Below are 57,671 nucleotides of genomic sequence, written 5' to 3' on the forward strand. Positions count from 1 at the left end.
GGAGCGAGGCTTGCCCGCGATGGCTTTGGATCAGACCAGCACCTGCCGGGTGCTCGCCATGTATTCATGGATCTGCTTTTCCACCCGCGGGTGGATCAGTTCCACCGGGCGCCGGCCATTGGGGCATGGCAGGCTCGGCGTGGTCCCGAACAGGCGACAGATCAGCGGCCGCTCGTCATACACCGTGCAGCCGTTGGGCCCCAGGTGCACACAGTTCAGCTCCTCCATCGCCGCGTCCTGCTCGGCCCGGGTCTTGCGCGGCAGGCGCGACATTTCTTCGGTCGAGGTGGTGACCGGACCGCAGCAGTCGTGACAGCCGGGCACGCACTCGAACGAGGGGATCTGCTGTCGGAGCATGCGGACTTTCTGGCTGTTGCAGCTCATCGAAGCGCTTACCGGGAGTATGGAGAGGCGGCGATTTTGCCCTAAAAGCCCTGTTCCAGACAGCACTGGCCGACCAGTGTTGCCGCGCCGGAAAGGTCCGGCTTATGCTCCGTCAAATTTTCCAAACACACGAATCAGGATGATCCACATGAACACCCGTGTTCAGCCGTCGGGGCCAGGCCATTCGCACCCCGCCTCCTACTACGCCGCCAGCAGCCTGCCCCAGCCCGATTATCCGGCGCTGACCGGCGAGCAGGTGGCGGATGTCTGCGTGGTCGGCGGCGGCTTTTCCGGGCTCAACACCGCGATCGAGCTGGCCGAGCGCGGGCTCAGCGTCATTCTGCTGGAAGCGCGCAAGATCGGCTGGGGCGCCAGCGGGCGCAACGGCGGGCAACTGATTCGCGGGGTCGGTCACGGCCTCGAGCAGTTCGCCCCCATCATTGGCGAGGACGGCGTACGCCAGATGAAGCTGATGGGCCTGGAAGCGGTGGAAATCGTCCGCCAGCGCATCGAACGCTTCCAGATTCCCTGCGACCTGACCTGGGGTTATTGCGACCTGGCCAACAAGCCGCGCGAGCTCGAAGGTTTCGCCGAAGATGCCCAAGAGTTGCGCGACCTGGGCTATCGCCATGAAACCCGCCTGCTGCAAGCCAATGAGATGCACAGTGTGGTGGGTTCCGACCGTTATGTCGGCGGCCTGATCGACATGGGCTCGGGGCACCTGCACCCGCTGAACCTGGCCCTGGGCGAAGCCGCGGTCGCGCAGCAACTGGGTGTGCGCCTGTTCGAACACTCGGCCGTGACCCGCATCGACTACGGGCCGCAGGTCAAGGTCCATACCGCCCAGGGCTCGGTGCGCGCCAACACCCTGGTGCTGGGCTGCAACGCCTACCTCAACGACCTCAACCCGCAACTGGGTGGCAAGGTGCTGCCGGCCGGCAGCTACATCATCGCCACCGAACCCTTGAGCGAAGAGCTGGCCCACGCCCTGTTGCCCCAGAACATGGCGGTCTGCGACCAGCGGGTGGCCCTGGATTACTACCGCCTTTCGGCCGACCACCGCTTGCTGTTCGGCGGCGCCTGCCATTATTCCGGCCGCGACCCGCGGGACATTGCTGCTTATATGCGGCCGAAGATGCTGCAGGTATTCCCGCAACTGGCGGCGGTGAAGATCGACTATCAATGGGGCGGCATGATCGGCATCGGTGCCAACCGCCTGCCGCAGATCGGCCGGCTCAAGAACCAGCCCAATGTGTATTACGCCCAGGCCTATTCGGGCCACGGCGTGAATGCCACGCACCTGGCCGGCAAGCTGCTGGCCGAAGCCATCAGCGGCCAACAGAGCGGTGGTTTCGATCTGTTCGCCCAGGTCCCGCACATCACCTTCCCGGGCGGCAGGCACCTGCGCTCGCCCCTGCTGGCGCTGGGGATGCTCTGGCATCGGTTGAAAGAATTGGTCTGAAGGTGCCTGTAGCTGCCACATGGCAGGCATGAAAAAGGCCGCATCCGGTGAAATCGGATGCGGCCTTTTGCGGTTGCTACGCAACCGATCGCAGGCTGCGCCAGCGGCTACAGATCAGCGGGGGCTTTCACAGCCGCCAGAACGGCTTGAGCCCTTCCTGCCGCGCCTGTTCGCGACTCAAGCCAATATCGCGCAACTGTTCGGTGCTCAGCTCAAGCAACGCCTTGCGTGTACGCAGTCGGTGCCAGTACAGGCCCCAGAGACCGAGGCCGGACGGCGCATTGCGGGCGGACGTCGCCCCTGCTGCCCGCTCCTGCCCAGCCGCCAGTTCCTGACTGTGTAACGACAGACGCACATCGCTCAAGCCGTTCATGTTTGCTGCTCCTGTTTACTTGGGTCGCTATGAGCAGACATCATGCGCGGGTGCTAAAAACCATTACAGATTCAAAGCACCGCTATTATTTCCATACAGAATTTCCCCTATCCGGGCTGAATCCTGTAATTTTGCGCCATCTGTACCGGTCACCCGATTAAATCACCCCGAGGCTGCGCCATGACCCTGTACGTCAATCTCGCTGAACTGCTGGGCACACGTATCGAACAAGGCTTCTATCGCCCCGGCGACCGGCTGCCGTCGGTACGGGCCTTGAGTGTCGAACACGGGGTCAGCCTGAGTACCGTGCAACAGGCTTATCGGGTGCTGGAAGACAGCGGCCTGGCGACGCCCAAGCCCAAGTCCGGCTACTTCGTGCCGGTCAGTCGCGAGCTGCCGGCATTGCCCGCGGTGGGCCGCCCGGCGCAGCGGCCGGTGGAGATTTCGCAGTGGGACCAGGTGCTGGAGCTGATCCGCAGCGTGCCGCGCAAGGACATCGTCCAGCTGGGCCGCGGCATGCCCGACGTCACCAGCCCGACCCTCAAGCCCCTGCTGCGCGGGCTGGCCCGCATCAGCCGGCGCCAGGACATGCCTGGCCTGTATTACGACACCATCTACGGCGTGCACGAACTGCGTGAACAGCTGGCGCGGCTGATGCTCGATTCCGGCTGCCAGCTCGGCGCCAACGACCTGGTGATCACCACCGGCTGCCACGAAGCCTTGTCCACCAGCATCCGCGCTACCTGCGAGCCCGGGGATATCGTCGCCGTCGACTCGCCGAGCTTCCACGGCGCCATGCAGACCCTCAAGGGCCTGGGCATGAAGGCCCTGGAAATCCCCACCGACCCGCTCACCGGCATCAGCCTCGATGCCCTGGAACTGGCCCTGGAGCAATGGCCGATCAAGGCCATACAGTTGACCCCCAACTGCAACAACCCGCTGGGCTATATCATGCCGGAGTCGCGCAAACGGGCCTTGCTGACCCTGGCCCAGCGCTTCGACGTGGCGATCATCGAAGACGATGTGTATGGCGAGCTGTCCTACACCTACCCACGCCCGCGGACCATCAAGTCGTTCGACGACGATGGCCGGGTGCTGCTCTGCAGTTCCTTCTCCAAGACCCTGGCACCGGGGCTGCGCATCGGCTGGGTCGCCCCCGGGCGCTACCTGGAGCGGGTGCTGCACATGAAATACATCAGCACCGGCTCCACCGCGCCACAGCCGCAGATCGCCATCGCCGAGTTCCTCAAGAGCGGCAATTTCGAGCCGCACCTGCGGCGCATGCGCACCCAGTACCAGCGCAACCGCGACCTGATGATCGACTGGGTCAGCCGCTACTTCCCCACCGGCACCCGCGCCAGCCGGCCGCAGGGCGGGTTCATGCTGTGGGTCGAGCTGCCGGAAGGCTTCGACACCCTGCGCCTGAACCGTGCGCTGCTCGGCCAGGGCGTGCAGATTGCGGTGGGCAGCATCTTTTCGGCCTCGGGCAAGTACCGCAATTGCCTGCGGATGAACTACGCTGCCAAGCCAACCCCACAGATCGAGGAGGCCGTGCGCAAAGTGGGGGCCGCGGCCATCAAGCTGCTGGCTGAAGAGTGCGCAACGGACTGACCTTTTCCTGTGAAACCGGCGTCACAGCTAGACCATCGCAGCGATTCGAGATGAGCTGACTTGAGATCCCGACAGGCCCTGGCCTTCCTTATGCTGATCGCGCTGTGCCTGAGCGGCTGCGTCAGCCTCAATGTGCCTCGCGAGCCCAGCCAGGCACTGCCAGCCGCCGACTCGGCCTTCGGTCGCTCGATCCAGGCCCAGGCCGCGGCCTATCAGGGACGCTCCGGCTTTCGCCTGCTGTCCGACAGCAGCGAAGCCTTCATGGCCCGCGCCGAACTGATCCGCAATGCCCAAAGCAGCCTCGACCTGCAGTACTACATCGTCCATGACGGCATCAGCACCCGGATGCTGGTAGACGAACTGCTCAAGGCCGCCGACCGCGGCGTGCGCATCCGCATTCTGCTGGACGACACCACCAGCGACGGCCTGGACCAGATCATGGCCACTCTCGCCGCCCATCCGCGGATACAGATCCGCCTGTTCAACCCCCTGCACCTGGGGCGCAGCACCGGCGTGACCCGTACCATGGGGCGCCTGTTCAACCTGTCGCTGCAGCATCGGCGGATGCACAACAAGCTGTGGCTGGCGGACAACAGCGCGGCCATCGTCGGCGGGCGCAACCTGGGGGATGAGTACTTCGACGCCGAACCCAACCTGAATTTCACCGACATCGACATCCTCGGCGTCGGCCCGGTGGCCGAACAGCTCGGACACAGTTTCGACCAGTACTGGAACAGCGCCCTGAGCAAACCCATAGGCGAGTTTCTGTCGCGCCTGCCATCGGCCAGGGAGCTGGCCAACACCCGGCTGCGCCTGGAGCAATCGCTGGACGAGGCGCAGCAACAGAACCATGCGCTGTTTCAGGAGCTCAAGACCTATCGGACCCAGCCACGCATGAACACCTGGCGCAAGGAGCTGATCTGGGCCTGGAACCAGGCGCTGTGGGATGCTCCGAGCAAGGTCCTGTCCAACGGCGAGCCCGACCCGCGCCTGCTGCTGACCACCCAGCTGGCACCGGAGCTGCAGAGCGTCAGCAAAGAGCTGATGATGGTTTCGGCCTACTTCGTTCCCGGCCAGCCAGGCCTGGTCTACCTCACCGGGCGCGCCGACGCCGGGGTTGCAGTGAGCCTGCTGACCAACTCCCTGGAAGCCACCGACGTACCGGCGGTCCACGGCGGCTACGCACCGTATCGCAAGGCGCTGCTGCAACACGGCGTGAAACTCTACGAACTGCGGCGCCAACCCGGTAATGGCGGCGGCAGTGGCCCTCATCTGTTCCACAGCGCGTCGTATCCTGGCTCGGACTCCAGCCTGCACAGCAAGGCGATGATTTTCGATCGCCAGAAGTCCTTTATCGGCTCCTTCAATTTCGACCCGCGCTCGGTGCTGTGGAACACCGAAGTCGGGGTACTGGTGGACAGCCCCGAGCTGGCCGAACGCGTTCGCAGCCTGGCGCTGCAAGGCATGGCGCCGGCCCTGAGCTACGAAGCGAAGCTGCAGGACGGCAAGCTGGTCTGGGTCACCGAAGACAACCAGCAACTGCACACCCTGACCCGCGAGCCGGGCAGCTGGTGGCGGCGCTTCAATGCCTGGATGAGCAATACCATCGGCCTCGAACGGATGCTCTGACCCCGGCCCTTGTAGGAGCGAGGCTTGCCCGCGATAGCGGAACTACATTCAATCAAGATGTTGACTGTCAGCCCCTCATCGCGGGCAAGCCTCGCGCCTACAGAGCTTGTGGCTGGACCGCGCCAAACGCGCCTTCACGCAACAACAGCACAATCAGCCCCAGGGCCCCGGCAGCCATCAGCAACAGCAAGGCGTGCCCGCTGATCCACTGGCTGCCCGCCCCCGCCACCAGCGGCCCGATCAGGCAGCCGATGCCCCACAGCTGGGCGACGTGGGCATTGGCGCGCACCAGCGCATCGTCGCGGTAGCGTTCGCCGATCAGAATCAACGACAAGGTGAACAGCCCCCCGGCGCTGGCGCCGAACAGCACCCACAGCGGCCAGATCAGCAGGGTGTCGAGCAGCAACGGAATGGCCAGGCTCGACAGCAGCAGGATCACCGCACAACTGGCGAACAAGGCGCGCCGCGATATGCGGTCGGCCAGGGCGCCGATTGGTAGCTGCAACAAGGCATCGCCCACCACCACGGTGCTGACCATTGCCAGGGCGATGTCCTCGGTAAACCCCTGGCGCAGGCAGTAGACCGGCAGCAGGGTCAGGATCATCGCTTCAAACGCGGCGAACAGCGCCACCGCCCAGCCAATGGCCGGCAGGCCACGGCAGAACCGCCATAGGTCACCGAAGGTCACGCTGCAGGACTCGCTGCTCGGCGCGCCGCTGCGGCCCATCAGCAGCAGAGGCGACACCACCAGCAGCACAACGCCCACCCAGAAACCGTAGTCATGCTCGGTGCCCAAGGCCCCCAGCAGCAGCGGGCCGGCCAACTGGCTCAGGGCATAGCTGCTGCCATACAGCGCCACCAGGCGACCGCGCCACCGCTCCACCACCAATTGGTTGATCCAGCTTTCGCCAAGAATGAAGACAATGGTCAGCACCACGCCAATCATCAGCCGCAGCACCAGCCACAGGGGATAACTCGGCAACAGCGCCAGCAGGCCAATGGAGATCGCCCCGCCCCACAGGCACAGGCGCATCAGCCCCGCCGTGCCAAAGCGCGCCGCCAGGCGGCTGGACACCTTCGCCCCGAGCAAGACGCCAATCGCCGGCATCGAGGCCATCACCCCGATTGCAAAGGGCCCATATCCCCAGCTCTCCAGGCGAAACGACACCAGCGGCATGCTCACGCCCAGGGCCAGGCCCACACTCAGGACAGCCGCCAAAACGGCGAAATAAGTTGCCCAGCGCATTTCCACGCTCCTGTGGATGGTTTTTTTCATGACAGAGACAACGCAGCCGGACCTCCCTGGCGGAAAGTCCGGCTGCGATATGGATCGGCTAACGGTGCGCGGGGTGGCGTCTGTTCAGATGCCCGAGATCCGCGCCCCTTGAATTACAGCTTGATCCAGGTCGCCTTCAGTTCGGTGTACTTGTCGAACGCGTGCAGCGACTTGTCGCGGCCGTTGCCCGACTGCTTGAAGCCACCGAATGGCGCGGTCATGTCGCCGCCGTCGTACTGGTTGACCCAGACACTGCCGGCACGCAACGCCTTGGCGGTCAGGTGGGCCTTGGAGATATTGGCCGTCCATACCGCCGCGGCCAGGCCATACGGCGTGTCGTTGGCGATCTGGATGGCTTCTTCCACCGTGTCGAAGGCGATGACCGAAAGCACCGGGCCGAAGATTTCTTCCTGGGCGATCTTCATCGCGTTGCTGACGCCGTCGAAGATGGTCGGCTCGACATAGGTCCCGCCGGTTTCCTGCAGGGTGCGCTTGCCGCCCACCACCAGCTTGGCGCCGTCGGCATGACCGGACTCGATGTACGACAGCACGGTGTTCATCTGCTGGGTATCCACCAGCGCACCGACGTTGGTGGCCGGGTCCAGCGGGTTGCCCGGTTTCCAGGCCTTGAGGGCCTCGATCACCAGCGGCAGGAATTTATCCTTGATCGAACGCTCCACCAGCAGGCGCGAACCGGCGGTGCAGACTTCGCCCTGGTTGAAGGCAATCGCGCTGGCCGCGGATTCGGCCGCGGCCTGCAGGTCCGGAGCATCGGCGAACACGATGTTCGGGCTCTTGCCGCCCGCCTCCAGCCAGACACGCTTCATGTTCGACTCGCCGGAGTAGACCATCAGTTGCTTGGCGATCTTGGTCGAACCGGTGAACACCAGGGTATCGACGTCCATGTGCAGGGCCAGGGCCTTGCCCACGGTGTGGCCATAACCTGGCAGCACGTTGAGCACGCCAGCCGGAATCCCGGCCTCGACAGCCAGCGCAGCGATACGGATAGCGGTCAGCGGCGATTTTTCCGACGGCTTGAGGATCACCGAGTTACCGGTGGACAGCGCCGGACCGAGTTTCCAGCAGGCCATCATCAGCGGGAAGTTCCACGGCACGATGGCGCCGACTACGCCCACCGGTTCGCGAGTCACCAGGCCCAGTTGATTGTGGGGCGTGGCGGCGACTTCGTCGTAGATCTTGTCGATGGCTTCGCCGCTCCAGCTCAGCGCTTGCGCCGCGCCCGGAACGTCGATACCCAGGGAGTCACTGATCGGCTTGCCCATGTCCAGGGTTTCGAGCAGGGCCAGCTCTTCCGCGTGCTGCTTCAGCAGGCCGGCAAAACGAATCATGGTGGCCTTGCGCTTGGCCGGCGCCAGGCGCGACCAGACGCCGGAGTTGAAGGTGGCGCGGGCGTTTTCCACGGCACGTTGCGCGTCGGCGGCGTCACAGCTGGCAATACTGGCCAGCAGACGGCCATCGACCGGACTGATGCATTCGAAGGTTTCGTTGGAAACGGCGGCGGTGTATTCGCCATTGATGTAGGCGCGGCCTTCGATTTTCAGTTCGCGGGCGCGTTGTTCCCAGTCGGCTCGAGTCAGGGTGGTCATGCGAGTGTCCTCCTCTTGTTGGATACAGGCGCCACGCGATCGATGCCGGCACCTTCAGGAATTCTGCCCGGCCAGCCTGCTTCGGCCCATGGCATTCGCCACCCTAAACCAGCGGCACCCGAAGTTTCAATATATTTGACAGAGGCCGGGCAAACGCCATTGCTATGTTCATTTTAATAAACATAGACTTTGGGCTTTCCAGCCACTCGCAGCACAACCAGGGGGGAATACCAGCATGAGCATCCAGGACATCGTCGACTTCAATCAGGCCAACACTGCGGCCGAGCGGTATCGCCCCGCCCAGGAAAAAGTCCTCAAGGGCGACCCCGAGCAAACCGTGTTCAACCACTACAACAGCCCGTGCGGCCAGATGAACGCCGGAGTGTGGGAAGGCGAGGTCGGCCAGTGGACGGTGAACTACACCGAGCATGAGTATTGCGAGATCGTGCAGGGGGTTTCGGTCCTGCGTGATGGCGAGGGCAATGCCAAGACCTTGCGCGCCGGTGACCGTTTCGTCATTCCCGCCGGTTTCCGCGGCACCTGGGAGGTGCTGGAGCCGTGCCGCAAGATCTATGTGATCTTCGAACCGAAAGCCTGAATCGCAGGCACAAAAAAACCCGCTTGAAGGCGGGTTTTTTTGTCAGAAGAAAAATCAATTACTTGATTTTGCCTTCCTTGTAGATCACGTGCTTACGAACAACCGGATCATATTTCTTGATCTCGATTTTGTCCGGAGTAGTGCGCTTGTTCTTGTCGGTAGTGTAGAAGTGACCAGTACCGGCGCTCGAAATCAAACGAATCAATTCACGCATGATTAGCTCCCTTAAACCTTGCCATCGCGACGAAGTTCGGCCAGCACGACATCAATGCCACGCTTGTCGATGATACGCATGCCCTTGGCAGATACACGCAGACGCACAAAACGTTTCTCGGACTCAACCCAGAAGCGGTGATGCTGCAGGTTCGGCAGGAAACGACGACGGGTTTTGTTGTTTGCGTGGGAAATGTTATTCCCAGTCACCGGACCCTTACCGGTAACTTGACAGACTCTCGACATGCCTCAGCCCTCTAAAACCACATGCCCAACCCGGCATGGGTTGGCCGCTTAATCTCTCAGTCATTTGGCGCCAGGCGCCGCGTTTCTTTAGGGTCTTACCGGCTACACCTACAAGCGAAGGAACCGGGCCCCTAGAAAAGAGCGCTGCTTTATACCAGAAAGACCCCGTAGCAACAACAGCCGGTGTGCTTTGGATTTCGAAAACTCCCTGTTTTCTTGCTCCGGATGCCTGCACCAAGGGCTGGGGCCATGACTGACCGCTCGTCGCAGAATAAATTTTCCGTGGACGAAACAAACGGCAAAACCAGCATGAACCGCCGCTGCGCCGGTCACTCCAGGTCAATATATGGAAAAAACTCTGTCAATTTATGCCTAATGTGACCATGGCAACTGGCCGCAGAGAGGCTTGGCGCAGCAATAAACGCAAACCTTTCCGGTCCGCAGGCCCAAAAAGGGGATAGTCATTTTCCAGCGAGGCCACTAGGGTAGGCCTTTTCCAGACTGCACTCGCAGATGGGCCTTCGATCTGCAAAGGAAGCCAAACATGCGCCTCGCTGCCCTCCCGCTCCTGTTCGCCCCTCTTCTTCTGAGCCCGCTGGCCCACGCCGCCGCATTAAGTGTGTGCACCGAGGCCAGCCCGGAAGGTTTCGACGTAGTGCAGTACAACTCGCTGACCACCACCAACGCCTCGGCCGATGTGCTGATGAATCGTCTGGTGGAGTTCGACGCCAGCAGCGGCAAGGTAGTACCGAGCCTGGCCGACAGCTGGGAAGTCTCGGCCGACGGCCTGACCTATGTGTTCAAGCTGCACCCGAAAGTGAAGTTTCACCGCACCGCGTACTTCAACCCGAGCCGCGAGCTGACTGCCGAAGACGTGAAGTTCAGCTTCGACCGCATGCTCGACCCGGCCAACCCCTGGCATAAAGTGGCGCAGAGCGGCTATCCCCATGCCCAGTCGCTGCAACTGCCGGCGCTGATCAAGAAGATCGACGCCCTGGATCCGCTGACCCTGCGCTTTACCCTCGACCACGCCGATTCGACCTTCCTCGCCACCCTGAGCATGGGGTTTGCGTCGATCTACTCCGCCGAATACGCCGACCAGTTGCTCAAGGCCGGTACCCAGGACAAGCTCAACAGCCAGCCGATCGGCACCGGGCCCTTCGTTTTCGGCCGCTTCCAGAAAGACGCCTCGATCCGCTACAAGGCCAACCCCGACTACTTTGCCGGCAAGCCGGCGGTGGACTCGCTGATCTTCGCCATCACCCCGGACGCCAACGTGCGCCTGCAGAAACTGCGCCGCAACGAATGCCAGATCGCCCTGTCGCCCAAGCCGCTGGACGTGACCGCCGCACTTGAAGAGCCTGCGCTCAAAGTCGAGAAAACCGCGGCTTTCATGACTGCGTTCGTTGCTATCAACAGCCAGCACCCACCGCTGGACAAACCTGAAGTGCGCCAGGCCATCAACCTCGCCTTTGACAAGGCCAACTACCTGAAAGCGGTCTTCGAAAACACCGCGGAACCCGCCAACGGCCCCTTCCCGCCCAACACCTGGAGCTACGCCAAGGAGTTGCCGGGCTACGCCCACGACCCGGCGAAAGCGCGCCAGCTGCTGGCCAAGGCCGGCCTGAAGGACGGCTTCCAGACCACAATCTGGACCCGCCCTTCCGGCAGTTTGCTGAACCCCAACCCGAGCCTGGGCGCGCAACAGCTGCAAGCAGACCTGGCGGAAGTCGGGATCCAGGCGGAGATCCGCGTAATCGAATGGGGCGAACTGATTCGTCGGGCCAAGGCCGGCGAACACGACCTGCTGTTCATGGGCTGGGCCGGCGACAACGGCGACCCGGATAACTTCCTCACCCCGCAGTTCACCTGCGCGGCAGTGAAGTCCGGGACCAACTTCGCCCGCTACTGCGACCCGGGCCTGGACAAGCTGATCACCGCTGGCAAGACCACCACCGAGCAGGGCGTGCGCAGCAAGCTTTATCAGCAGGCGCAAACCCAGATCCAGCAGCAGGCCCTGTGGCTGCCGCTGGCCCATCCGACCGCCTTCGCCCTGACGCGCAAGGATGTCCATGGGTATCAGGCCAGCCCATTCGGTCGCCAGGACTACTCGAAGGTCAGCCTCAGATAAGCAGCGGCAAGCGGCGAGCTACAAGCTGCAAGTTCAGAGCAGTCCTCGTACCGCTTTAACTTGCAGCTTGCCGCTGGAAGCTTGTCGCTGCTTCTCTACATCCAGCCGTACTCGGCCATCGACAGCGGCTCGCCCTCGCCGACGATGAAATGGTCGAGTACGCGCACATCCACCAGGTCCAGCGCCTCCGTGAGCCTGCGGGTCAGCACCCGATCCGCCTGGCTCGGCTCGGAAACGCCCGAAGGATGGTTGTTTATCGACTATTCTCGTCTTAACACGATTTGTTGACAGCCTCATCTACAACCAAGGCAGAGGTCACCGAGATGAGAGTAATCAAAGTCCCGGGTTGCTGCATTGCGCGATCTACCGTCACCCAACATCCTATTTTAATTGATGTTTTCCTCATCATTGATGAAAACGGCATGCCTCTCTGGCACGAAAATCTCTTCCTTATCGAAATAGCTAAAGAGTTCGATGCTAATACCTGCAGAGCATATGCCAGTGACCTACTTAGCTTTGCACGAATGAGCGCCCCCATGGGGGGCTGGAGTTTCGTGAATGATTCAATTATGAGCGGGTATTTTGTTGGCGATCTAATTCAAGCAAGGGGCTTCAATGAAAGCAGCATTTTAAGACATGTATCTTCGCTCAAGAAGTTCTACAAATGGTTATTTGATAAGGGATATCTCTCCACAGAGAACAAGTTCAACTGGAAATATAAGAAATATTTCGTTGAAACCCTAGATAATTACTCAGCTTTCACAGCTTCTCAGCACAGTCATCATTCAAGCTACATCACAACCGAAAACTATAAAAAACTACTTACAAACGTTTACTCTAACTCTCCTTTTCTATCCGCAAGGGATAAAATTTGCATCCAACTCGGCTACTTGAGCGGAACCAGAGCATGTGAAACGTTAAGGATAAAAGCAAGCATTTTATTAGCATCGATAGAACACGCAAAAAAGAAAAATAAAGGTATTTGGGCGACAGCCACTTACAACCTTGTTGGAAAGAGAAACAAGCTCAGGCCTCTTGAAATACCACCTGGACTATGCAATGAAATTAGCGAATTTATCAGACGTTTCCCAAATACTTTCGCAAGTACTGATTGTCCCTTGATATGCCGTGAAAGTGGAGAACCTCTGTTGAATGAAAAACATGCTTCCTATGCGTTCTCAAAAGCACACAAACTTTCAGATTTGACGCGAAAAGGGCACCAAGGCTATCACGCATTGAGGAAAAGCTTTGCCACAAATCTAGTGAAGACGTGCCATGAATACGGAGTAGATCCGTATGTGGTTGTTCCTCGCCGAATGGGCCATGACAACATTGAAACCACCATGGGTTACATTTTTTTTGAGGCGCTCTTAAGCAATAGAAGCAAGATTCTCAGAGATATGCGCATGATGCACTTTAAAGGGTTGAAACATGCATAATCGCCATAAGCGCAACCCACCAAATGACCCAGATAGCCTTCTTATAAATTCCTTAATTGAGGAAGGCAAAATCATCCTCGAGGCCCCTAATACCTTCCGAATATCTAAATTTGAAGTAATTGTAGAAAGAAGCGAATACTTATATCAGATACTATCCATCCCAAGGCAGCTTCGTGAAAACCCCGACTTACCTCTAGTCCTAGATTACTTTACTACAAAGTACCACTGGTACGAAAACCCATCTAGAACCACCAGAGTAAGAGCCCGTGGCACAGCAAAGTACTTCCTCGACTTTTTAGAAGAGAATTATGAGAATTTGCTATCGCTACCCCAAGCTATTCTAAGATTCTTAAGTCATCTAAAAAATAATAAAAGCCCTGGAGCGACACGGCATGACGCAGTAATCTTGAGAAAAATTTTTTATAGGGCGATTGAAGAAAAATATCCGGAAGCATCAAAGAGGCCTAAAAGTGTTAGCGAAATTATTCAAGCCACAAACCAGATTCAAGTAAAATCTGAAAACAGAAAGAAGAATCCTGCGCTAGGCAGGTACCTAGGAATAAGCCACAAAAAATATACAAACAACCAACTTCTCAACGGCATTCGACTTGGAGCAATGTGGCTTCTTAACAAAATATCTGATTATAGGCAAAGGATCATATCCTTGCCTGAGGTCAAAGATGCTATCAGCCGCTGTTCAGGTTTGAGTGAAATAGAGATAGAGAAGCTATACCCTAACTATGCTTATACAATGGCGGCAGAAGGCCGTAGGTTAACAGATCCTGCCTATGCTCAATGGTGCCTAATACAAAGCGACCCACTTCTGACAGAATGGCATTTCTATAACGACAAAAAGTTCCGAAGGCACTCGCTTGACTACGGCGACGAGGAGTCTGTGCATCTTTTTACTGAGCCGGCAAGAGATCTGTTTATAGGCCGATATTTAGACCACAAACACAAGATTGTCAGGGTGTCAGCCAAAGGTCTTGGCCAGAAAGACATAGCATGGAGAGTTCTTCGACCGGTCTATCACGCTGCAAGGCTTGCCAAACGTCCCAGCACCCACTTATGGGGAATCAACTGGATCAGACACACACCAATTGAGAAGCTTCTGTTCGTATGGCTCTTATCCACTGAGCGTATTCAAAGCAGTGGAATCAAGTCAATGAAAATTCCATGCCTCGAGTTTGATGAGCAAGAAAAACCAAAAACACTTCAACTCATTTCCCTGAAACTTAGAAAAGGCCATTCAGGCGGGATCAAAAGAGCTGTTGTTAGAAGTCAGATATACAAAAAGCACCACCCTCCTTTTCACACCTACTCAGAATGGCGGAAGACTTGCATCTTGGCAAAGGAGACCATTGCCAATTTCAATAAGGAGGGTTTTTTGATTGCCAACTCGAGTGCAGCACTTCAAGGGAACCTCTCCACTGATATGAGACTCGAAACATATGTATTATTTCGAATTCTTATTACTCAGGGAACCCTGTGGCAGGAGACGTTCCTTTCAGAGAACGACGACCATCTTAACGAGGCACGGGCCTTCATTGAGATTCTCCGAAATAGAATTCTCGCACCAGATGCACAAAAAATCCCACGCCTTCCCCCAGACCCCATCTCACAAAGCCTGGTGCTTGAAAAAGAGCTAGAGACCAATCAAACCGAGCTTCATTCGGAGATTAACTCTCGGGCCATGGGTCATAGCGTTGCAACTGGAAGGCATATATACAAAGATGGATTCATGGCCGCCGAGGTTTCTGAGATTGTAGAGCCTGTGGATGCATTCATCCGAAGAGTAGGTGATGAGCGCTTCAAAACAGCGCTGGCTCTTTCTAGCCAACTGGCACAATCATCTCACAAAATATCTCTATCAGAACTAAAAGAGATATCAGGAATTGATGATTCCGCACTAACAATAGAGAAATTGATTGATACCTTAACGGAGAAAGATCGCCTATTGATTACAGGCGAACTTCTTCATGACTCGCAAAAGATAATAATAGAAACAGACTTCACTGCCGCAATCATGGCTAGTTACATAGAACATCTTGAAGAGTCCCTAGCCTCAATTATCACCACCGAAAGAACGGACACCTGCACTACACTTCTCGGCGAGCTAATCTACTTGACTCAAACGCTAAGATCTTTTCCAGCAGAGATCAAAGCTGCAGGAGAAACACTGAGAAAGTCGTTAGACCTTAAATTCCCTCCGGTGATATAAATGAGAAAACTTACTTACGCTCAAAATTTGCAAGAAATATATTCCTCATATAGTCCAGAATCTGACCTCTGGACTATATCTTATGAAGGAAATGGCGATCTCTATCAGCACAAACTGGACTTCTCCATTCAACCGATTAGCCAAGTTATGCGCATACTGGCTAAGCAGGTCCTTAATGAATGGTTAAAAGACTTAAATTACGGCGAAGGAAAGCCCATAAAATCCAGCATTCTCAAGATATCTAATAGAGCAATTCTATTCCTTGCCGTATTTGAAAAACTTTTCCCGCATAAGAAATTATCAGAGCTTGATCAAACCTCGCTCGAAGTCTGTGTAACTACGGCCATGTATCATTCTTTAGTGCAAAACCCAAGCGGAGACGGGATCATCCTGAAAGCTCACTCGCGACCTTTCCGTAAAGGCTTTCTGACTACACTCATTACTGCATACAGGTTATTTTATCGCTACCACCAAGAGGGCCGGTGCAATGACGGCCCCGAGCGCTTAGTAACCCAGCCCGTAATAACAAGATACCTGAAAGAGGATTTATCTGCTTTAAATCTTGACTTTCAAGATTGGCAGAACGCTAACAGCTATGGATCTATACCTTTTGTGGTGGCTAACCTACTGATGGTCGACGCGATTAAGACATTGCGATCATCTAGAACAAGGCAACTGCTCACTTACTTCAAAATAACAAGAGAAACAGGTCGATTAGATTTGGTAAGCAAAATATGGGGTTCCGACAACAACAAGATTAGGAAATTCCGTTTTACATCCAACATTGATCATTTAATTCAGCCATTCGGAGGCGACTCACGCGAATCAGTTGAGTGCAAGAGCCTAATATTGATTCCGCTCCACAATGAGCTTCAAAGCTCTTTCGGCTCTGGCTATCGCTTTCCGTGGCCAAGATACAACGACCTACAGAATGATCATCAGAGAGTAATGCTTGCCTGCTATATTATATTCTTATTCATTATGGGCAAACGTGGCGGTGAGGTCCGACCTCTTCGTGCATGTGATATTTCAGTTCCTCGATATCGCAGTAACTCAGCAACCGTCACCACTCCGAATTTCAAAACTAACGATGGCATTCGAAGCACCCAAGGAGTTACTGATTTCATCGAAGAGGCATTTGAAACCCTTATCGGTCTTTTCTATACAGATATTCGCGACACGGAAACGCCTCTATTCTCAACCCTCCCGTTTCTCAACAGCACAGATAAGCCAAATGGAAAGGTGTCACACAGCCATCTCTGCAGACTTCTTCAAGATTATTATCTTGAATTTATTGAACGTGCAACCAATCAAGTCGAAATCAATATTAGACAAATCCACCCCCAGATCTCTCCCCATCAGTTCAGACATTCTTTTGCGGAGTTTTCCCTGAGGCGCTTTGACGGAAATGTTGAAGAGTTACTTCGACAAGTATTTCGGCATGGCGCCAATTTAAAATGGATAAAAAATTACTCTGCCGACAAGCTTGATGAAGAAATCGGACAACGCTTGAATCAGGAATACATCAGAGAGTTAGTCCCCAGAGTCCTACGAGACCGCAACACTTTAGAAAATGACTTTGTCGGCGGTATGGCGGTTTATATCAACACAGTCATCAGACCGCAGACGTTGCACATGACACCATCTGAATTTGAGAAATACCTGGATGAGATTGCGAGGGACTTTGTCTCAGTAACACCACATGAATATGGTTGGTGTCTACTTCATAAGCTTTTTGCCACACAAGCACAATGCTCGCTTGATGGCATAACTCCTTCTCCGCGAGCAACAACATCAAAAAAATGTAACGGGTGTGTTAATTTTCTGTCGTCGAGAAGAGCTCATTTTTCGGTTCAGCGCCAAATAGCCATTACGCACATTGACTTTATTGAAAGCAACGTCTGGAAGCTTCCAGAGCTACAACATGGGAGCCGACTCGCTATCCGAGACGCCCAAAAACTCTTCCCTGAACTTAGGGATTTAGGAGAGCTTTGATATGTCTATTCGAGATAAACTCTCCAGAGCTAGCTCTACTGACACCCCGACATGGCTTAGTGGTGCAAGCAATACCACTAAAGAGCTTTATCAGTCAGCCTTACAAGAGTTCATCCGCCTAAAGCAACTAATTTCCGGTGGAGGAAATATTTCTTTAAAGGACCGAAAGATTAATCAGAGTTCTGTAGCAAGAAATGCAAACAAGGACAAAAGTATCCTTTCAATGCGTCGTCAACCTGAGCTAATGGAGTGGATCAACCAGAAAAATGTCGAACTTTCACTTCTTCTAGCCCGCTTCCCGAGACATAAAATCAAATCCAAATCAGCTACTACCCTCAAGTCTGAAATTACGAAACTTAAAGAGATTAACAACGCCAAAGTCCTAGAGGGTCTACGCTCCTTCGTTGAAACCATACTTTCATCAAATTTACTTAGCGATCGCGATTTGCTTGCTCGTGAAAATATCCGATTAAAAAAAAAGATTGACACTCTTAATAATCAAATCATCAATCTGCAGGACAACTGCAATCAACAGGCAATTCAAATTGCCAAGCTAAAAGCCGCGAGGTCGAAAGTAAATCTGACAATAGTTCCTGATACAGAAAGCTAGGCTTCTACCCACAGCACTGTGGATTTGGTGAACAGCTCGTTCACACGGCTGAACAATCAGTTGGGAAATTGCATCCCACCTGACCACCCATTTGCATTGCCACTGACCAGTCAATTACATCCATTCTGACCACCCGCTTGCATTAGGCTTGACCAACAGGCGACGCAGTGGACCCTTTATGGCCGTGTGGAATGCTACGCATCATGCGTATGGAAAAGGTTGTTTCAGGCGCGCCTGAAGAAGATGGACGTCGATGAGGTCGATGCTCGCCCAGCTTTCCGATTCAACAAATCTGGGCCGCTCATTGAAAGCCGTTCCTGGCATCGGTGCGAAATCCCAACTACTGGAAAGACAAGCCCGGCGATCAGGAGACAAACGGTCATTGATCAAATGTCAGATATATAATTCAATATCTGACATTTGATCAATCGAGCCATGACATGCCATCGATTCCCAAAGCGATCTTGGAGCGCAGCCAGTCTTTAAAAGAGGGCGAGGTGCTTGCGCCTAAAGAGTTTCTTCATCTGGGTAGTCGCGCCGCTGTAGATCAAGCATTCTGCCGGTTAGTCAAAGCTGGGCAGATGATGCGTGTAGCGCGTGGGACTTATGTTGCGCCGGTGCGCACGAATGGCTGCACCAAGGTCCCCTCGATTATGTCGGTGATGAAATCGATCGCGGCCCAAGGCAAGCATGGCATCTCATTCGATGGCGCACGGGCCGCGAAAATGCTGGGATTAACGAAATCCTCTATCCGACGGGACGTGTACCTTACTACTGGACGCAGCAAGCAATTGGCAGTTGGAAGCCGAAGAGTTCATCTCCAACACGCGCCTTACTGGTGGTTTTCTCTAGGATCCTCGCCAGCAGGAGAGGCACTCCGAGCGCTGGCCTGGATGGGGGAAGAGCAAGCAGAAAGGTCCGCCCAGATGGTACGTCAGCGCCTGGCAAAAGCTGAATGGGAAAGTCTGGCCTCGGTGAGAGCAAGCCTCCCCAGTTGGATGGCTATAGCCTTGGGGAAAGCAGCAATGCACGATGGCCCGCGCTGAGTGGAAGCCGGCGATCGGTACAAGCGCCAAGAATATTGACTCGCTTAGATAAAAGCGCGTCCTAAGGATTAGACTACCCCCCTTCGGAAGGTTGAAAGCTATGGCTAGCAGCGAACATCTAAAAGCGCTACTGCGCTCGCATATCAAAGGGGATGACACACATTTCCTAGCCGTTGCTATGCAAATGGCAGCACATGAAGCCAAGCAAGGCCATAGCAAGCTCGCAGATGATTTACGGGCCATCATCGACACAGCCAAGAAAAACCGGCTCCCCTCAGGACAACCAGTGCCGATCGGTCAGCCGAGAGGCGAGTTGAGCAACCTGCTGTCCGTAGTTCTACCAAGAACTCGCTTTTCGGAAATGATCCTGGATGAGGTTACCCATAATCGTTTGGGACGGATCATCAACGAGCAGCGCAATTTCGAGAAGATTCGTGCTCATGGCCTGTCACCTCGCCGTAAATTGCTGCTTGTTGGCCCTCCAGGCACAGGTAAGACCATGACTGCTTCAGCGCTCGCCGGTGAGCTTGGCATCCCGCTGTACATCGTCCGCCTGGACAGCCTTATCACCAAGTACATGGGCGAAACCGCAGCCAAGCTTCGCCAGATCTTCGATGCCATCCGTGATACCCGTGGCATCTACTTTTTCGACGAATTCGACGCCATCGGCTCACAGCGGGGGTTAGCCAACGACGTGGGCGAAATCCGCCGCGTCCTGAACAGTTTTCTTCAGATGATTGAGCAGGACCAGTCCAATAGCCTGATCATTGCCGCCACTAATCACCCGGAAATTCTCGACTACGCCTTGTTCCGGCGCTTCGATGATGTTATCGAGTATGGACTGCCCAATGAGGAACAGACCAAGGCTGTGCTTAAGAATCGACTGACGAATTTTTCGAAGTCGATTCGCAACTGGGACAACCTGTGCAAAGTCGCAGAGGGCCTCAGTTACGCAGAACTGGCGAGGGCAGCGGACGACGCGATCAAGGACGCGATCATTCATGATCGTACTGCGGTGGCGGCCAAGGACGTGGAAAGGCATCTTGAGGAGCGAAAGACTTTCCATGTAAGACAACGCTCCTAAGTTAGAGCTTCTCAATGGCAGAACAGACACCAAAACAACTACCCCATATTCGTCTGGCAAAGAAAGGTAACGCGGAGCCTTATCGAAGCCCTCGGGGCAGTGGTCGCAAAATCCAGTACCCCAAGCTCAACAGAGCAGAGCACGGCAAGCACCTACAGGCTCAGATAGGTCGACTCAAGCTTCGCATGGACGAAGCTGTCGGCCTTCAGCAAGCAGCTGGTAAAGGGGGCGGCTTAGGGCTACAACTTGAGTTCAAAAGCCAGCCTGATGTCCACCTGGCATTTGAGAGCCTCAGCCGAGAAAAGCAGCAAATCGAGCTGCTGAATGTCCGGCAAAGCCCCGACGGGATCCATTGGGCCACTGTCTTTGTGCCGAATGGGCAACTGAAGGTTTTTGAGAAGCTAGTGACGGGATATCTCACTAAGGGAACCGCCGAAAAACCACGTAATGCCCCGCTCCTGAACACAATCCAAGAAATTCGTGCTGCCACCTTCGAGGCGCTGTGGACTGACGCACCAGATGCGTTGCCTCAGAACGCCGATGAGGTGATCTGGTGGGAGTTCTGGCTTCCGGCTCGAGAAAGCGCCACAGCTGCGCTTCAGCGATTCCAGACCACAACAAAATTACTTGGCTTCAATACATCCAAGCAGTTTCTGACTTTTCCGGAACGGATCGTTCTCGGCGTCCAGGCCTCACGAAATGCCATTTCTGCCTCGTTAGATCTGCTCAATGAAGTCGCCGAAATTCGCAGGCCGAAGGAGTCCGCCGACTTCTTCGATTCGATGGATCCCCAGGAGCAACGACAGTGGGTCGATGAACTCCTGCAGCGAACGATACCCCCTGCTGCGGACAGTCCGCGTGTTTGCTTGATCGACACTGGTGTAAATGCTGGCCACCCCCTTCTGAGCCAGCATCTCGATCTTGCTGACCTACACGCAATTGATCCTGACTGGGGCGGCCACGATGAGTTCGGGCATGGAACTGGACTCGCCGGAGTCGCGCTCTATGGCGATCTGATACACCCCCTCAACTCCAGCTCACCTATCGCCCTTTCTCATCGTCTGGAGTCGGTAAAACTACTGCGCCAAGGAAAAGGCAACGAGGGAGAGCATTTCGGGTCCTTGACTATGCTTGCGGTAGGCCGTCCAGAACTTGCCCACTCCAACGCGAACCGTGTTTTCAGCATGGCAGTGACCAGTGTCGATGATCGAGACAAAGGCAGGCCCTCCGCATGGTCTGCTGCAATTGACTCACTGGCAGCTGACACACTCGGGGATCGGCAGTATCCACGCCTCTTTGTGTTGTCTGCGGGTAATGCAGACGAGAGCAAGTACGGCGACTATCCCTCCAGCAACCAAGCCGACAGCATTCACGACCCAGGTCAATCCTGGAACGCATTGTGCGTCGGTGCATATACGCAGAAGGTGAATGTCGCCAACTATGACGCCGTCGCGCCCGAGGGCAGTCTAAGCCCCTTCAGCACAACCTCACACAACTGGAAAGGCTCCCCGTGGCCAATCAAACCAGATGTCGTCTTCGAAGGTGGCAACCTAGCCAAAGATACGCATTGGACATGTACCCATCCTGATTTGATGCTGCTCACAACCTCGCATGAGCCAGAAAAACGACTGTTTGCCACAACATGGGCAACTAGTGCGGCTTCTGCTCTGGCCTCGAGAATGGCAGCACAGATCTATAGCGCTTACCCGCGCTACTGGCCTGAAACTGTAAGGGCGCTCATGGTGAACTCCGCTGAGTGGACTCCCCGGATGATCCAGGATTTTCGGCCAGACGAAACCAAGGGGTCATACGAACGCCTAGTGAGAACCTGTGGCTTCGGAGTGCCCAGTATCGAACGGGCCATGTGGAGCGCTTCCAACTCTCTGACGCTCATCGTTGAGGATGACCTCCAACCCTACAAGAAGCAGGGCAAAAATCCTCCTTCAGCACAGGATATGAATCTCCACCTGCTTCCCTGGCCAACCGAGTATCTACTCCACTTGGGGAACACCGAAGTCGAGATGCGCGTCACTCTCTCGTACTTTATTGAACCAAACCCCGGCGTAATGGAAAGGGGTATTACTGGACGGTATCGGTATGAGTCTCACGGCTTAAGGTTTGATGTTAGCCGACCCGGGGAGGATAAGGCGCAGTTCCGTTACCGCGTAAACAAAACAGCCCGAGAAGAAGAGGATGCGGATTATCAAGGGACTGTGGCTGATCCAGGATGGCTCATCGGTGACGCCAGACACCACGGCTCGCTTCACTCCGACGTCTGGCAGGGAACAGCAGCAAACCTGGCAAGCCTCGGCATGATCGCAGTCTCGCCCGCCTCTGGATGGTGGAAAACCATCACCAAGCAAGGCAAGTACCATAATAGGGCTCGTTACAGCTTGGTGATCTCGATCAAGACACCGCAAATGGACGTAGATCTTTATGCAGCCGTGCAGAACGTGATTGCGGCCGAGACAGCAATCTTGGTCTGAGCTCAGGGTTAGCCAGTCAGTTGCGTTAACGACTGCACTATCTTCCGCGTTGAGGGTAATGCTGCTCTATCAGGGCAATTACCCCTACTGGCGGTCAGAGCAAGGAGCATGAATGGCTGAACGGCTGCCAGAATAGACCACGTCAAGTGTTGCGCCGAATTCCGTGCTACCGCGATTCATTACCTTCAGCCAGTGAATGGCCTTCTTACGAAGGGATACGCACCTGGTGACCTTCTGGTTACTCCAGTCGCGAAACATTTTGGTCAGTCTGTAATCCAAGCGGCAAAAACTCATTTCTCAGCCTACACGGACCTGTACAAATGTAAGCGTCCGGCTAACGCACCTTACGTACGCCTAGCACTGCGCGCGTTTAGGTATCTGTAAGCACGAAACCCATAAAAATCAGGAGTTCGCATGAGCCATAGACGACCTAAACCACTCAATTACAGGGGTGATCAGTGAGTTGTTACGATGCCGAGTGCGCAGTAGGTAACCGTGGTCATCACGAATTACTGTAGGCCCTAACCGCACCAATAGGCCATCCTGGATCGCCTGATCCACAAGTGCACCCCAAGCGAGCGTGAGGCCTTTTCCCTGAATTGCAGCGTTCAAAAGCAATGGATAATTGTTAAAAGTGAAACTGGTTTTTTCATCAATTGAACCAAACCCAGCAAGGGCAGACCATCTCGCCCAATCCAACCACCTTGGATTGCGTTCATCCATATGAAGCAACGCCAGCGACTTCAAGTCGCTCTGTGTTACGTCAGTCCATAAACCGTGCTGCTGCGCAAAAGCCGGGCTGCATACTGGAAAGACCTTCTCCGGCGCGAGCATGATTTCGCTTTCCATTTTTGGATCACGTTGATCGAAGCTGATGGCCAAATCTACGTCATGCAAATTGGATGTGTCGTGCGAGTCCATAGGAAGAATTTGAAATCGTAAGCCAGGAAATTCGAGCTGGAGAAGATGCAGCCTAGGTAATAACCAAAGATGGGAAAACCCAAAATTCGCAGAAATTGTAATCAAAGGAACATGGTTAGAAAGGCTTGCTTGGACTCTTTCCAACGCAGAGTCCAAGTTGGACAGCAAGGGCGATAGGTCTTCGTAGAAGCGCTTTCCACTGGCCGTTGGCCGCAGGTGGTTGCCCGAGCGATTAAGCAAGGCTCCTCCCACCGTTTCCTCAAGGCTTCTGATTTGCTGTGAGATAGCAGGCTGAGTCGTGCCTATTTCCTTGGCTGCTGCGGTCATTGACCCGAGTCTGACTGCGGCCTCAAACGCCACCAGCGCCTTCATGGCAGGTAAAGTTTTTCTGTAACCTTCCATAAGATTTATGCATGCCCCGTATAAGGTTCAAGCGCGTATCTCGTCCGCTGTGGACTGAGTAGTCTTGGGCTTGAACCGAAATCTAAAACAAAAAAGCTCGGTCATCCTCACACACAAATTTGCTCTCTGCCAAGACCTACTAACCCTAGTTGATTTAACTGGTACGCGGAGACGAATCATGCGCAAAGCCTTGTTGTACCTAGCTTTTTCTGGATTGTCTTTCACCTCTTTAAGCACGCTCGCGGCAGCCGACACTGAACAGTGCAAGGCTATTCGGTTGGCCGATCTCGGCTGGGCGGACAATGCTGCCAACAATGGAGTGACGATGGCCGTGGCCGAGTCCCTAGGCTACTCCCCTAGCAAAACGCTGGTCGCAGTGCCCATTGCTCTCGGGTCGATCCAAGCGGGCAAGCTGGACGCGTTTCTCGATTATTGGTCGCCCTCTCTCGATCCCACCGTCATGCCATTGGTCAACGAAGGCAAGCTGCTCAAGCAACAGCCCCCGAACATGACTGGCGCCAAGTACACCTTGGCGGTGCCCACTTATCTTGCTGATCAGGGCCTGCATTCTTTCCAGGATCTTGCAAAATTCAAAGATCAGTTGGGTGGGAAAATTTATGGGATTGAGCCTGGGAGCGGTGGTAACTCATCCCTGAAGAAGATGATCGAAAAGAATCTCTATGGTTTGGGTAACTTCACTCTGGTTGAGTCCAGCGAAGCTGCAATGCGGATGGAGGTCGCGCGCGCCATAGCCCGCAAAAAGCCAATCGTATTTCTTGGCTGGGCTCCTCATCCGATGAACCTTGAATTCAAGATGACCTACCTTTCAGGTGGAGACGAGGTATTTGGCCCCGATTATGGTGCCGCCACTGTCTACACCGTTACGGCGCCCGAGTACACCACACGTTGCCCGAATGCTGCGAAGCTGATCAGCAACATGCGCTTTGACACCGATATGGAAAGCGAAATCATGGTAGGCATCCTGAACAAACAAGACCCCGTCATGCTCGCGAAAGAATGGATCAAGAAGAATCCCGCATGGCTGGAAAAATGGCTCGGCGGCGTCACAACGTTTGATGGGAAGGATGCCATGAGCGCTTCCCGCACCTACTTTGGCATCTGACGTTAAGCATTAGAAAAATGCATGGCAGGGATGCTGATTCCCCGCGTTTTCATCTAGCACACTTCTCTAAAGAATGGGTCACCTCCACTCTCAGGATCTGCAAAATGCAAGTCACCGAACTGAAAATTCAACAGACTCCTCCTGCGCTCAAATTTTCCACCGGTCAGGATGAGTACGAAATTCCTGCGTTGTGGCTCCGGGAGAAAACGCAGGATCCAGAGTCGACAGACGCTAATACGCAGCAGCGCCTGTTCGATTCCCACCTCATCGATCCAGACGTTCAATTGACAGAGGTTGAGCCCCTTTCACAAGGGCGGGTTCGAATTGCTTTCAGCGACGGTCATAGTGCCCACTACACAACAGACTATCTGCTGGCTGAAATTGTTGACGCCGATCACAGCCCAGTGCCCATTGCTTGGGATAGCAGTTTAGATCAGCGGTTGATTCGTCATGACTGGCGAGCGCTGGGCGATAGCAAAGCATTCGAAGCAGCGCTTATGGCCTACCTGCAATATGGCTACATCGTCCTTGCGAACGTCCCAAATACTCCTGAGCAGGTACTCGAAGTAGGTCGAAAATTTGGGTACATCAAGGAAACCAATTTTGGCACTTATTTCGAAGTTCGTTCAAAACCGAAGGCGAACGACTTAGCTTATAGCACCGTGGCCTTGGGCCCACATACCGATAATCCCTACCGAGACCCAGTGCCGGGCATTCAGCTCTTGCACTGCTTGGTCAACGAAACCTCCGGTGGGCTCTCGACGATGGTGGATAGCGTTAAGGTGGTGGATGCGCTTATGCAAGAAGACCTTGCAGGCTACATGCTCCTCAAAAACACTCCGGTTCGCTTTCGGTTCGTAGATAAAGGTGTAGAGCTGACCACCCGGCGTCCGATGATCAAGACCGATGAAACTGGGCAGACCCTTGGCGTGCACTACAGTCCACGTCTGGACAGCTTACCGCTGCTGAGGGCCGACGAAGTACGGGCATTCCATAAAGCACGTAAGCGTTTGGCCGAATTGTTCAATCATCCAGACTATGAGGTGAGGTTCCGGTTAGCCGCCGGAGAGCTGATGTTTTTCGACAACAGCCGAGTCCTTCATGGCCGCACAAGCTTCAACCCTTCCGAAGGGGCAAGGCATCTGCAAGGATGCTACATAGACTTAGACGGGCCGCGTGAGCGTTTGAGCGAAATTATCAAAGGATCCAAACAAACCGAAGAGGCCGCGTGATATGGAGCAGGTCGAGTTCATCCGCATGAAAGATGGAACGTCCGAGGAATACCATTTCCTTGAGCATCTGGAGAGTGAGTTCAACAAAGGGTTGGCTGATCGAATTCTGAATGCACTGCAAGGGTTGGCCACTACGCTAAGCGGTTACAAAATCAACCGTCTTGAGCATTCCTTACAAACGGCTGCTCGCGCTGAGGCAGACGGTGCAGATGAGGAGATGATCGTAGGCGCCTTGATCCATGACATCGGTGACGATCTCGCGCCGTATAACCACTCTCAGTACGCGGCATCGATTATACGACCTTATGTACGTGGCGAGGTTGCCTGGGTGCTGCATCATCATGGACTGTTCCAGAACTTCTACTATGCCCATTACTTTGGCGGGGACCGTAACGAGAGAGATCGCTACAGAGACCATCCATGCTTCCAGCTATGCGCAGATTTTTGCGAGCGTTGGGATCAGGCCTCTTTTGACCCAGCGTTCCCTACCCCAGATTTGGAGCACTTCGCACCAATGGTCAGGAAAATATTCTCTCGCAAGCCGTTTGATCCCGAAGTGATAGGTGCTGAGTACCCTCTTGGCTGACCGACTGGATATCGTCTATCCCGAGTCCGAAAGTACCTTAAGCTTTGGGCTCGGGAACTATGCATTTAGTTAATCTTTCGGGATAAGTTTTTTGCCCTTTCCGACAAGAGCGAAAGCGAGCTTGGATGGCTCTGTCGCTTTAACTCCATCCAACGGTCGAGAAAATTCAAGCTACGGCAAGCACGCCTTGCGTAGTTAAACGGACACCCACTTGTGCGGGAGCAACTCAGTAACCCCACTCGCCCGCTGCGTCGGCAGACGAGTTAGCACATCCTTCAAATACATATACGGATCATGCCCGTTCATACGCGCTGACTGAATCAAACTCATGATCGCCGCCGCTCGTTTGCCGCTGCGCAGCGACCCAGCAAACAACCAGTTGGAGCGCCCAAGTGCCCACGGCCTGATCTGGTTTTCGACTTGGTTGTTGTCAATGGGCACAGCCCCGTCGTCTAGGTAGCGCGTGAGCGCCACCCAGCGTTTCAGGCTGTAATCCAGGGCTTTGGCCGTGGCTGATCCGTTGGGCACCAGGTCGCGCTGGGCCAACATCCAGTCATGCAGTGTTTTGATGATCGGTACCGCCTTTTCCTGGCGTATTCGCCAACGATCCTCATCGCACATGTCCCGAGCTTGGCGTTCAACTTCGTACAAGCCGCCAATCGAGTACAGCGCTTGTTCAGCCAGCTGGCTTTTGTTCGCCACGTGCAGATCGAAAAACTTGCGACGGGCGTGGGCCATGCAGCCAATTTCTGTAATGCCTTTCTCGAAACCGGCTTTGTAGCCAGCGAAATCGTCGCATACAAGCTTGCCGTTCCACCGCCCAAGGAAGTTGCGCGCATGCTCGCCTGCGCGACTGGGACTGAAGTCATAAACCACAGCTTTGAGCGCCGAAAACGGCGTGGTGCAGTAGGCCCAGACGTAAGCGCGATGAGTTTTCTTCTCGCTTGGCGCAAGCATCTGAACCGGAGTCTCATCGGCGTGGATCACGCCCTGGGCCAACACTTGTTCACGTAGCGCATCGACCAGAGGCTGAAGTTGCACACCGGTCTGTCCGACCCATTGCGCCAGTGTCGAGCGGGCAATCGCCAGCCCGGCCCGACCAAAAATATTCTCCTGCCGGTACAGCGGCAAATGGTCGGCGAACTTCGCCACCATCACATGGGCCAGCAGGCCTGCGGTCGGGATCCCCTTGTCGATGACTTGGGCCGGTACAGGCGCCTGGATCAGTGTTTCGCACTTGCGGCACGTCCATTTTCCACGCACATGCTGCTCAACGGTGAACACGCCCGGGGTGTAATCGAGCTTCTCGCTGACGTCTTCGCCAATGCGCTGAAGTTGGCAGCCGCAGACGCACTGAGTGTTTTCTGGCTCGTGACGGATCACTGTACGTGGGAACTGCGGCGGCAGCGGCGCACGCTTGGGGGTCTGACGTAGCTCACCCGGTGCAGGTGGCGGATTGACCGCCTTCAGCTCGGCCTCGATGGCCGCGATATCAGTGTCGAGCAGATCGTCGAGCAAGCTACCTTGGTCAGGGCTTAGCTGTTCGCTGCGCTTGGCGAACTTGTGTCGCTTGAGGATGGCGATCTCAAGAGCTAGTTGCTCGTTGACCGTTTCAAGACGGTGGATTTTCTGGCCCATCGAGTCAACCTGAGACAGCAACTGCAAGGCCTGTTCAGCCAAGGCACGTAGCTGTTCCGGTGTCATTTGATCGAGATTGGGCGAGGAAGTCATGCCGCTGATTGTGCCAGAGCCGGAAGTCAGCAGCGATAAACCGATGGGCTAATGGCAGGCGTTATAACACTGTGATCAAGCCGCCAGCACCGACCCGTTGCCATGGCAAGCCCAGTACCAAAGCCTGAAGTTGCTCGTTATCGAGTTCGACCTCCGATCCGTGCCGAATGCCGGGCCAGTGAAACCTGCCTTGATTCAATCGTCGCGCCGCCAGCCAGATACCCACGCCGTCATGCACCAGAACTTTCATCCGATTGGCGCGGCGATTGGCGAACAGATAAGCGCAGTGCGGCTTTGCCGCACCGAACACGGCAATGACCCGGGCTAACGCCGTTTCGGTGCCGGCTCGCATGTCCATCGGTTCGGTGGCGAGCCAGATCGCATCGATTCGAATCACCGCAACAGGTCTCGCAGAAAGGAGGCACAGTCGGCAGCGCTTTCGGTCGGCCAGTTCACTTTGACGGTGCCACGCGCGTGCTGGATTTCAACGCAGATGCTCGATGACGCAGCCTGGGAATGCCCTCCGGCGAACTGCAAAGGTAGCGGAATGAAAGCAGGTTGCAGCTCCGTGACTTCGTTCGTTTGTACCCGAATCCATTTATGGACGAGGTTCGCGTTAAGGCTGTGGTGTTGCGCGACGTGGGCAATCGAGGCGCCGGGCTGAGCGCACTCTTGGACTACCTGGGCCTTGAATGATTTGGAATAGGATCGGCGTTGTGGCTGCATGGAAAGACCCGCTTAAAAGGCTAGAAATGGTGTCCACCTAAAATACGCGGACACCATCGCCCTTAATGCTCAAGTTCGGTAGGTGACTTGGCCGGACGGTTACGTACAAATCTCTGGCTGACAAGGTGGTTCCCTAAGAGCCAAAAGCGGCCATTTAAAGTCAGAGAAATAAACTCACCCCCATTTCTCCTTTGCCAGAAAAACCTGCTCTTCTTAGGCTTCCTCAATCTTCCGGTGGATAGCGATTAGATCTGGAATAAACTTCAGGCAATGAGCGGTGAAAAACTCTCTGGACTTATTGGTCCGATACTTATCGAACAGGCAGTGCAAGGCCTGCTCAAGCTTTGAATAGTTTGTGGTTTCAAGCTGACTTATGATCGTGAAGCGAAATGGCACCCCCGTCGTATAAAGCTGTGTGATGCGCTTGTCGACGGGGCCGGTGGTAATCCCGATCTTAATTATCTCAACCTGGTCAACGGTATAGAGACCGGTGGATAACACGTATAACGTGCCGATATCGGCTTCCAGCTTGGCGAGATCCTCCCCCTCGATGAAATCATCAGCCTTGATCTCGACTGAAGCCGCATCCGCCAAGAGCGTCATCAGGTGAGGCTTACGGCTTTTATCTGCAGCGATGTCTGATGCACCTCTGCAGGCTAGGTAGATTCGGGCCAGAACCGCATGATCCACATCCTTGTAGTTGCCAGCCGCAACATTTTTTAGATGGCTTGGGGTGCCGACGTGCTGGGGATATTCAACCTTCAGGATTTCTCGGATCTGCTGAGGTGTCAGTCCTTCAGGGTGCTGGCGAAGAATCTCGCGGACTACATCGGTGAAGCTGAGTTCGTTCTGCATCTTCAATCCTAAACATGCTGCATCCCGTTGATGGTAGCAGCGGGTCTGGAAATGAAACATAAACTACGCACACTACGGAGCGGCGCGTTCTGGCCGTTAGCGATGGCCTGGTCTAGGCCGTCGCCATACGTAGTCAGACCTCGGTCTGTTCCGCCATTTCTAAAGCGTCATCAACCTCTATCCCTAAGTAGCGAACGGTGCTCTCAAGCTTGGTATGGCCGAGCAGACGCTGAACAGCCCTTAGATTTTTTGTTCTCTGATCGGAGAGACCTTTGTTCGCTGCAACGTGTTGGTATCTGCATATTATTTGCGTGCAGTTATAACCAATCATCGCTTAGCATATGGAATGACTCCACCACCACCATAATCCTTAAGGACGTCTCACATGTCTCGTTTGGCTGAATTCCGTAAGCTTGAGCAACAGCTGGCCGAACAGCTCGCAGAGCTCGAATCAATGAAAAGCGACGCTGGTCTGAAAAAAGAAATTGAGTTTGAAAGCAAACTGCGTGCATTGCTTGGTGAATACGGTTTCAGCTTGAAGAATGTCATCAACATTCTCGATCCCCAAGCTGTTCGTCGCCCATCAGCTGTTATCGTGCCAAAGTCATCTCGTAAAGCTCGGAATGTGAAAATTTATAAAAATCCAAACTCGGGTGAGATTGTTGAGACCAAAGGTGGTAACCATCGCCAATTGAAAGAGTGGAAAACTGAGTTTGGAGCCGACGTTGTTGAGTCGTGGCGCACTCAGTAAGTCTGCTAAACATAAAGGTCCCATGGGTGTACATTTCCAGGGGCCTTCAGGCAGTTGCGTCAATATCCCTCTTTGAGGGGCATTTTTATCCGAAAAAGAGAAGACCATGCCATGGTTCAGCCCACGCTTGGCCACATTGCATCCCACTGCAAAGTCAGCAAGCTTCTACGCGATTGACGTACATGTTGGGTGAAACCAACTGTTTCAGAAGTCCTCGCCTGGAAGTGACCGTTTTACCTAGCTAAGCCGGCGACGTACCTGACGGTGACTCATCAAGTCTACAAAGTTGATAAAGGCGGCTCCCAAAAGAAGCCGCCTCAAACCAAGTTTCATCACCGGTACTTCGCCCGGGATAGGGAGCTCTTGGGCAGCTTTATCAGGATAGCACGGCACTAGGTCATCATGTGGGTTACAAAAAGGACAAATCAATAGATGCCAACCGGCTCGGAATCCTTCAGTTTGCGGTAGTCCTCACTAGCATTCAGACGGTAAGCAATTGTCAGTCGTTTGGCACGACGTAATGCCTGGCCAATATCGTCTATGGTGGCTTTTGAAGCAGAGAAATCGCCGAACCGTTTAATCTGGATGCTGAAGATATTTGCCTTGAAAGCGCCCTTATCTATCGGCGCATATCCTTCGGCAGCATGGTTGTAGACTCGTCCAACTAACAGTGTCACTGGCTGTTTTCCATACGACGGAACGTCCACGGTGCCTGATATGTTGAAGAGCTGGCTATTTTCCACAACGTTCACCTTAGGGCCGAGGGCACTCTTCACGTCCTCAACAACTTGATCAACACATTCCACGTAGGCCTTTTTGAAATCAGCTTGCTCGGAGGCTGGTCGGTAGCAGATGGCTGCGCCATACGTGATCCTTGGATCCGGTGACGTGTCGGTACCTGCAATCATCAGAGCAGCACCTGCGGCACCTACTGCGCCGGTACCAAGGCCCGTAGTGGAGAGTGCATTAACGCTGATAGCGGCAAGATCAGTATTGGTGGGACCAGACGCCTGCGGCTTTCTAGCTAATGCAGGAGAAATATATGCCTGGGTCAATCCCATCTCCGAGGTTGCAAACTTGAAGTTCGAGAACTTCCCGGGCTCGACCGTCTGGAAGTTCGGCATACCGAACAGAGCCAATACGCGCGTGTTTTCGCTTCCTTGTCTAAGCATCAGTGGGTTGGTATTTGCAAAACGCATGGTCGACGCAGTCGTTTGAAACTGGTATGTGCGTCCAGAATCAGTGAACTCAGTGCCGTCGGGTATCGGGAGTAATGTACAACCAGTAAGGATGCTTGCTAGGAACAGGGCTATAGGGACTGACGATTGGTACTTCAACGGTGGTTCCTTCATCTACCGGAGCAGAAATCAGTTGGCTTTCAAAGCCGCGTCTCATCGCTTCAAAAATACTTCAGTTATTTGCGGACGCGGCCATAGGTAGCATTCGCCTGAATTAGTAGTTGCATAGCGAATACCCCCAAGAGCGGTTCAAGAAAATCATTGTGCGGAGCTTGAGAGCATCAAACTGCTGAAAAGCGTTTTCCGGCGTGCACCCTCCAGAGAGGCGACTTCTGCATCCCCACAGACATAGGTCTTATCTCCTTCGACCTTATAGGTATAGGCAACGCCCTCTGCAGCCTCCGAACGCACAATCGACTCCAGCGGTTCCATCATCCAGCGCCCCGATTGGTTTACATGGTCTGGGGTGACCAGCAGCACGCTTTCCATTCGTACCCCGTTCTCCTGATCCTCGATTAGCGACCGAAGAAGCTGGGCGTTAGTCAGCATCAGCATTGGACTCGGAGCAAATTCATCTTCCTGCCCCCCAGTTGCCGCAACTTAGAACCAAGGGCGGTGAATGTTGTGTTCCACATAGCTCCATGCCATAGGGTCATCTCCAAAAAGTCCAAATTGGTCGATTTTTGCGTGTTGGTAGGTCAAAAACATAAGCCGATCTCGAAAATATACTATTCATAGCATAGTGCATAACGCTTCGAAACGGCTTCATCGTTCCTTTTGCGAGCTGTTGAAATGCGATCGGAACTCAAGCGTGCGCTTGGTGATGTGCTCAAGTCGTACCGGCTGAAGCGAAATATCTCTCAGGAGAGCATGGGGCCGAGCCAGACCTACATCAGTAATCTTGAACGAGGCCGGTGGAGCGCTTCGATCGATAAAATCGAGCAGATGGCCAAGATGCTTGGTGTGCATCCTGTCAGTGTCATTCTCGCTGGCTATCTGGCTTCCGAAGAGGAGACGAAGTCAGACGAATTACTGGAAAGAATCCGAAGTGAGCTGCGAGAAATTGGGCTTTAGCCTGGATATTTCACCAGTTCTCTCGTGTAGCCGATGAAGGGGGCGTCTGTCGCTGGTGCGCCCATCGTGAGGACTGAATCAATAGTCAGCGATGGCGATTGGGTTCTACCCCGTAACACGGACACTTTCGAGCAAGCTCACATTGAGCTGAAGGAACTCTCGTCCCTCCTAAGGAGCATACGCCAACTCTCTATGAGCCTTAGGAGGCGCAGATGGTAGGGCTGAAGCTGCACATTTTTTTATCTCTGAAAGCCGCTCTAGCAAAGGTGTTTCAGAGAGATTTCCCGTATTGAGATGCACATTTAATTTCACATTTTTTAAGCATGCTGGCGAGGCTCTGGCATTTCTCAATCAATTGGACAGTTGGCACCTGACAGCCTCACGGCGCAGTTGTAAAGAAAAGCTTCTGAGTACTTCAGATTAAGCCATGGGCCTTCGTCAGACCCTCTGCTTTTTGAGCGAAGTTATGGCTGAGGCCACAGAGTCACCTGGCCGACAGCTTCTTCATTCACGACAGCGTGTGTAAGAAAGCTGACCATGCTTAGGTATTCTCACAATAGGCAAGGATCCGATCGATCAAAAAACAGCCAATTATAGTTGGCGAGATAATTCTAGATAATTCCATGCCCCTCGGCCTGACTAGTCAATCAGCCGAGGCTCCCTAACCTTGGCCCGTGCTTGGATGCGGCTGGTGACGGCGTCTATAAGGCATCATGTGTGTTGATGGCTTGCCCAACTCAAGTCAGCCAGCTCTGGCTGCGAAATTGCACTCCACTCGATCACCTGATGGCATTGGTACTGACCAACGATTGCATCGGACTTGACCAGCCCACCAAGGGCGTGAGGCCAGCGAGCTACGTGATTGGTCAGTCATAAAGTTGCATGACGGCTCCAGAAGGAACCTCCGAGATGACTCGCCGCAGCCCGCGTGTAGAGGCAGTGTCTCGCGATACGCTGTTCGGCGATTAACCCAAACATGGCGTCATTGAAGCAGCGCGACGCGTCATCTCCTTCATCGAGCGCCTGGTCGAGTAACCCTGCTGTAGCTACCGCCGCTTCTAGGCCGGCGTCGCAGATGGAGCTAATCGCTAGCGCTGCATCGCCAACGACAAACCACCCATCCCCACTACATCGCTCCAGCCATGACATTGAGGCCAACCGCGGAGGACCCAGCCAGCACTCGCCTACCAGCTCCGCCAGTGTGGGCGGTATCCGCGGCGCAGTTGGGGTGGACGCCTGGCGAGTATCGGCCGGCCCGTGTAGCGGCCGGAGATGCTGTCGCATGCGCATCCCTAGTCCCGGTGTCAACCCACGATGTCGTTGGTGGCCATGCTCTCCTGATCGGCGCCCCAAGGCATACTGCTCAATCAGGATGGAAACTCAGTTTTCTATGACTCTGCCGCACAGATGCTGAAGATCTCTGAGCGGTGCTTTGGCGGTGCTCCAGAGGCCTCCCGGGAGCTCGCTCGTAGGGATTGGGGAAGGCTGTTTCAATCACAGCTAAGCTAAAGAAAAGTTGGCAAAAACTCCAAAATTAAAGACTTTGTTGGCGCAATGAAGAAAAACCAGCCTGGCAGCTCGTTCTGTGAGGTTTTTCGGCAGAAGTCAGTCCTTGTCAGAAGGGTGTGTTTTTGAAGAGCAGTAAGTACCGAATTCTAAGAGTTTGAGGTTTGCCAAGCCCCTATGGGGGATTGGTCTTGATGCATTAACTGAAATACTTTCTGGGGTAGAAATGACAAAGTGTGCACTTTGTAGGCTAGAAAAAAAGCTAAAAGATAGTCATTTAATTCCAACCTCCGCCTACGCGCACTTGAGGTGTGATACAAATTTCGGCGTTCAACAATCGGTAAAGCTGAACCTGCTTAATAAGACGGCAGTGCAAACAGATATTCAAGTTAAGCAACATCTTCTGTGCACTGACTGTGAGGACTTATTTTCAAAACACGGCGAAAGAGTGATTGGCACACTGTGGGCAACGCAGAGTGGATTTCCCCTATTTGAGATGCTTTCAAGCAAGCCGCCTAGAATCAAAGCTGGACCAATGTCGGTTTACAATAGCTCTGCCATTGATGGCTCAGCTCTGAAAGCGCTGCGTTATTTTGCTTTCAGCGTATTTTGGCGTGCCCATGTCTGGGACTGGATGCATGAAAAGGACCCGTATGGAAAAGCTCTCGGTGATAAATATTCTGAGAAGATCAGGCTATTTTTGCTTTCGGAAATAGAGTTTGAAGACTATGCTCTGATGATTGAGGTGAATTCTGATGAGCACTCAAGAACTATGTTCTCGTTTCCCGCAGTCAATCGGGTTGATGGGGTTTGGTATCACTCATTCGTGATTCTAGGAATCAGGTTTATTTTGGTTGTTGGTCGTGCCAGGGGCGAGAAAGCAAAGAACTTGTTTGATGCAGTTGGTGAGAATAATTGCTTCTTAATTAACGATTTTGGAAAAACGAAGGCTTATGCAGACGTAAATATTTCCGCTGGGAACGGTGTAGATGTAAGAGGGAAATTGAGGAAGCTGGATCTTGGGGCTATAACTCGGAAGTAGCTCCCATACAGGGGCCTAGCTGAGCTGGAAGTGAGTAAGCTCGCTTAGGCCCTGTCGGACGTGGGCTCTATCTTTGGCCCGGAGCGCCCGCTTCGGGAACTTTCTCTCATATCTTGCCAGTCTAGGACGATTACTGAGAGGCAATGGTACTCACTGGCTCCTTTGCCAGATTGTTAGCTGCTGCAATGATCATGCTCTGCACAATTGCTGGAGAGGTTAAGCCGACCTGAAAGGCTAAGACAGGGCTAATTTTGTCGCCATTAGCTAAATAGATAGCTACCACTGCGCTTCCAAGAACAGGTAAAACCACAAATAGAAATAGCATATACGCGACATATCGGCCACTTGATAGTTTGTTTTCTGGGGCCCTGTTGAAGTGGTCCACAATCTTTAATGCAAAAAGCACTAGGCCGCCGAAGCAGGCAATCGATAGCAAAAGTGAGTTCGCCTGAATGAGGACGAATATAGGCTGCTCAGGATGCATCTTCGATCCTCGCATGATGTGTGGCGAAGAGATCAATGAACTTGTCTTTTATAGACGCACTCTCTTTAAATCTCTTCTTTGTAGTTAGAAGGATCTTCCCAGACGTGGTTCTTCGCGGATAGACCTTTATTATCATGCGGAGCTCTTGATCATCTCTTATGGTGTTAAGAACCTCCGAGGCTCCGACATGCGCCTCTTTGGATATCCCATAAATTGTCCGAGCCATGTAGGCCTGATTGTTTAATGCCTCCAGGATTTTTGCGCGAACCTCAGTGAAGTCTCGCCCACTATTCGTTCTTGGCTCTTTCTTGGTCGCCCTTTTTTTTCGAGTCATCTTGCCACCTGGCTGTATCAATATGCAGATGTCATTAGCCGTTGGATCAGTTCTATTACTGTTGTATTAAATCTACTAACCTGCCGTCAAGCTGTCTAGCAGAATGCTCCGTGCCAAAACCAGAATCATTTCTCGACTTAACCTACCGGAAGCAAGAACAGAGAGGATCTGGAGCTATATCCCCGTGTACTACTATATTCTGGTGGGCGGCATCACTCTCGTTACTATTTCTAGCCGTTTGCAGCCAGTGAGTAGCGTAGGTGTGGGTAACTCAAATACCTGTCTCCTGTGCTCCCTCCAGAACATCGCCTACCAAGGCTTGTGCTGCTCTTCCATAGCGCCCAGTTCCCGCATCGCACGCATGTCCTCTGGTGTGGGAATGGGGGCCGCGAAATCAAATTTGTACTCGGGCTTGTAGTTTCCCGTGAACATCTCAACCGTCCCCTCTTCGTCTTGCTCTCCCAGCTGCCGGAACCCATTGGCCAAGTGCCATTGCACTGCACTGGGCACTGCGTATGAGTGAAGCTCTCCCCCTGCCCGGCCTTCCGCCATGAGGCTTTTCGCCAGCCCCATTTTGCGGTACGGCGGAAAAACAGTAATTGCCTCCATACGCCGAATTTTCGGTTTGCTTGTCTTAGTCACGATGACCATACCCATTGGCATCCCACCCGGATCATCAGCGACATACATCTTTGAGTGCCCTCCTGCGATCATCATTTTCGTCTTGAGGATCTGCATGTAGCGTTGTTCCACGCTCCAACCCAACTCCATCCCCATTTCTTTCGCATAGAACATGGTGATGCACAGCTGCGCCGCCATATCGGCATCCACACGATGCTTGTGTACCAGGCGAATGCGCGTCCCAGTCGCTTCCCCTTTTTTTCCCATCGAGGTTCTCCTGCAGCTGTGAGATTAAGGTTCATGATTTCAGCTTCCGCAGGTTACGTCGACGATATCAACAGCCCCAACAGGCGTTTTGTTCACTTAATGGCACCAGGTGAGATATGGATAGAACACCCTCTTCTGAACCAGTTGACTAGAAAGAGCAAGCAACGACATCTAAGATCGTTCTGCCCCAATAAGGAGAATGGGCATGACGATAGACCTAATGGCTTTAGGTTCGAAGCTATCTCGTTATCGCGAGCAGCTCCAGCTGAGCGTGGAAGAAGTGGGTGCAGCCATTCGCATCGCTCCCGACCGGTTACGGTGCATTGAGGCCGGTACTCTGGAGCCCTCGGGCGATGAGGTGCTTATGCTGGCCGACCTCTATCGTTGTGACTTCAAGTTCTTCATCTCAAATGAACAGCTAGCTCCGTTTGAGCAGACGGACATTCTATATCGCAAGCACGGCAATGAGTTCACCAAGGACGATCGAGGGGCTATTCAGGAGTTTCTATACCTCTGCGAAACTGAGCACTTCCTGATGGAGGAGCTGAATGCTACTCATCGCGAATTTTCGGCTCCTCCAGTTTCGGGGCATTTCAAGACCGATGGGATCAAGGCTGCTGAGGCTTTCCGCCGCTTCAATCAGCACCAGAGCAATGAGGTTCCAAGGGATGTCTACGGAGAAATACGCCGAATAGGCGTGCACGTGTTCCGCCGCAAGCTGAACAACTCCAACATCTCAGGCTTGTTTCTGGCACATCCCAAGGCCGGCAAATGCATTTTGGTTAACTACAGCGAGGATGTGTATCGGCAACGGTTCAGTGCAGTTCATGAAATGGCCCATGCGCTTTTCGATGCGGAGCGTGGCCCCAGCATCACGTATTCCCACACTGATAGAAACGACTACATAGAGCTGCGAGCAAATACTTTTGCCTCCCGGTATCTCATGCCGCCGGAAGTCCTCCGACAGCTTCCCAATCCTGAGCGATGGACCCAGGCCGATACCGGGCATTGGGCACAAGAGCTTCGAGTAAGCTGCCATGCCTTAAGCATAGGACTACAGGCCGAGAGGCTCGTCAGTGAAGATGCATTCCAACGAATCAAATCCAGTCGGGTTCCCCGGACGCTCAAGATTGATCCTGAGTTACCGGCTGATTTGACAGGCCGACAGCGGGAGCGCAAAACGCGCCTACTGGAGCGAGGGCTTTCTAGCAGCTACGTCTCGCTATGTTTGGATGCTGCGAGCCAGGGGGTGATAACCCAAGGTCGCCTAGCAGAGGCACTTCTGTGTGATTTCGCAGAGTTGCAGGATTTGCTCGCTCTATACGGGAGGGCATCGAATGTCGATTGATCCATCCTGCTTCCACCCCATCAACGTGACAGACACGTGTTCGGTTTGGAATGTCTTATCGTCAGTCACTTTGTACAGAGCTGCGCTGGCCGCTCAATGCCACTTCTGTGTCACCGGCTTCGTGAACTATGAGTGCTTAATCAAGCCTCGCTCGTTGCCAACCGATGTCACCCGTGAGCTTCAGCATCGCTTGGAAGCGGCGCGCTGTGCCGGCCAATTCGAAGTCCACTCCTGCAACCTGGATGACCTTCAAATCATCAGTATGCTGGAGGGCCGTAAGCGGCTGGGGAAGGGTGAGCTGTCATCAATCGCCTTTGCAATGGGCCGCGGCCTAGCTGTGCTAACGGATGATCAAGGCGCTAGGAAGCTATCTTCGGCAGCGGGCAACCACCCAACGCAGACGACGCCTCATTTGCACAGTTGGCTAGTATTCACAAGGAAGCTTGATGATTCAGACCACTCGAATGTGCTGAGCCAGCATCTGCAAATGGAGGGTAGCTTGGCGCGTCATCTCCAAGATGCATATTTCCTAGCGCTTCAATGCGCTCGCAACGCATTACCGCCACTTTAGGCTGAGCTGATCTAGCCGTTGCGTTAACGCGGTTTCGCACCATGTCGCGCAAGGATGCATAAAGGCTCGCTTCCAGAGGTGTGACTTCCGAAAAAATAGGTGGCTGTCACAGTGGCCAAAATCTGTCGCTGATTTTGTAGTGGTCACAGGTGCCACGCCCGGCGTAATTAAGGGGGGCATGCGGTCTCTGAAAATTGCGTTGATGGAATGCTTTGCACTGAGAACGACCCCGCCTTATCTAGCCGGCTTTCTCAGCTCCGCTAGGTCCAGTAGCTTGCTCAAACTCATGCTTTCAATATCGCTCGCAAGCGCATACGCATCTGTGATACGTCCCCCCAGAACCTCAAGCAGATGTTCAAAAAGCCTGAAATAGTGTTCCTTTTGATCCTGATTGCTCCAATCCCTGAGAATGTCGCGAGGAAGTGGGCTTTCGCCATAGTTTGTCTGAGGGATAAAGAGAGGGCAGAACCTCTCGCTACTAAGATCAAATCCAAGCTCCTGAGCTTTAGAGGCAAAGTCCAAGACCATCAGGCGGGGTAGATGAAGCAGTTGAATAGGATCATTCATCGCCCCGCTATCTACGAAACGTTTTGTGGACCACATGTCATCTGCACTGCCAAAGTCTGCTGGAACTAGATAGATGTCAGGGCTGAATTTACTTAGGAAGCTCGCGGGATAACCTTCCTGGCTTGGTGTCAACGACTCCCGAACAATTCCTCCACACACATCGACAACGACAATCTCATTTTCACGCGGCCTATAATCGATAATCTCTTCGAGTTCTAAGTCTGGACAGTCAATTTTTAAGGCATGCACCTCTTGCAGTTCGTAGGATGAATATTCCTTATTTTCTCGGCTGGCTGCTTTCAGGAAAGTGGTTTTCATTCCCAGGGAATATTTGGAGATTACGGCTAGGCATTTTGCAACCGTTGTCTTACCTACACCTCCCTTCAAATTCGTCACCCCAATGATCAGCCCCTTGCCGCTCGGCAACTGGACTAGGGGTTTGTCGTGTTGTCGCAAATCAGCGCGAACTAATTCAGTAATCCAACCTATCAGGAAGGGGTCGATTGGCTTGGCTCCATTCACCCAGCGGCTTATGGTTTCAGGCGCCGTACGCTTCCCATCCTCACGCAATGCGCTGACCTTCTCGGCCAAACCCACGCCGCTTAGTCCCAGGTACTTCATGGCTCGCTTCAAAAGCACGGCATTTTTCATATTGATATCTGGTCAATGTTTATAAATTTTAATTGACCATACGGCAATTTTTTGTGAACTGCAATGACCTGATCGGAAGCCCATAAGCTCATTACGATGGAGCAGTTTGGTTGCCCAGAAGGGAAGTTGAGGTCGCGCTGAGCGCCTCTTAGAGAGCCAGTCAAAGGCTCTGTATAGGCTTTGTGGTTAAGTGATAGGAGCATGGGAATGATTATCTGGAGAAGATGATCGGTGCTAAGAGCCCAGGAGAGCCCCACCCTATGCGCACTTGCGCCTGCATATCGCGATAGCTGCACGCTCCTTTTGCTCTAATCCATCCCCCTATTGTGAGAGTCAGCGTCTATCGGTCATCATTCACTGACCAATAGTGCAATGAATGGACTCGCCTGCATGCTGGATGCAAATGCTGCGCATATTTCCTTGGTGATCGAAGGTGCCTCCACCGACCTCCAGGTACTCAGCTTCACAGGCCGTGAGGCCCTGAACGAGCCTTTCTGTTTTGAGCTTGAGCTGGTCAGCACCAATCCAGGCCTTGCCCTCGAAGAGCTGCTGCACAAACCGGCATTGCTGACCTTCGGCTCCAGCAACCAAGGCCAGATTCACGGCCAGGTGTACAGCATTGGCCAAGGCGAAACCGGACGTCGGCTGACGCGTTATCACATCTCCCTGCGTCCGCAACTGGCCTACCTGGCCCATCGGGTCAATCAGCGCATCTTCCAGCAGATGACCGCGCCACAGATCATTGCCCAGGTCCTGGAGGAGCATGGTATCCAGAGCGATGCCTATCGGTTCCATCTCGGCACGACCTATCCCGAACGCGACTACTGCACCCAGTACGACGAAACGGATTTGCATTTCATCCAGCGCCTGGCGGAAGAAGAAGGCCTGAGTTACCACTTCCAGCACAGTGATCAACGCCACCTGCTGGTGTTCGGTGATGACCAGACGGTGTTCCCCAAGCTCGCCCCCGTGGCCTACCAGCAAGACACTGGCTTGGTCGCTGACACCCCGGTGATCAAGCGTTTCAGCCTGCGCCTGGCGACCCGTACCAGCCGGGTTACGCGGCGCGATTACGACCACACCAAACCCTTGTTCCAGCTGGAAAGCGACGCCAAGAGCAGTGCCCAGCCGGATCTGGAAGATTACGATTATCCCGGCCGCTTCACTGACCGTGTTCGGGGTAAGCAACTCGCCACTCGGGCCCTGGAGCGTCATCGCAGTGACTTCCGGTTGGCCGAAGGCAAGAGCGATCAATCGCTGCTGGTCAGTGGGCACTTCCTGCCCCTGACCGAGCACGGCAACGCCAGTTGGAACGACCTCTGGCTGCTCACCGAGATCACCCACGAAGCCAAACAGCCGCAGGTGCTGGAAGAGTCGGTGACCAGCGACACCACCGACAACAAGGATGACTTTCATCAGGGCTATCGCAACAGCTTCAGTGCCATTCCCTGGGACACCCCCTACCGCCCTGCGCTGGAACACCCCAAGCCGCGCATCCTCGGCAGTCAAAGCGCGGTGGTTACGGGCCCTGAGGGTGAAGAAATTTATGTCGATGCCCTGGGCCGGGTGAAGACCCAGTTCTTCTGGGATCGCGAAGGCCAGCATGACGATAAGACCACTTGCTGGATCCGTGTGGCCTCGAATTGGGCCGGGCAGAATATTGGAGCGATTTCCATACCGCGTGTCGGCATGGAAGTGTTGGTGACCTTCCTGGAAGGTGACCCCGACCAACCTCTGATTACCAGTTGCCTCTACCACTCCGTGCACCTGCCGCCGTACAAGCTGCCCGACTTCAAGACCCTGGCCACAGTCAAGAGCAAGGAATACAAGGGCAGCCGCGGTAACGAACTGCGGATCGACGACACCACCAGCGAGATCAGCATTGCCCTGCGCAGTGACCACGGCGCCAGTGCCCTGAACCTGGGTTACCTGACCCACCCACGGCCGTCCGGCGGCCAGCCGCGAGGCGAAGGCTTCGAGCTGCGCACCGATCGCCATGGCGCCGTGCGAGCGGCGGCCGGCCTGCTGCTGACCACTGAGCCGCGCCCCAACGAAGCCAAGCACCACAAGGATCTACCGGAAACCGCCGAACGCCTGGCCACCGCCGCCGATCAGCAGGACGGTTTCGCTATTCAGGCCCGCGAGGTGCAGGCGCAAGAGTCAGGCGACCAGGATGACGTGGCCAAGGCGCTGAAGAGCCAGCACCAGGGCATCCTTGGCAGTGGCCCGGCGAATATGAGCGCCAATGAATTTCCGGAGTTCACCGAACCCCATCTGGTGCTCGCCAGCCCGGCCGGCATTGCCCTGACCACGCCCCGTTCGAGCCACATTGCCACCGGCGAACACCTGGCCCTGAGCAGCACCGGGCACACCAGCCTGTCGATCGGCAAGCGTCTGCTGGCCAGTGCCAGCCAGGGCATGCGCCTGTTCGTGCAGAACCTGGGCTGGCGCCTGGTGGCCGTCGCCGGTGATATCGACATCAAGGCCTTGAAAGACAGCATCAATCTGCTGGCCAAGCTCAACATTACCGCCAACGCCGACCGCATCACCATCACCGCCAAGACTGAACTGGTGATCCAGGGCGGTGGTAGTGCCACCACCTACAACGCCGGCGGCATCACCCATGCCACCACCGGCCCCTATACCGCGCACGCAGCAAACTTCGCCTACACCGGGGCGAAAAGTCTGGCCGGCACCTTCCCCGAACCGCCGAAGCCGGGCAAGGGCAATCTGGAGTTGTTCAACCAGTACGCCAATCTTCAGGGGATCAAGGGTGGTGACTTCGAGGTGGTCGACGCCCTGGGCAAGAGCCTCAAGGGCACCCTGGATGCCAAGGGCTTCGCCAGCGTTTCCGGTGCGGCTCCGGGGCCGGCACGGGTGAAATTCGGGGTCGATCCAGCGGACACCTGGAGCGAGGGCAGCTATATCGGCAAGCCGGAATGGCCACGCGAGGCGGTGACCGAAAATCCGCCAGGCGTGCAGAGCCTGCTGGATCAAGTCATGGCAGCGGCCGGTAACCGTGACGGTGGGGGACTCATGGAAAAAGGTAAAGGTCTTGCACAGGCGGGTATGAGTGCGCTGCAAACCACTCAGCAGGTCAAGGGTGCGCTGCAGGCCGGCGCTGCCGGAATACCACAACTGGCCAGTGCCGCCATGCCGAAAGCCTCAGCAATGCTCAGTGCCGCTAGCAAGGCAGGCAAGTTACCGAGCCTGCCTACCGTCTCGTTGCCCAAACCCTCGATTCAGACACCGGGCTTGAGCCCAGTCTCGAACCTGCTGCCAAGTGACTTCATTTCATGACTGCCCAGACTCCAGCTCCTGCTGCAAAAAAACGTGAACCCCAGGTTGCCGTCGTCCCGCTCAACACCATCGATATCCAAGACGTCGGGCGCGGCGCTGCCAGATTCGATGCCTGGCTGCAGTCCATCAGCGGCGGCCTGGTCACCCTCGACCGGGTCAAGAACGTCGCCGGTGCCTTGCCCGTGGTCGGCAACATCATGGCGCTGGTGGATGCCCTTGGCGACATTGTGACCCTGGCCAAAAGCAAGAAGCGTGAACTGCTCGACTGGGTCAGCCTGGGCATTAACCTGATCGGAGTGCTGCCCGCGCCGCCGACCATGGCCTCGGCACGCATGACCTTGCGTCCGACCCTAGGCTTGGTGCGCCAGGAGCTGCGAAACAGTGCCAAGATGCTGTTGGGCGACTCGTTGATCGAAGTGCTGATCGGCCATCTGAACGCTACCATCGTCGGCACCATCGATGACTTCGTGAAGCAGGCGCAGCCCAAGCTGGCAGGCATTCTCGATAAGGCCGGTGAGTTGGGCCAAAGTGCAGTGAGCGAGATTGCCAATGGGCTGGAGACCGTCGTCAATGGCAAGCTCGATGCCAAGGGCGATCTTAATGCCGCGAGCGCGAAGATCAGTGCCGCAGGCGGCCAGTTGCTGCATGACCCGAAAGCGGCCATTGGCAATATCTTTGGTGCCGCCTTCAGTGCTTATAAGGCTGCCGGCAAAGGTGTGGCCAATAGCGCGGCGAAGAACCTGGTGCCTGAAAAAGCCAAAGAGCTAGTGCTCAGCAACACCAAGTTGCTGCGGGAAATGGGGTCAGAACTGCCCCGTCAGTTGAGCAAGCTGGCGGACCCCGCAACTCAGCACTCCATCGGTTGGTTGTTGCAGATGCTGGCAGGCTCTGTGGTGACTTGGCGTAAGCGTAAGGCGCATGGTCAGAGCGCTAATGTCAAACCCGCCGCCACCAGCCAGGCCAAGCACAAGGCTGGGGACGGTCAGTTGGATATGCAGTCAAAACAATCTGGGGCGAAGGCTGACGCCAATCCTGATAAAAATGGAATCTGTTCTACCACCTGTCACAGCATTAGCTTCGCGATGGGGTCGGAGACCTTCCGTCATACCGATTTCAGCCTTCCCGGCCCGTTCCCGATCAACTGGACTCGTACGTATTACTCACGCCTGGATGCCTACGATCAGGGCTCGATGGGCGCCCGTTGGATCACGGAGTTCACCACCCGTTTCGATCGGGTCGACGATGGCCTGGTGTTCCACGCCGCCGATGGTCGCAGCCACAACTACCCCTTGCCCAAAGTCGGTGAGGCTCATTACGACCCGATTGAAAACCTGACATTGGTGCGCTCCGACGAGAACCAGTTGGTGCTGTGCAGCGGTGTCGAGCGCAAGGAAACCTACGTGCGTCGCGGTCAGCGCTACCTGCTCAGTGGCATCGTGCTGCGCAGTGGTGCTGGAATCATGCTGCACTACGAGCACCGCTACAACGACGAACCGGTGCTGTCGGATCTGATCACCTACCAGGGCGATGTGACCAAGGTTCACCTGCAACTCGGCACCCTGATTGACGAACAAGGTCGCCTGGTTGGCCTGTGGGAGATCCGCGATGGCGCTCCTCAGCGTCAACTGTGTGCCTATCGTTATGACGCAGCCGGTGACCTGATCCAGGCCCAGGACGAAAACGGAGCGGCCTGGAACTATCAGTACCAGCACCACCTGATCACCCGTTACACCGATCGCACCGGACGTGGCATGAACCTGCAATGGCAGGGTCAAGGTGCCGACGCCAAGGCCGTACGCGAATGGGCCGATGACGGCAGTTTCGACACCCAACTGGAATGGGACGAGAACATCCGGCTGACCTATGTCACCGACGCTCATGGCAACGAGACCTGGCACTACTACGACATCCTTGGCTACACCTACCGTATCCGTCACCCGGACGAGCGTTCGGAATGGCTGTTCCGCGATGATGCAAAGAACATCGTGCGCCATGTCCATGCCGACGGCAGCATCGATCGTTACAGTTACGACGAGCGCGGCAACGTGCTCGAACATATTCGCGCCGACGACACTGTGGTGCATTACGCCTACGACGACCAAGACCAACTGATCAAGATCAGCGATGCCGAGGGTGGTCTGTGGCAACGCGATTACGATCCTCAAGGCAACCTGGTGGAAGCCGTCGATCCACTGGGTAACAAGACCGAATACGCCTACACCCCGGCCGGACTGCCCAAGGCGATCAAGGATGCCAACGGCGCCGAGAAGAAGCTCGAATACAACGATGCTGGCCAACTGACCAAATACACCGACTGCTCCGGCAAGGCCAGTGCCTGGGAGTACAACAGCCTCGGGCAGATGATCTGCTTCACCGATGCGGCCGGGCAGAGCACCGAATACGAATACAAGGCCGGTCAACTGGTGCTGATCAAGCATCCGGACAAGACTGAGGAACGCTTCACTCGCGATGCCGAAGGTCGCTTACTGGCCCATGTCGATGGACTGGATCGCTGCACCACCTGGAGCTACACCGCCGCTGGATTGATCGCCGAGCGAGTGGATGCCGCCGAACAGACCTTGCGCTATCGCTGGGATCGGCTAGGTCGCCTGGTGGCTCTGGAAAACGAAAACGAACAACGGGCGCAGTTCGAATACGACCCGGTGGGCCGCCTGCTTCAGGAAACCGGCTTCGACGGTCGCAGCAAACACTACCAGTACGATCCTGATACCGGACGTTTAGCCTCCACCATCGACGGGCAGCGGGTAACTGAAGTTCAGTTCGACCCGATGAGCCGGTTGATCAGCCGTCACGCCAAGCTTGGCGGCGAGTCACAACAGGAAACCTTCGCCTACGACGGAAACGGCAACCTGGTGCTGGCCTGCAATGATCAGAGCCGCTTGCAGTGGTTCCATGACCCGGCGGGTAATCTGCTGCGTGAACATCAGCATTACTTGGGGCTGGAAAAGCCGACTGTGGCGGTCTGGCAGCATGAATACGATGCCCTGAATCAGCGGGTGGCCACGCTGCGTCCGGATGGTCATCGAGTCAGTTGGCTGACCTATGGCAGCGGCCACTTGTTGGGAATGCGGCTGGATGACCACGATCTGGTAGGTTACGAGCGTGACGACCTGCATCGCGAAATTGCCCGGCACCAGGGCAACCATCTACTGCAGACCCAACAGTGGGATCCGGTCGGACGCTTGGAGGAGCAATTGCTGGGTCGCAGCGACGACAAACGCACGCTGCTCAAGCGCGAGTATCAGTACGACGCGGCGGGTCAACTGAGCGATATCAACGACACGCGCCGTGGGCCACTGACCTATCAGTACGACCCGGTGGGCCGTCTGCTCAAAGCCACCAGTCGTCTGGGCGTGGAAACCTTCACCTTCGACCCTGCCGCTAACTTGCTGGACGAAAAGGCTCAACAAATCCGGCGACCGCTGGATCAAGACCCGACCCGCAGCAAACTTCTGGACAACCTGCTACGCGAATACGCCGGTACCCACTATGAGTACGACGACCGTGGCAACCTGATTCAACGTTGGCATAACGGCAGTTTCAGCCGTATGCGTTGGGACCTGTTCGACCGCCTGGTGCATTTCGACGACGCCCGCCTGGAAGTCGATTACGCCTACGATGCCCTTGGCCGCAGGTTGTACAAGCACTCCCGGGCGCATTTCAAACATCACCCCGAAGCCGGCTCCCAGTGGAACCATAACGAGCATGCGCGCAAGCAGCAGGAACTGGGTTGCGGCTTCACCTTATATGGTTGGGATGGCGACAACCTGGCCTGGGAAAGCACTCCGGCACAGGCTGATGGTGATCATGGTCGCACGGTGCACTACCTCTATGAGCCAGGCACTTTCATTCCTGTGGCTCAGGCTATGCGCCACCAGTCCATCAATCTGTCTGGTCAACCCGACTACAGTGATGACTATCGCCTGGCAGATGATCCACTGTGGAACCACACGCCCAAGGCGCAGCCGATCGATGTCCTGAGCTGGTACCAGTGCGACCACTTGGGCACACCACAGGAACTGACCGACCAGAACGGTGAGATAGTCTGGAGCGCACAGTACAAAGCGTGGGGAGCAATCAGCGAGCAGCGCTCAATACAGGTGCAGCAGCAAGGTATTACCAACCCGATCCGTTTCCAGGGGCAGTACCATGATCATGAGACGGGGCTGCATTACAACCGGTATCGGTATTATGACCCGAACGTTGGTCGTTTCATTAGTAAGGACCCTGTAGGTTACTCGGGTGGGCTAAATCTGTATGCCTATGCGCCGAACCCGACTGGCTGGGTCGATACTCTTGGTCTCACTCCTACTTGCCCATGTGAGTGCAAGAAAATACTTGAGGCCGAAGGCGTAGTAACTGGCCGTCACGGGGATCTGCGAAAAATAGGTGGTCTTCAAGACTCGCATCATATTTATCAAGATGCAGCAATGAAGGGCGTTTCGGGATATAACTACAATGATGCTCCAGCTATAAGTCTCCAGGGACGAAATGCAGATGGAACAACTCGTGGAACCCCACACTATAAGGCTAATCGTGCTCAGGACAACGCATCAACAGCAGGCTTGCTTGGTAGTGAAACTGTAGTAGCCTTTAAGTCATTGCGCGCTGCGGGCCTCAGTCCTAAAGCGGCAAAATGTGCAACTCTTCAGGCTCGTGGGTATTTCACCGGAATTGAAGCCGGTTCTGGCACCAGCACCATCACACCATCCAAAAGACGGGGTCGTTGAATGAATACGCCAACAAAACAGCAGGCTTATGCCATTACTAAGAAATTCGTAGATGCTATTGATCTACGAGACACCAAGGCTTTAGAACATGACTTTGGTGTTTCTAGCGCTGTAGCAGAGGAAATTTACGAGTCTATTGATGAGTATTTTGAGCAAGGTACGAAGCTGTCCATTGCTCCAGAAGAGCATGCCTTTGATGTTAAAGGGAATCAGCGTCCTTTCATTGATGCATATGAGACAGATGACAAAGCATTAGGGTTGGAATGTGTTTTTTTCGCAAATGGCAGCCCCGGAGAAGCAATACTCCATATAGAAGTATCCGAAAGTGATGGTGGAATTAAGCTTTATTATAAATATATTGGCTCCTAGGGGGCTATATAGTTGATTAAGATGCTACTGCTACATTGAGTAGATAGCTTTGCAGTGATTTTAGATGCAGTAAAGGGAGCAAGCCATGAAAGACATCATCAGGTTGGGTGACTCCACCAATCATGGGGGAGTGGTACTTGAGGCTTTCTCCCAGACTGACCTGAACGGTAAACCCATAGCCGGGGTCGGCCACAAGGTGAGCTGCCCACTGTGTAAAGGTATTTTCCCTATTGCAGAGGGCAGCAGTGTCTACACCGTAGAGGGGATTCCAGTGGCACTGGATGGCATGAAAACCGCGTGTGGAGCTGCCCTTATCGCCAGCGGTCCAAAAGGTGCTGCTGTCAGCTAGATAACACCCTCGGGCCATAAAGTGAATGCAGTACTTTTCTCTAAAGGGGACAACTCGAATGGCGCGAAATCTGCAGTTCTGTTTTGATTGCCCCCCCATAGGCGGTGTATCAAATAATCAGGTGCTGCAGTTCAAACCCTGTTAGATAAAGTAAGCATCTGGATGCTAGAAACCTCCCAACTCCATGTCATTCTCGACCGTTCCCCCCGTTTGCGATCGGCCGTAGATCGTTTGGGGCTGTCGAGTGAGGCAACCCTATGGTTGGGTTGGCATGCGAAATACCAATTTACTTGTGCCCATGGGCACGGCTTCACCACAACCCCCTCCACATTGGTCAACCCGAGAGCTAAAGGTTGCCCAAGCTGCATTTCTCAACAACACATGCAGGTCTTGCTCGACACCGCCCGGTTGCAAAGTGTGATGTGCAACAACACGCAGTGGCTAGGTGAAAAGGCTCTGTATACGTTTTCCTGTAATTGTGGACATCAATGGCAGCGCACCGGTAGAAACGCTTTGCGTCATCCTGGTTGCCCAGTGTGTAGTAAGCGGGAGCGGTATCAGGCTGCTCGTTTAGCAGATGGTCTGGAAAGGCTTCAACAAGCAGCGGGAAAACGAGGAGGCCAGTGTCTGAGTGAAGCCTATCTGGGGACTAGCCAGCGTTATCCCTTCATCTGTGCTCAAAAACATACCTGGTATGCCGCGGGTAATGAAGTTTTACGTGGTTCATGGTGCAGGCTTTGTACAACGGAACAACGAGCTAAACGACAATTGAGCGTTGAAGGGTTTCAACACATACAGGATGTTGTTGCTAGCCATGAAGGGGTTTTGTTGAGTGAAGGCGAGTACAAAGGGGGGCGGCAGCGTGCCCTATTTCGCTGCAAAGAAGGGCATGTATGGGAAACGCTTGTAATCCGGGTGGTCAGAGGTGCGTGGTGCCCTACTTGTAGCATTGATAAACGCCGATTGACATTAGTGGATGCGCAGAACGCTGCATCCGCTCGGGGCGGGCAGTGTCTTTCGACAACTTATGTGAATACTTCCACTTATCTGCAATGGTTGTGTGCCCGAGGTCATCAATGGCGAGCGACTTTGGCAACGATACGAGCCGGTCATTGGTGCCATCAATGCGCTGTGATGGCACGCATCAACAGTCGTAAATCCCAAGCCTTGGCGCGCTACATGGCTGTTCCAAGGTGATAGGCTCGGACACCTCTAACATGGGAGGTGTCTGGAGAAAACGACGGCATGTGAAATTCATAGGGATTCGCTACGCGAATCCTTGCACCTTAGTGTGGAATAACCATGTCTTTGCGCCAGATGGCTCCAGCAATCGCCGCAGGTTTGAAGTCAACGATGCCGGCTGCACCAAGAGGCGTGGTGGCTTGCAGCGGCGGTTCAAGAGTGTACGTTTGGCCCGTGTTGCTGAGCTGGATCTCGGTGAAGTACACATCGTGCACATCGTTGACCTTGTTGATCTGGCGTCCAAACAAGCGACTACCTTTTGGGATCGCGATGTTCTCGAAGTTGTCGTAGACGTTCTGATAGACCATCGCCGTGACCTGATTGGGATCGACACGTTCCAGCGTCAGGTTGATGAAGGTTCCTTGGGTCAGTTCATACGGTTGAGGTACAGGCCGTTCGGCCTTTACCGCTACCCCGTACGCCGACTGCTGGGCCCAGGTAGAGCCAGAAAGAATCAGTGCGTGTGCCATTGCTAAAGAGACGGCGACCTTCTTAAAACCCATTGTTGGCTCCATTAATACGAGAAATGCAGCGGCTGAGCACCGCCGGTTGGATGCAGGACTTCCCCCAAAGGAGCAGAAACAGCCAAGACAGCCGGTCGTGATACCGCTTTCAGGGGCTCAGCATCAGCCGCCCCGGCGCTCGCTAGACACTGATGATGGCCCTAGGCTACATTCGAACTCTGAAGGATTCATCATAACGCGGCAATCGTAGGGATACGGTTATGATTAACGAGCTCCACTCCAGCAAATCCTGCTGTTTCTTCAAGCAGAATGCTCCCATCACGGGCAAAGCGATCTCTGAGTTGTTTCAGGCCATGAAGCTTGGGCAACCCAATCCTTCCAACGATCATTTTTCCGCTAGTGCAACGGCCACCATGAATTCTGCTGGCCAGCGTTGTATTTTCGTTCGGTTGCAGTCTGCATCTTTGCCAGATAGTCAGTGACCTATCATCTATTGAATTTCGAAGTTGAAAAGGGAGTTGGCAATGAGTCGTGAGCGTTACTTGTTCTCCGCGAGCGGTGACAATAAGGAAAGAACAACGCAAGGATTGGCCAAGTTCTTCGAGCTTTGTGCCGAACATGGCTCTGGCGTGATTGTAGTTCCGGTAATCGGAAAAGTGGATAGCACGCTGTTCACTAAAGTATTGAAGCCAGAGCTTGCTAAGGCATTGATAAAAAATCGGACAGTGACTTTTGGAGCCGGTAAAACCATCACCTTGTGTTCTTCAACGACTCTAAATAAACACACAGGCGCAAAGGTCTACCTCACACTATGGTGTTCGGAAAAAGTAATCTATGAGATTGAGAAAAGTTGTTACTCGTGCGTAGCGGAAGTGTTTGTTACATGGGCTCCAGAAGACGCCGATGCGTGGACAAAGGCTTATGAAGTGACATCGATCTAAAACGATTGGAGCACAAACGCCACGTATATAGTTTTAGAGGGATAAAGCAGCATCTTCGGGCACGCCCTAAGCGTGCCCCAAGAATTTTCCGGTACGGTAGGGAGGTATCAATGATCGGTCATATTCATGGTTTTGTAGCATCGGACTGGGTCACTGCGAAAACGGTGGCCAAGGCAATATTGGTAAGGCGTGCTCGGAGACCCGGTAACCCATTGATCTCCTATAGCGACCTGGTGGCTCAGCTCCCGCTGGCTATAGACCCGAGCGATCCGCGACTAAGCCTACTTCTCGATGAAATTTCGGTCGAGGAATACTCCGAAGGCAGAGGTTTTCTCACCGTCTTGGTGGTTCATAAGCATGGAGACATCAAGCCCGGAACTGGCTTTTATAAAATGGCGAGAAAGTGCGGCGAGGAATTTGATGATGAAGATGCGTTTCACATCCGGGCGCTCGAAGAGGTGACTCGATACTGGACGGGCAACGAGGAGTAGGTATGAATATCTGTAAATGTTTTCGGTGTATAACTTGCGGCACTGAAATCGATTGCAGGATAGGAATGTCTAATCGGGATGTGCAGCCTTTTCAGTTCGCCTGCCCTACCTGCGAAGAGCGCATTTCATTCGTTTTCGGCCGCCCGGATGCTGAATTACAAGGCGCTGAAGAACTAGAGTTTGATGGGCCTTTTAAGGGCGACAAGCCCTTTGTAGATCTTCATTTGGATTTTCCGGTGTACTTCGGAAAGTATGTCATGGGTATGACAACATTTTTCAGGGTAACTGGAGAGATAGGCATGGAAGCGTATCACCACTTAAACCATCGCTTGCACATTCTGAATTGGCTGCACCCGATGGAGCGGGATCTTGCGAGTTTGATTTCCCAGTACAAGCGAGGCGATTTAAGTACGTTTGAGAAGGTGTGTGAAAGAATTCCTGGCGTGAGTTTGAAGTCGAGGAAGAAGCAAGATGTTCTGGCCGCTTTGTACTCAGCCACGTCGGTAATGTCCTCACCTTTTACGATTCACGAACATAACTCTGAAATTAGCGAGAGGGCTCCGCAGCTCTATTTTTGGTTACATGAACATCATCCTGAAAAAATGCTGGCCTTTTTCGATAGAATCATTGATAGCGGATTTCTCAAGAACTTGCATAACGACTGCCTATCTTTATACCCGCGACTGGTATCGATGGACTTACCATTCCGGCCCGCTTTTTTTTACGATTACGCTGACACGGAACAACTGGGTCAAATCCCGGCAAGAATTTCTACCGCTGATTTCGATACATGTAATACATACTATAAAGATCTTGCGGAGGTCTTTTCGCGTCAGGTCACCTTGCTTGCTGGCCTGAATAATCTCCTGAAGCGTGGGGATTTTGACCTATTCGAGCCATCGTTGAAAATAACAAAAAAGGGGACGCGAGCAGAGCTGGAGAATCTCAATGCATTTGCAAATGTCGACCTAGGGAATAAAATCGGCTTTGTAGATGATTGTTTTTACCGCATAGATATAGATGCTATTGATAATAAGCTCAGGAATGCGATAGCGCACTACAAGTTCGAATATAAAGAATCCACTCAGTGCATCACTTACTACCCGAGTAAAGAGGGCATGAGTCGTGAAAAGTATCACGAAATTTCGTTCATGGACTTTATCAGGAAATCGTTGCTTCTCTTCAGAGAGGTGCACAGTGTGAATCACATTATCAAGGCAACACTCTTTTACTGTGTATTAGCTTTGAAGAGAGATATATGAAAATCCGGCTGGAGGGGTCGTCACGATTTCTAGTGTCATCGAGCTGGTGATTTTTTGGCGGGTTCGGGCAGCGCTGGTAAAAGCCCTCGGTCTGAGCTCAGCCCATCCCACAGGCAGAAATAGGTTGGAGATATTGCTAGCGTTTCATGTCAACGTTGACATCCGCAGCCACTGAAAGCACTCCTTAGAAACCGCAACCACTTAAGCATTACTATTGGCGTCTAGCAAATTGTCAACAAAACTACTTGCGATAATTTGCGGACACAGGATCAGGGCTGCCGCGTTGTGCGCCAGGGCACGCTTGACCACCTGCCGCGGATAGACACTGGTGGTGTTGATGGAGCCCTGGAACAGCGCTTCGAACGCCAGCACCCGGTGCTTGGAGTCGAGAAACAGACAACCGAAGACCTCATGTGGCTCATGCCGCAACATCGCCTTGAGGTAGTCGCGGACCGCCACCGGGCTTTCCAGCACCGAATTGCGACTGAGCTTTTCCGCCAGATGCCGCCGCGCCATTTCCAGCACTGCCTGCAATTGCGCGAACTTGGCCGGGCCCAGGCCCAACTGTCGACTGAAGGTCAATTGATCCGCCTCGAGCAGGCCACGCAGGCTGCCGAACTGATGCAACAGGTGTCGCGCCAGGTCGACCGCGCTTTTTCCAGCGACCCCGGTGCGCAGGAAGATCGCCAGCAATTCGGCGTCGGAAAGGGCCAGCGCGCCCTGCTCGAGAAGCTTCTCCCGCGGGCGCTCCGCCGCAGGCCAGTCGCGAATGCTCATAGCACCTCCATGTGTGTGGGCGCCGCTGTTCCATAGCGGTCGCTGTGCTATCTTAGCCCATCTTTTTGCGTGGGATTTCCCCTGGGGAGGGGGTGTTACACGCAGCAATCATTGAACTGAAAGGCAGGCCTATGCAGCGGCTGTATCGGAAACGCATCGTTCTCGGCGTCGGCGGCGGCATCGCTGCCTATAAGAGCGCCGAGCTGGTTCGCCGACTCCTCGACCATGGCGCGGAAGTGCGTGTGGTCATGACCCGTGGCGGCAGTGAATTCATCACCCCGCTGACCATGCAGGCCCTGTCCGGGCACCCGGTCCACCTGGACCTGCTCGACCCCGCGGCCGAAGCCGCCATGGGTCATATCGAACTGGCCAAATGGGCCGACCTGGTGCTGATCGCCCCGGCCACGGCCGACCTGATCGCCCGTCTGGCCCAAGGCATCGCCGACGACCTGCTGACCACCCTGGTCCTGGCCACCGATGCCACTGTCGCCATCGCCCCGGCCATGAACCAGGCCATGTGGCGTGACCCGGCCACCCAGGCCAATACCCAGCTGCTGCAAAGCCGTGGCCTGAAGGTCTTCGGTCCGGCGTCCGGCAGCCAGGCCTGCGGCGACGTCGGCCTGGGCCGCATGCTCGAAGCCAACGATCTGGCACTGTGCGCCGCCGACTGCTTCCAGCACCTGGCGCTGACCGGCAAACACGTGCTGATTACCGCCGGCCCGACCCAGGAAAACATCGACCCGGTGCGCTACATCACCAACCACAGCTCCGGGAAAATGGGTTTTGCCCTGGCCGAAGCCGCGGTCGAAGCCGGCGCCCGGGTGACCCTGATCACCGGTCCGGTGCACCTGCCGACCCCGGATCGCGTGACCCGCATCGACGTGGTCAGCGCCCGCGATATGCTCGCCGCCTGTGAAGCCGCCATCCCCTGCGACCTGTTCATCGCCTCGGCCGCGGTCGCGGACTACCGCCCGGAAGTCGTCGCCCCACAGAAATTGAAGAAAGACCCTACGAACGGCGACGGCCTACTGCTGCAGATGGTGCGCAACCCGGACATCCTGGCCACCATCGCCACCCGCCCCGACCGCCCGTTCAGCGTCGGCTTCGCCGCTGAAACCGAACACTTGCTCGACTACGCTGCGCGCAAACTCAAAGACAAGAACCTCGACCTGATCGTCGCTAACGACGTGGCCAACCCGAGCATTGGCTTCAACAGTGAGGAAAACGCCTGCAGCGTGATTGACCGGGAGTTGCACGCAACTCTCTTCGCCCAGACCAGCAAGGGCAAGATTGCCCGCCAACTGATCTCTTTCATCGCCGAACGGCTGAACCAGGTTTAACTCGCATGCACGCTTTACAAGCCAAGATCCTCGACCCACGCATCGGCAACGAATTCCCTCTGCCGCAGTACGCCACGCCAGGCTCCGCCGGCCTCGACCTGCGCGCCATGCTCAAGCAGGACACTATCCTGGAACCGGGCCAGACCCTGCTGATTCCTACCGGCCTGTCCGTCTACATCGGCGACCCTGGCCTCGCCGCGCTGATCCTGCCGCGCTCCGGCCTGGGCCACAAGCACGGCATCGTCCTGGGCAACCTGGTCGGCCTGATCGACTCCGATTACCAGGGTGAACTCATGGTCTCCTGCTGGAACCGTGGCCAGACCGCGTTCAACATCGCAGTGGGCGAACGCATTGCCCAGCTGGTGCTGGTACCTGTGGTCCAGGCGCATTTCGAAGTGGTCGAAGCCTTCGACGAAAGCCAGCGTGGCGCAGGCGGTTTCGGTCACTCCGGCAGCCATTAAGCAAAAAATCCGGGCCGCACCAGCGGCTCGCCTAAGATTGGTGGGTTGTGTTTCAGCACGAAAAACTCAGCAGATTTATTCGCGGACTCAAGCACCCGGAATCACGGTACAAGGTGATTGAAAAGAGCTGACGCTCATCAGATGGCACTTTTACACCATGAACCCAAGGGCAAAAACGCCGTCATACCCTTCAGTTTGAGCCTTCCGGTCAGTATTCCGGCCTGTCCTGCCCCCTTTTAGACGGAGCACCCCCAGTGATGAGCAATGCAGCCCAAGTCGTACCCAAGTTCCCCGAAAGCATCTTTCGCGCCTACGACATTCGCGGAACCGTTCCGGAAACCCTGAACGCAGAAACCGCCTACTGGATCGGTCGAGCCATTGGCTCCGAGAGCCTGGCCCAGGGCGAACCCAACGTTTGCGTAGGCCGTGACGGTCGCCTGTCCGGCCCCGAGCTGGTGGAGCAACTGATCCAGGGCCTGCACGACAGTGGTTGCCACGTCAGCGATGTCGGCCTGGTACCGACACCGGCGCTGTATTACGCGGCCAATGTGCTGGCTGGCAAATCCGGGGTGATGCTGACCGGCAGCCACAACCCGTCGAACTACAACGGCTTCAAGATCGTCATCGCCGGCGATACCCTGGCCAACGAACAGATCCAGGCCCTGCACGATCGCCTCAAGACCAACAACCTGAGCAGCGGCCAGGGCAGCATCACCAAGGTCGATATCCTCGATCGCTACAACACTGAAATCGTTCAAGACATCAAACTCGCCCGCCGCCTGAAAGTGGTGGTCGACTGCGGTAACGGTGCTGCCGGCGTCATCGCGCCTCAGTTGATCGAAGCCCTGAACTGCGAAGTCATCCCGCTGTTCTGCGAAGTGGACGGCAACTTCCCCAACCATCACCCGGACCCGGGCAAGCCGGAGAACCTGGAAGACCTGATCGCCAAGGTCGCCGAAACCAACGCCGATCTCGGCCTGGCCTTCGACGGCGACGGCGACCGTGTCGGCGTAGTAACCAACACCGGCAGCATCGTCTTCCCCGACCGCCTGTTGATGCTGTTCGCCAAGGACGTGGTAGCCCGCAACCCGGACGCGGAGATCATCTTCGACGTCAAATGCACCCGCCGCCTGATCCCGCTGATCAAGGAATACGGCGGTCGCCCACTCATGTGGAAGACCGGCCACTCGTTGATCAAAAAGAAAATGAAGCAGACCGGCGCGTTGCTGGCCGGTGAAATGAGCGGGCATGTCTTCTTCAAGGAACGCTGGTTCGGTTTCGACGACGGTATCTACAGCGCCGCGCGGCTGCTGGAGATCCTCAGCAAGGAAAAATCCAACGCGGAAGAGCTGTTTGCCACCTTCCCGAACGATATTTCTACGCCGGAAATCAATATCCATGTGACCGAAGAGAGCAAATTCAGCATCATTGATGCGCTGCACGACGCGCAGTGGGGCGAAGGCGCCGACCTGACCACCATCGA

General features: G+C 54.8%; 47 protein-coding genes and 3 pseudogenes (1 of these 50 cut by a window edge). 30 read left to right on the forward strand and 20 right to left on the reverse strand.

All coding sequences use genetic code 11. The annotated features are described in order from the left end of the window. Nucleotides 1–30: 30 nt before the first annotated feature. Nucleotides 31–384 (reverse strand): YkgJ family cysteine cluster protein, encoded by a 354-nt coding sequence (locus PVZ80_RS11945; RefSeq protein WP_009051553.1) that lies wholly within the window; start codon nucleotides 382–384, stop codon nucleotides 31–33. A gap of 148 nt (nucleotides 385–532) precedes the next feature. Here PVZ80_RS11945 and PVZ80_RS11950 point away from each other — a divergent pair, with 148 nt between their 5' ends. Continuing rightward, nucleotides 533–1,846 carry an NAD(P)/FAD-dependent oxidoreductase gene (locus PVZ80_RS11950; protein WP_273863921.1) on the forward strand — a complete coding sequence of 438 codons (1,314 nt, stop codon included), beginning with the start codon at nucleotides 533–535 and terminating at the stop codon, nucleotides 1,844–1,846. A 127-nt stretch (nucleotides 1,847–1,973) separates the two neighbouring features. On the opposite strand, the gene PVZ80_RS11955 is transcribed toward PVZ80_RS11950, so the two are convergent. Beyond that, nucleotides 1,974–2,219, reverse strand: coding sequence for a DUF1127 domain-containing protein (locus PVZ80_RS11955; protein WP_016703163.1), 246 nt, complete (start codon nucleotides 2,217–2,219; stop codon nucleotides 1,974–1,976). Between the two features lie 180 nt (nucleotides 2,220–2,399). On the opposite strand from PVZ80_RS11955, the gene PVZ80_RS11960 reads away from it, so the two are divergent. Next, nucleotides 2,400–3,830: an aminotransferase-like domain-containing protein gene (locus PVZ80_RS11960; RefSeq protein WP_016703162.1), complete on the forward strand. Its 1,431-nt coding sequence runs from the start codon at nucleotides 2,400–2,402 to the stop codon at nucleotides 3,828–3,830. 60 nt (nucleotides 3,831–3,890) lie between these two features. Then, nucleotides 3,891–5,459, forward strand: coding sequence for a phospholipase D family protein (locus PVZ80_RS11965; protein WP_173477467.1), 1,569 nt, complete (start codon nucleotides 3,891–3,893; stop codon nucleotides 5,457–5,459). A 97-nt stretch (nucleotides 5,460–5,556) separates the two neighbouring features. Here PVZ80_RS11965 and PVZ80_RS11970 read toward each other — a convergent pair whose 3' ends face one another. Continuing rightward, nucleotides 5,557–6,705, reverse strand: a complete 1,149-nt coding sequence (locus tag PVZ80_RS11970; RefSeq protein ID WP_124355523.1) for an MFS transporter — start codon at nucleotides 6,703–6,705, stop codon at nucleotides 5,557–5,559. Between the two features lie 143 nt (nucleotides 6,706–6,848). Continuing rightward, a complete protein-coding gene (locus PVZ80_RS11975; protein ID WP_016703159.1) occupies nucleotides 6,849–8,342 on the reverse strand; it encodes an aldehyde dehydrogenase in 1,494 nt (497 codons plus the stop codon). Nucleotides 8,343–8,577: 235 nt separating this feature from the next. Between PVZ80_RS11975 and PVZ80_RS11980 the strand changes: the two genes are divergently transcribed. Then, entirely contained in the window at nucleotides 8,578–8,940 is a 363-nt protein-coding gene (locus PVZ80_RS11980; protein ID WP_016703158.1) for a cupin domain-containing protein, read from the forward strand. Nucleotides 8,941–8,998: 58 nt separating this feature from the next. Here the strand turns inward: PVZ80_RS11980 and rpmG are convergent, their stop codons facing one another. Then, the gene (rpmG, locus tag PVZ80_RS11985) at nucleotides 8,999–9,154 is read right to left on the reverse strand and encodes a 50S ribosomal protein L33 (protein WP_003177274.1); all 156 of its coding nucleotides are present in this window, start codon (nucleotides 9,152–9,154) and stop codon (nucleotides 8,999–9,001) included. Between the two features lie 11 nt (nucleotides 9,155–9,165). After that, entirely contained in the window at nucleotides 9,166–9,399 is a 234-nt protein-coding gene (gene rpmB, locus PVZ80_RS11990) for a 50S ribosomal protein L28 (protein ID WP_007921114.1), read from the reverse strand. A gap of 544 nt (nucleotides 9,400–9,943) precedes the next feature. Here rpmB and PVZ80_RS11995 point away from each other — a divergent pair. After that, nucleotides 9,944–11,530, forward strand: coding sequence for an ABC transporter substrate-binding protein (locus PVZ80_RS11995; protein WP_038635880.1), 1,587 nt, complete (start codon nucleotides 9,944–9,946; stop codon nucleotides 11,528–11,530). Nucleotides 11,531–11,625: 95 nt separating this feature from the next. Here the strand turns inward: PVZ80_RS11995 and PVZ80_RS12000 are convergent. Beyond that, nucleotides 11,626–11,784: pseudogene (locus PVZ80_RS12000) on the reverse strand (JAB domain-containing protein); the annotation flags it as partial. A 69-nt stretch (nucleotides 11,785–11,853) separates the two neighbouring features. Here PVZ80_RS12000 and PVZ80_RS12005 point away from each other — a divergent pair. From PVZ80_RS12005 to PVZ80_RS12035, 7 genes are all read left to right on the forward strand, one after another. After that, the gene (locus PVZ80_RS12005; RefSeq protein ID WP_273863922.1) at nucleotides 11,854–12,969 is read left to right on the forward strand and encodes a tyrosine-type recombinase/integrase; all 1,116 of its coding nucleotides are present in this window, start codon (nucleotides 11,854–11,856) and stop codon (nucleotides 12,967–12,969) included. After that, on the forward strand, nucleotides 12,962–15,190 hold the full coding sequence (locus PVZ80_RS12010) for a hypothetical protein (protein WP_273863923.1): 2,229 nt from the start codon (nucleotides 12,962–12,964) through the stop codon (nucleotides 15,188–15,190). The genes PVZ80_RS12005 and PVZ80_RS12010 overlap by 8 nt, the downstream gene beginning before the upstream one ends. Continuing rightward, a complete protein-coding gene (locus PVZ80_RS12015) occupies nucleotides 15,191–17,185 on the forward strand; it encodes a hypothetical protein (RefSeq protein WP_273863924.1) in 1,995 nt (664 codons plus the stop codon). A 1-nt stretch (nucleotide 17,186) separates the two neighbouring features. Then, nucleotides 17,187–17,795 carry a hypothetical protein gene (locus PVZ80_RS12020; protein WP_273863925.1) on the forward strand — a complete coding sequence of 203 codons (609 nt, stop codon included), beginning with the start codon at nucleotides 17,187–17,189 and terminating at the stop codon, nucleotides 17,793–17,795. 440 nt (nucleotides 17,796–18,235) lie between these two features. Next, nucleotides 18,236–18,841 carry a DUF6088 family protein gene (locus tag PVZ80_RS12025; RefSeq protein WP_273863926.1) on the forward strand — a complete coding sequence of 202 codons (606 nt, stop codon included), beginning with the start codon at nucleotides 18,236–18,238 and terminating at the stop codon, nucleotides 18,839–18,841. Nucleotides 18,842–18,941: 100 nt separating this feature from the next. Next, nucleotides 18,942–19,925, forward strand: coding sequence for an AAA family ATPase (locus PVZ80_RS12030; protein WP_273863927.1), 984 nt, complete (start codon nucleotides 18,942–18,944; stop codon nucleotides 19,923–19,925). Nucleotides 19,926–19,939: 14 nt separating this feature from the next. Further along, the gene (locus PVZ80_RS12035; RefSeq protein WP_337960723.1) at nucleotides 19,940–22,411 is read left to right on the forward strand and encodes a S8 family peptidase; all 2,472 of its coding nucleotides are present in this window, start codon (nucleotides 19,940–19,942) and stop codon (nucleotides 22,409–22,411) included. A gap of 402 nt (nucleotides 22,412–22,813) precedes the next feature. Here the strand turns inward: PVZ80_RS12035 and PVZ80_RS12040 are convergent, their stop codons facing one another. Then, nucleotides 22,814–23,734 carry a LysR family transcriptional regulator gene (locus tag PVZ80_RS12040; protein WP_202340091.1) on the reverse strand — a complete coding sequence of 307 codons (921 nt, stop codon included), beginning with the start codon at nucleotides 23,732–23,734 and terminating at the stop codon, nucleotides 22,814–22,816. Between the two features lie 178 nt (nucleotides 23,735–23,912). Here PVZ80_RS12040 and choX point away from each other — a divergent pair, with 178 nt between their 5' ends. The 3 genes from choX (at nucleotide 23,913) to PVZ80_RS12055 (ending at nucleotide 26,675) form a co-directional block, all read left to right on the forward strand. Then, nucleotides 23,913–24,857 (forward strand): choline ABC transporter substrate-binding protein, encoded by a 945-nt coding sequence (gene choX / locus PVZ80_RS12045; RefSeq protein ID WP_202340090.1) that lies wholly within the window; start codon nucleotides 23,913–23,915, stop codon nucleotides 24,855–24,857. Nucleotides 24,858–24,961: 104 nt separating this feature from the next. Further along, nucleotides 24,962–26,089: a TauD/TfdA family dioxygenase gene (locus PVZ80_RS12050; protein WP_237509817.1), complete on the forward strand. Its 1,128-nt coding sequence runs from the start codon at nucleotides 24,962–24,964 to the stop codon at nucleotides 26,087–26,089. 1 nt (nucleotide 26,090) lies between these two features. Further along, complete coding sequence (locus PVZ80_RS12055; protein WP_086946248.1) at nucleotides 26,091–26,675, forward strand: HD domain-containing protein; 585 nt, start codon at nucleotides 26,091–26,093, stop codon at nucleotides 26,673–26,675. Between the two features lie 195 nt (nucleotides 26,676–26,870). On the opposite strand, the gene tnpC is transcribed toward PVZ80_RS12055, so the two are convergent. From tnpC to PVZ80_RS12070, 4 genes are all read right to left on the reverse strand, one after another. Continuing rightward, nucleotides 26,871–28,406 (reverse strand): IS66 family transposase, encoded by a 1,536-nt coding sequence (gene tnpC / locus PVZ80_RS12060; protein ID WP_086946247.1) that lies wholly within the window; start codon nucleotides 28,404–28,406, stop codon nucleotides 26,871–26,873. A 61-nt stretch (nucleotides 28,407–28,467) separates the two neighbouring features. Further along, a complete protein-coding gene (gene tnpB, locus PVZ80_RS12065; RefSeq protein WP_140393644.1) occupies nucleotides 28,468–28,803 on the reverse strand; it encodes an IS66 family insertion sequence element accessory protein TnpB in 336 nt (111 codons plus the stop codon). Then, nucleotides 28,800–29,132 (reverse strand): IS66-like element accessory protein TnpA, encoded by a 333-nt coding sequence (gene tnpA, locus PVZ80_RS33955; protein WP_086944210.1) that lies wholly within the window; start codon nucleotides 29,130–29,132, stop codon nucleotides 28,800–28,802. The genes tnpB and tnpA overlap by 4 nt, the downstream gene beginning before the upstream one ends. A gap of 213 nt (nucleotides 29,133–29,345) precedes the next feature. Next, nucleotides 29,346–29,987 carry a GIY-YIG nuclease family protein gene (locus PVZ80_RS12070; protein ID WP_273863928.1) on the reverse strand — a complete coding sequence of 214 codons (642 nt, stop codon included), beginning with the start codon at nucleotides 29,985–29,987 and terminating at the stop codon, nucleotides 29,346–29,348. Between the two features lie 385 nt (nucleotides 29,988–30,372). Between PVZ80_RS12070 and PVZ80_RS12080 the strand changes: the two genes are divergently transcribed. Then, on the forward strand, nucleotides 30,373–30,738 hold the full coding sequence (locus tag PVZ80_RS12080) for a histone-like nucleoid-structuring protein, MvaT/MvaU family (RefSeq protein ID WP_273863929.1): 366 nt from the start codon (nucleotides 30,373–30,375) through the stop codon (nucleotides 30,736–30,738). A 425-nt stretch (nucleotides 30,739–31,163) separates the two neighbouring features. Here PVZ80_RS12080 and PVZ80_RS12085 read toward each other — a convergent pair whose 3' ends face one another. Both PVZ80_RS12085 and PVZ80_RS12090 read right to left on the reverse strand, forming a co-directional pair. After that, nucleotides 31,164–31,937 (reverse strand): hypothetical protein, encoded by a 774-nt coding sequence (locus PVZ80_RS12085; RefSeq protein ID WP_273863930.1) that lies wholly within the window; start codon nucleotides 31,935–31,937, stop codon nucleotides 31,164–31,166. A 297-nt stretch (nucleotides 31,938–32,234) separates the two neighbouring features. Then, nucleotides 32,235–32,465, reverse strand: coding sequence for a hypothetical protein (locus tag PVZ80_RS12090; RefSeq protein WP_273863931.1), 231 nt, complete (start codon nucleotides 32,463–32,465; stop codon nucleotides 32,235–32,237). 303 nt (nucleotides 32,466–32,768) lie between these two features. Here PVZ80_RS12090 and PVZ80_RS12095 point away from each other — a divergent pair, with 303 nt between their 5' ends. Beyond that, a complete protein-coding gene (locus PVZ80_RS12095) occupies nucleotides 32,769–33,050 on the forward strand; it encodes a helix-turn-helix domain-containing protein (protein ID WP_273863932.1) in 282 nt (93 codons plus the stop codon). Between the two features lie 1,663 nt (nucleotides 33,051–34,713). Then, nucleotides 34,714–35,598: a hypothetical protein gene (locus PVZ80_RS12100; protein ID WP_273863933.1), complete on the forward strand. Its 885-nt coding sequence runs from the start codon at nucleotides 34,714–34,716 to the stop codon at nucleotides 35,596–35,598. 130 nt (nucleotides 35,599–35,728) lie between these two features. On the opposite strand, the gene PVZ80_RS12105 is transcribed toward PVZ80_RS12100, so the two are convergent. From PVZ80_RS12105 to PVZ80_RS12115, 3 genes are all read right to left on the reverse strand, one after another. Then, a complete protein-coding gene (locus PVZ80_RS12105) occupies nucleotides 35,729–36,082 on the reverse strand; it encodes a hypothetical protein (protein WP_273863934.1) in 354 nt (117 codons plus the stop codon). Then, nucleotides 36,072–36,416: a hypothetical protein gene (locus PVZ80_RS12110; RefSeq protein ID WP_273863935.1), complete on the reverse strand. Its 345-nt coding sequence runs from the start codon at nucleotides 36,414–36,416 to the stop codon at nucleotides 36,072–36,074. Before PVZ80_RS12110 ends, PVZ80_RS12105 begins: the two co-directional genes overlap by 11 nt. Before the next feature lie 309 nt (nucleotides 36,417–36,725). Beyond that, nucleotides 36,726–37,304: a GNAT family N-acetyltransferase gene (locus PVZ80_RS12115; protein ID WP_273863936.1), complete on the reverse strand. Its 579-nt coding sequence runs from the start codon at nucleotides 37,302–37,304 to the stop codon at nucleotides 36,726–36,728. A gap of 205 nt (nucleotides 37,305–37,509) precedes the next feature. On the opposite strand from PVZ80_RS12115, the gene PVZ80_RS12120 reads away from it, so the two are divergent. After that, nucleotides 37,510–38,652: an XRE family transcriptional regulator gene (locus PVZ80_RS12120; RefSeq protein WP_273863937.1), complete on the forward strand. Its 1,143-nt coding sequence runs from the start codon at nucleotides 37,510–37,512 to the stop codon at nucleotides 38,650–38,652. Nucleotides 38,653–39,457: 805 nt separating this feature from the next. Here PVZ80_RS12120 and PVZ80_RS12125 read toward each other — a convergent pair. Then, entirely contained in the window at nucleotides 39,458–40,441 is a 984-nt protein-coding gene (locus PVZ80_RS12125; RefSeq protein WP_273863938.1) for a ParA family protein, read from the reverse strand. Between the two features lie 390 nt (nucleotides 40,442–40,831). Between PVZ80_RS12125 and PVZ80_RS12130 the strand changes: the two genes are divergently transcribed. The 4 genes from PVZ80_RS12130 to PVZ80_RS12145 all read left to right on the forward strand — a co-directional run bounded on the left by PVZ80_RS12130 (nucleotide 40,832) and on the right by PVZ80_RS12145 (nucleotide 49,210). After that, entirely contained in the window at nucleotides 40,832–43,741 is a 2,910-nt protein-coding gene (locus tag PVZ80_RS12130; protein ID WP_273863939.1) for a type VI secretion system Vgr family protein, read from the forward strand. Further along, nucleotides 43,738–48,492: an RHS repeat-associated core domain-containing protein gene (locus tag PVZ80_RS12135; RefSeq protein WP_273863940.1), complete on the forward strand. Its 4,755-nt coding sequence runs from the start codon at nucleotides 43,738–43,740 to the stop codon at nucleotides 48,490–48,492. Before PVZ80_RS12130 ends, PVZ80_RS12135 begins: the two co-directional genes overlap by 4 nt. Continuing rightward, the gene (locus tag PVZ80_RS12140; RefSeq protein ID WP_273863941.1) at nucleotides 48,493–48,861 is read left to right on the forward strand and encodes a hypothetical protein; all 369 of its coding nucleotides are present in this window, start codon (nucleotides 48,493–48,495) and stop codon (nucleotides 48,859–48,861) included. Nucleotides 48,862–48,946: 85 nt separating this feature from the next. Continuing rightward, nucleotides 48,947–49,210: a PAAR domain-containing protein gene (locus PVZ80_RS12145; protein ID WP_273863942.1), complete on the forward strand. Its 264-nt coding sequence runs from the start codon at nucleotides 48,947–48,949 to the stop codon at nucleotides 49,208–49,210. A gap of 1,286 nt (nucleotides 49,211–50,496) precedes the next feature. Here the strand turns inward: PVZ80_RS12145 and PVZ80_RS12150 are convergent. Next, on the reverse strand, nucleotides 50,497–50,955 hold the full coding sequence (locus PVZ80_RS12150; protein WP_273863943.1) for a hypothetical protein: 459 nt from the start codon (nucleotides 50,953–50,955) through the stop codon (nucleotides 50,497–50,499). A gap of 221 nt (nucleotides 50,956–51,176) precedes the next feature. Between PVZ80_RS12150 and PVZ80_RS12155 the strand changes: the two genes are divergently transcribed. The 4 genes from PVZ80_RS12155 (at nucleotide 51,177) to PVZ80_RS12170 (ending at nucleotide 53,610) form a co-directional block, all read left to right on the forward strand. Continuing rightward, nucleotides 51,177–51,398, forward strand: coding sequence for a hypothetical protein (locus PVZ80_RS12155; RefSeq protein WP_273863944.1), 222 nt, complete (start codon nucleotides 51,177–51,179; stop codon nucleotides 51,396–51,398). A gap of 42 nt (nucleotides 51,399–51,440) precedes the next feature. Next, complete coding sequence (locus tag PVZ80_RS12160; protein WP_273863945.1) at nucleotides 51,441–51,857, forward strand: hypothetical protein; 417 nt, start codon at nucleotides 51,441–51,443, stop codon at nucleotides 51,855–51,857. A gap of 110 nt (nucleotides 51,858–51,967) precedes the next feature. After that, nucleotides 51,968–52,348: a hypothetical protein gene (locus tag PVZ80_RS12165; RefSeq protein WP_273863946.1), complete on the forward strand. Its 381-nt coding sequence runs from the start codon at nucleotides 51,968–51,970 to the stop codon at nucleotides 52,346–52,348. Between the two features lie 65 nt (nucleotides 52,349–52,413). Next, a complete protein-coding gene (locus PVZ80_RS12170; protein ID WP_273863947.1) occupies nucleotides 52,414–53,610 on the forward strand; it encodes a hypothetical protein in 1,197 nt (398 codons plus the stop codon). 264 nt (nucleotides 53,611–53,874) lie between these two features. Here the strand turns inward: PVZ80_RS12170 and radC are convergent. Next, a pseudogene (gene radC / locus PVZ80_RS12175) lies at nucleotides 53,875–54,387 on the reverse strand (RadC family protein); the annotation flags it as partial. A gap of 131 nt (nucleotides 54,388–54,518) precedes the next feature. Here radC and coaBC point away from each other — a divergent pair. The 3 genes and pseudogenes from coaBC to PVZ80_RS12190 all read left to right on the forward strand — a co-directional run. After that, nucleotides 54,519–55,727, forward strand: a complete 1,209-nt coding sequence (gene coaBC / locus PVZ80_RS12180) for a bifunctional phosphopantothenoylcysteine decarboxylase/phosphopantothenate--cysteine ligase CoaBC (RefSeq protein WP_007921117.1) — start codon at nucleotides 54,519–54,521, stop codon at nucleotides 55,725–55,727. A 5-nt stretch (nucleotides 55,728–55,732) separates the two neighbouring features. Next, nucleotides 55,733–56,188 carry a dUTP diphosphatase gene (gene dut, locus PVZ80_RS12185; protein WP_016703155.1) on the forward strand — a complete coding sequence of 152 codons (456 nt, stop codon included), beginning with the start codon at nucleotides 55,733–55,735 and terminating at the stop codon, nucleotides 56,186–56,188. Between the two features lie 251 nt (nucleotides 56,189–56,439). Beyond that, nucleotides 56,440–57,671: pseudogene (locus PVZ80_RS12190) on the forward strand (phosphomannomutase/phosphoglucomutase) (its annotated part continues 172 nt past the right edge of the window); the annotation flags it as partial.

The sequence above is a fragment of the Pseudomonas sp. B3G-3 genome, assembly GCF_028640915.1.
Classification (GTDB): Bacteria; Pseudomonadota; Gammaproteobacteria; order Pseudomonadales; family Pseudomonadaceae; genus Aquipseudomonas; species Aquipseudomonas chlororaphis_I.

Excerpts from the sequence above, each read along its gene's own strand:
- PVZ80_RS11945 (WP_009051553.1), bottom strand. The coding sequence starts at position 384 with ATGAGCTGCAACAGCCAGAAAGTCCGCATGCTCCGACAGCAGATCCCC.
- PVZ80_RS11950 (WP_273863921.1), top strand. The coding sequence starts at position 533 with ATGAACACCCGTGTTCAGCCGTCGGGGCCAGGCCATTCGCACCCCGCC.
- PVZ80_RS11955 (WP_016703163.1), bottom strand. The coding sequence starts at position 2,219 with ATGAACGGCTTGAGCGATGTGCGTCTGTCGTTACACAGTCAGGAACTG.
- PVZ80_RS11960 (WP_016703162.1), top strand. The coding sequence starts at position 2,400 with ATGACCCTGTACGTCAATCTCGCTGAACTGCTGGGCACACGTATCGAA.
- PVZ80_RS11970 (WP_124355523.1), bottom strand. The coding sequence starts at position 6,705 with ATGCGCTGGGCAACTTATTTCGCCGTTTTGGCGGCTGTCCTGAGTGTG.
- PVZ80_RS11975 (WP_016703159.1), bottom strand. The coding sequence starts at position 8,342 with ATGACCACCCTGACTCGAGCCGACTGGGAACAACGCGCCCGCGAACTG.
- PVZ80_RS11980 (WP_016703158.1), top strand. The coding sequence starts at position 8,578 with ATGAGCATCCAGGACATCGTCGACTTCAATCAGGCCAACACTGCGGCC.
- rpmG (WP_003177274.1), bottom strand. The coding sequence starts at position 9,154 with ATGCGTGAATTGATTCGTTTGATTTCGAGCGCCGGTACTGGTCACTTC.
- rpmB (WP_007921114.1), bottom strand. The coding sequence starts at position 9,399 with ATGTCGAGAGTCTGTCAAGTTACCGGTAAGGGTCCGGTGACTGGGAAT.
- PVZ80_RS11995 (WP_038635880.1), top strand. The coding sequence starts at position 9,944 with ATGCGCCTCGCTGCCCTCCCGCTCCTGTTCGCCCCTCTTCTTCTGAGC.
- PVZ80_RS12005 (WP_273863922.1), top strand. The coding sequence starts at position 11,854 with ATGAGAGTAATCAAAGTCCCGGGTTGCTGCATTGCGCGATCTACCGTC.
- PVZ80_RS12010 (WP_273863923.1), top strand. The coding sequence starts at position 12,962 with ATGCATAATCGCCATAAGCGCAACCCACCAAATGACCCAGATAGCCTT.
- PVZ80_RS12015 (WP_273863924.1), top strand. The coding sequence starts at position 15,191 with ATGAGAAAACTTACTTACGCTCAAAATTTGCAAGAAATATATTCCTCA.
- PVZ80_RS12020 (WP_273863925.1), top strand. The coding sequence starts at position 17,187 with ATGTCTATTCGAGATAAACTCTCCAGAGCTAGCTCTACTGACACCCCG.
- PVZ80_RS12025 (WP_273863926.1), top strand. The coding sequence starts at position 18,236 with ATGCCATCGATTCCCAAAGCGATCTTGGAGCGCAGCCAGTCTTTAAAA.
- PVZ80_RS12030 (WP_273863927.1), top strand. The coding sequence starts at position 18,942 with ATGGCTAGCAGCGAACATCTAAAAGCGCTACTGCGCTCGCATATCAAA.
- PVZ80_RS12035 (WP_337960723.1), top strand. The coding sequence starts at position 19,940 with ATGGCAGAACAGACACCAAAACAACTACCCCATATTCGTCTGGCAAAG.
- PVZ80_RS12040 (WP_202340091.1), bottom strand. The coding sequence starts at position 23,734 with ATGGAAGGTTACAGAAAAACTTTACCTGCCATGAAGGCGCTGGTGGCG.
- choX (WP_202340090.1), top strand. The coding sequence starts at position 23,913 with ATGCGCAAAGCCTTGTTGTACCTAGCTTTTTCTGGATTGTCTTTCACC.
- PVZ80_RS12050 (WP_237509817.1), top strand. The coding sequence starts at position 24,962 with ATGCAAGTCACCGAACTGAAAATTCAACAGACTCCTCCTGCGCTCAAA.
- PVZ80_RS12055 (WP_086946248.1), top strand. The coding sequence starts at position 26,091 with ATGGAGCAGGTCGAGTTCATCCGCATGAAAGATGGAACGTCCGAGGAA.
- tnpC (WP_086946247.1), bottom strand. The coding sequence starts at position 28,406 with ATGACTTCCTCGCCCAATCTCGATCAAATGACACCGGAACAGCTACGT.
- tnpA (WP_086944210.1), bottom strand. The coding sequence starts at position 29,132 with ATGCAGCCACAACGCCGATCCTATTCCAAATCATTCAAGGCCCAGGTA.
- PVZ80_RS12070 (WP_273863928.1), bottom strand. The coding sequence starts at position 29,987 with ATGCAGAACGAACTCAGCTTCACCGATGTAGTCCGCGAGATTCTTCGC.
- PVZ80_RS12080 (WP_273863929.1), top strand. The coding sequence starts at position 30,373 with ATGTCTCGTTTGGCTGAATTCCGTAAGCTTGAGCAACAGCTGGCCGAA.
- PVZ80_RS12085 (WP_273863930.1), bottom strand. The coding sequence starts at position 31,937 with ATGCGTTTTGCAAATACCAACCCACTGATGCTTAGACAAGGAAGCGAA.
- PVZ80_RS12090 (WP_273863931.1), bottom strand. The coding sequence starts at position 32,465 with ATGGAAAGCGTGCTGCTGGTCACCCCAGACCATGTAAACCAATCGGGG.
- PVZ80_RS12095 (WP_273863932.1), top strand. The coding sequence starts at position 32,769 with ATGCGATCGGAACTCAAGCGTGCGCTTGGTGATGTGCTCAAGTCGTAC.
- PVZ80_RS12105 (WP_273863934.1), bottom strand. The coding sequence starts at position 36,082 with ATGCATCCTGAGCAGCCTATATTCGTCCTCATTCAGGCGAACTCACTT.
- PVZ80_RS12110 (WP_273863935.1), bottom strand. The coding sequence starts at position 36,416 with ATGACTCGAAAAAAAAGGGCGACCAAGAAAGAGCCAAGAACGAATAGT.
- PVZ80_RS12115 (WP_273863936.1), bottom strand. The coding sequence starts at position 37,304 with ATGGGAAAAAAAGGGGAAGCGACTGGGACGCGCATTCGCCTGGTACAC.
- PVZ80_RS12120 (WP_273863937.1), top strand. The coding sequence starts at position 37,510 with ATGACGATAGACCTAATGGCTTTAGGTTCGAAGCTATCTCGTTATCGC.
- PVZ80_RS12125 (WP_273863938.1), bottom strand. The coding sequence starts at position 40,441 with ATGAAAAATGCCGTGCTTTTGAAGCGAGCCATGAAGTACCTGGGACTA.
- PVZ80_RS12130 (WP_273863939.1), top strand. The coding sequence starts at position 40,832 with ATGCTGGATGCAAATGCTGCGCATATTTCCTTGGTGATCGAAGGTGCC.
- PVZ80_RS12135 (WP_273863940.1), top strand. The coding sequence starts at position 43,738 with ATGACTGCCCAGACTCCAGCTCCTGCTGCAAAAAAACGTGAACCCCAG.
- PVZ80_RS12140 (WP_273863941.1), top strand. The coding sequence starts at position 48,493 with ATGAATACGCCAACAAAACAGCAGGCTTATGCCATTACTAAGAAATTC.
- PVZ80_RS12145 (WP_273863942.1), top strand. The coding sequence starts at position 48,947 with ATGAAAGACATCATCAGGTTGGGTGACTCCACCAATCATGGGGGAGTG.
- PVZ80_RS12150 (WP_273863943.1), bottom strand. The coding sequence starts at position 50,955 with ATGGGTTTTAAGAAGGTCGCCGTCTCTTTAGCAATGGCACACGCACTG.
- PVZ80_RS12155 (WP_273863944.1), top strand. The coding sequence starts at position 51,177 with ATGATTAACGAGCTCCACTCCAGCAAATCCTGCTGTTTCTTCAAGCAG.
- PVZ80_RS12160 (WP_273863945.1), top strand. The coding sequence starts at position 51,441 with ATGAGTCGTGAGCGTTACTTGTTCTCCGCGAGCGGTGACAATAAGGAA.
- PVZ80_RS12165 (WP_273863946.1), top strand. The coding sequence starts at position 51,968 with ATGATCGGTCATATTCATGGTTTTGTAGCATCGGACTGGGTCACTGCG.
- PVZ80_RS12170 (WP_273863947.1), top strand. The coding sequence starts at position 52,414 with ATGTCTAATCGGGATGTGCAGCCTTTTCAGTTCGCCTGCCCTACCTGC.
- coaBC (WP_007921117.1), top strand. The coding sequence starts at position 54,519 with ATGCAGCGGCTGTATCGGAAACGCATCGTTCTCGGCGTCGGCGGCGGC.
- dut (WP_016703155.1), top strand. The coding sequence starts at position 55,733 with ATGCACGCTTTACAAGCCAAGATCCTCGACCCACGCATCGGCAACGAA.